Origin of the sequence: Streptomyces sp. NPDC001985, from assembly GCF_040296845.1 — a bacterium.
In the GTDB taxonomy this organism is placed as follows: Bacteria; Actinomycetota; Actinomycetes; order Streptomycetales; family Streptomycetaceae; genus Streptomyces.
In genome coordinates this window covers 1-56,711 of record NZ_JBEOYB010000038.1, presented here as the reverse complement: position 1 = coordinate 56,711, position 56,711 = coordinate 1, and the positions used below count along the sequence as shown (strand labels likewise).

General features: G+C 73.3%; 50 protein-coding genes and 1 pseudogene (1 of these 51 running past the window's edge). 35 read left to right on the top strand and 16 right to left on the bottom strand.

The genetic code is table 11. The features are described from left to right. Positions 1-579, bottom strand: the 5' portion of a protein-coding gene (locus tag ABT122_RS18820) for an NAD-dependent epimerase/dehydratase family protein (RefSeq protein ID WP_351552972.1). 351 nt of this gene lie to the left of the window's left edge; 579 of the gene's 930 nt are visible here — the first part of the coding sequence; it begins with the start codon at positions 577-579; the stop codon falls past the left edge of the window. Positions 580-726: 147 nt separating this feature from the next. Continuing rightward, positions 727-1,689 carry an alpha/beta fold hydrolase gene (locus ABT122_RS18815; RefSeq protein ID WP_351552969.1) on the bottom strand — a complete coding sequence of 321 codons (963 nt, stop codon included), beginning with the start codon at positions 1,687-1,689 and terminating at the stop codon, positions 727-729. A gap of 193 nt (positions 1,690-1,882) precedes the next feature. On the opposite strand from ABT122_RS18815, the gene ABT122_RS18810 reads away from it, so the two are divergent. Then, positions 1,883-2,830, top strand: coding sequence for a helix-turn-helix transcriptional regulator (locus tag ABT122_RS18810; RefSeq protein ID WP_351552967.1), 948 nt, complete (start codon positions 1,883-1,885; stop codon positions 2,828-2,830). A gap of 298 nt (positions 2,831-3,128) precedes the next feature. On the opposite strand, the gene ABT122_RS18805 is transcribed toward ABT122_RS18810, so the two are convergent. After that, a complete protein-coding gene (locus ABT122_RS18805) occupies positions 3,129-3,710 on the bottom strand; it encodes a TetR/AcrR family transcriptional regulator (protein ID WP_351552964.1) in 582 nt (193 codons plus the stop codon). Positions 3,711-3,801: 91 nt separating this feature from the next. On the opposite strand from ABT122_RS18805, the gene ABT122_RS18800 reads away from it, so the two are divergent. Then, positions 3,802-4,248: an anthrone oxygenase family protein gene (locus ABT122_RS18800; protein WP_351552962.1), complete on the top strand. Its 447-nt coding sequence runs from the start codon at positions 3,802-3,804 to the stop codon at positions 4,246-4,248. A gap of 454 nt (positions 4,249-4,702) precedes the next feature. Here ABT122_RS18800 and ABT122_RS18795 read toward each other — a convergent pair whose 3' ends face one another. Together ABT122_RS18795 and ABT122_RS18790 are read right to left on the bottom strand one after the other, a co-directional pair. Beyond that, entirely contained in the window at positions 4,703-6,727 is a 2,025-nt protein-coding gene (locus tag ABT122_RS18795; protein ID WP_351552959.1) for an ABC transporter ATP-binding protein, read from the bottom strand. Between the two features lie 561 nt (positions 6,728-7,288). Then, the gene (locus tag ABT122_RS18790; RefSeq protein ID WP_351552956.1) at positions 7,289-7,852 is read right to left on the bottom strand and encodes a YcxB family protein; all 564 of its coding nucleotides are present in this window, start codon (positions 7,850-7,852) and stop codon (positions 7,289-7,291) included. 302 nt (positions 7,853-8,154) lie between these two features. Between ABT122_RS18790 and ABT122_RS33625 the strand changes: the two are divergent. Next, positions 8,155-8,498, top strand: a pseudogene (locus ABT122_RS33625) (DUF6924 domain-containing protein). Here ABT122_RS33625 and ABT122_RS18785 read toward each other — a convergent pair. After that, a complete protein-coding gene (locus ABT122_RS18785; RefSeq protein ID WP_351552954.1) occupies positions 8,464-9,021 on the bottom strand; it encodes an HAD domain-containing protein in 558 nt (185 codons plus the stop codon). The pseudogene ABT122_RS33625 and the gene ABT122_RS18785 overlap by 35 nt on opposite strands. Before the next feature lie 437 nt (positions 9,022-9,458). Here ABT122_RS18785 and panD point away from each other — a divergent pair, with 437 nt between their 5' ends. Together panD and ABT122_RS18775 are read left to right on the top strand one after the other, a co-directional pair. Further along, positions 9,459-9,875, top strand: coding sequence for an aspartate 1-decarboxylase (panD, locus tag ABT122_RS18780; RefSeq protein ID WP_351552951.1), 417 nt, complete (start codon positions 9,459-9,461; stop codon positions 9,873-9,875). 38 nt (positions 9,876-9,913) lie between these two features. Next, positions 9,914-10,267 carry a GNAT family N-acetyltransferase gene (locus ABT122_RS18775; protein WP_351552948.1) on the top strand — a complete coding sequence of 118 codons (354 nt, stop codon included), beginning with the start codon at positions 9,914-9,916 and terminating at the stop codon, positions 10,265-10,267. A gap of 358 nt (positions 10,268-10,625) precedes the next feature. On the opposite strand, the gene gnd is transcribed toward ABT122_RS18775, so the two are convergent. Next, positions 10,626-12,068 carry an NADP-dependent phosphogluconate dehydrogenase gene (gene gnd / locus ABT122_RS18770; protein ID WP_351552945.1) on the bottom strand — a complete coding sequence of 481 codons (1,443 nt, stop codon included), beginning with the start codon at positions 12,066-12,068 and terminating at the stop codon, positions 10,626-10,628. A gap of 391 nt (positions 12,069-12,459) precedes the next feature. Here gnd and ABT122_RS18765 point away from each other — a divergent pair, with 391 nt between their 5' ends. Continuing rightward, positions 12,460-13,908 carry a transglycosylase family protein gene (locus tag ABT122_RS18765; protein ID WP_351552942.1) on the top strand — a complete coding sequence of 483 codons (1,449 nt, stop codon included), beginning with the start codon at positions 12,460-12,462 and terminating at the stop codon, positions 13,906-13,908. On the opposite strand, the gene ABT122_RS18760 is transcribed toward ABT122_RS18765, so the two are convergent. After that, positions 13,789-14,961, bottom strand: a complete 1,173-nt coding sequence (locus ABT122_RS18760; RefSeq protein WP_351552940.1) for a DMT family transporter — start codon at positions 14,959-14,961, stop codon at positions 13,789-13,791. The two genes, ABT122_RS18765 and ABT122_RS18760, sit on opposite strands and share 120 nt — an antisense overlap. A 200-nt stretch (positions 14,962-15,161) precedes the next feature. Between ABT122_RS18760 and ABT122_RS18755 the strand changes: the two genes are divergently transcribed. From ABT122_RS18755 to ABT122_RS18735, 5 genes are all read left to right on the top strand, one after another. After that, on the top strand, positions 15,162-15,899 hold the full coding sequence (locus tag ABT122_RS18755) for a (2Fe-2S)-binding protein (protein WP_351552938.1): 738 nt from the start codon (positions 15,162-15,164) through the stop codon (positions 15,897-15,899). Positions 15,900-15,909: 10 nt separating this feature from the next. Continuing rightward, a complete protein-coding gene (gene glgA, locus ABT122_RS18750; RefSeq protein ID WP_351552934.1) occupies positions 15,910-17,055 on the top strand; it encodes a glycogen synthase in 1,146 nt (381 codons plus the stop codon). Positions 17,056-17,131: 76 nt separating this feature from the next. After that, on the top strand, positions 17,132-17,674 hold the full coding sequence (locus ABT122_RS18745) for a dihydrofolate reductase family protein (RefSeq protein ID WP_351552931.1): 543 nt from the start codon (positions 17,132-17,134) through the stop codon (positions 17,672-17,674). A gap of 452 nt (positions 17,675-18,126) precedes the next feature. Further along, positions 18,127-19,590 carry an SDR family NAD(P)-dependent oxidoreductase gene (locus tag ABT122_RS18740; protein WP_351552928.1) on the top strand — a complete coding sequence of 488 codons (1,464 nt, stop codon included), beginning with the start codon at positions 18,127-18,129 and terminating at the stop codon, positions 19,588-19,590. Positions 19,591-20,009: 419 nt separating this feature from the next. Then, entirely contained in the window at positions 20,010-20,183 is a 174-nt protein-coding gene (locus ABT122_RS18735; protein ID WP_351553005.1) for a hypothetical protein, read from the top strand. A 93-nt stretch (positions 20,184-20,276) separates the two neighbouring features. Here ABT122_RS18735 and ABT122_RS18730 read toward each other — a convergent pair whose 3' ends face one another. Together ABT122_RS18730 and ABT122_RS18725 are read right to left on the bottom strand one after the other, a co-directional pair. Further along, positions 20,277-21,686 carry a lipase maturation factor family protein gene (locus ABT122_RS18730; RefSeq protein WP_351552925.1) on the bottom strand — a complete coding sequence of 470 codons (1,410 nt, stop codon included), beginning with the start codon at positions 21,684-21,686 and terminating at the stop codon, positions 20,277-20,279. Next, positions 21,664-22,302, bottom strand: coding sequence for a DUF1990 domain-containing protein (locus tag ABT122_RS18725; RefSeq protein ID WP_351552922.1), 639 nt, complete (start codon positions 22,300-22,302; stop codon positions 21,664-21,666). Before ABT122_RS18725 ends, ABT122_RS18730 begins: the two co-directional genes overlap by 23 nt. Positions 22,303-22,503: 201 nt before the next feature. On the opposite strand from ABT122_RS18725, the gene ABT122_RS18720 reads away from it, so the two are divergent. The 7 genes from ABT122_RS18720 to ABT122_RS18690 all read left to right on the top strand — a co-directional run bounded on the left by ABT122_RS18720 (position 22,504) and on the right by ABT122_RS18690 (position 30,810). Beyond that, positions 22,504-23,751, top strand: coding sequence for a DUF6777 domain-containing protein (locus ABT122_RS18720; RefSeq protein ID WP_351552919.1), 1,248 nt, complete (start codon positions 22,504-22,506; stop codon positions 23,749-23,751). A 68-nt stretch (positions 23,752-23,819) separates the two neighbouring features. After that, positions 23,820-25,916: a SpoIIE family protein phosphatase gene (locus ABT122_RS18715; protein WP_351552916.1), complete on the top strand. Its 2,097-nt coding sequence runs from the start codon at positions 23,820-23,822 to the stop codon at positions 25,914-25,916. 159 nt (positions 25,917-26,075) lie between these two features. Beyond that, a complete protein-coding gene (locus tag ABT122_RS18710; RefSeq protein ID WP_351552913.1) occupies positions 26,076-27,443 on the top strand; it encodes a wax ester/triacylglycerol synthase family O-acyltransferase in 1,368 nt (455 codons plus the stop codon). A gap of 223 nt (positions 27,444-27,666) precedes the next feature. Beyond that, positions 27,667-28,713, top strand: a complete 1,047-nt coding sequence (locus ABT122_RS18705; RefSeq protein WP_351552910.1) for an aldo/keto reductase — start codon at positions 27,667-27,669, stop codon at positions 28,711-28,713. Continuing rightward, positions 28,710-29,021, top strand: a complete 312-nt coding sequence (locus ABT122_RS18700) for an L-rhamnose mutarotase (RefSeq protein WP_351552907.1) — start codon at positions 28,710-28,712, stop codon at positions 29,019-29,021. Before ABT122_RS18705 ends, ABT122_RS18700 begins: the two co-directional genes overlap by 4 nt. A gap of 3 nt (positions 29,022-29,024) precedes the next feature. After that, a complete protein-coding gene (locus ABT122_RS18695) occupies positions 29,025-29,900 on the top strand; it encodes an amidohydrolase family protein (RefSeq protein WP_351552904.1) in 876 nt (291 codons plus the stop codon). Between the two features lie 37 nt (positions 29,901-29,937). Beyond that, on the top strand, positions 29,938-30,810 hold the full coding sequence (locus tag ABT122_RS18690; protein WP_351552901.1) for an Fpg/Nei family DNA glycosylase: 873 nt from the start codon (positions 29,938-29,940) through the stop codon (positions 30,808-30,810). 24 nt (positions 30,811-30,834) lie between these two features. Here ABT122_RS18690 and ABT122_RS18685 read toward each other — a convergent pair whose 3' ends face one another. Beyond that, positions 30,835-31,521 (bottom strand): HAD family hydrolase, encoded by a 687-nt coding sequence (locus ABT122_RS18685; RefSeq protein WP_351552898.1) that lies wholly within the window; start codon positions 31,519-31,521, stop codon positions 30,835-30,837. 599 nt (positions 31,522-32,120) lie between these two features. Here ABT122_RS18685 and ABT122_RS18680 point away from each other — a divergent pair. The 9 genes from ABT122_RS18680 to ABT122_RS18640 all read left to right on the top strand — a co-directional run bounded on the left by ABT122_RS18680 (position 32,121) and on the right by ABT122_RS18640 (position 41,741). Continuing rightward, positions 32,121-32,483, top strand: a complete 363-nt coding sequence (locus tag ABT122_RS18680; protein ID WP_351552895.1) for a hypothetical protein — start codon at positions 32,121-32,123, stop codon at positions 32,481-32,483. Between the two features lie 151 nt (positions 32,484-32,634). Then, the gene (locus ABT122_RS18675; RefSeq protein WP_351552892.1) at positions 32,635-33,234 is read left to right on the top strand and encodes a carbonic anhydrase; all 600 of its coding nucleotides are present in this window, start codon (positions 32,635-32,637) and stop codon (positions 33,232-33,234) included. After that, entirely contained in the window at positions 33,231-34,820 is a 1,590-nt protein-coding gene (locus ABT122_RS18670) for a SulP family inorganic anion transporter (RefSeq protein ID WP_351552890.1), read from the top strand. Before ABT122_RS18675 ends, ABT122_RS18670 begins: the two co-directional genes overlap by 4 nt. Before the next feature lie 97 nt (positions 34,821-34,917). Further along, entirely contained in the window at positions 34,918-35,751 is an 834-nt protein-coding gene (locus tag ABT122_RS18665; RefSeq protein WP_351552888.1) for a LytR/AlgR family response regulator transcription factor, read from the top strand. Positions 35,752-35,938: 187 nt separating this feature from the next. Further along, on the top strand, positions 35,939-36,208 hold the full coding sequence (locus ABT122_RS18660) for a hypothetical protein (RefSeq protein WP_351552885.1): 270 nt from the start codon (positions 35,939-35,941) through the stop codon (positions 36,206-36,208). Positions 36,209-36,919: 711 nt separating this feature from the next. Further along, entirely contained in the window at positions 36,920-38,311 is a 1,392-nt protein-coding gene (locus ABT122_RS18655) for an MFS transporter (RefSeq protein WP_351552883.1), read from the top strand. A gap of 63 nt (positions 38,312-38,374) precedes the next feature. Then, positions 38,375-38,755: a DUF485 domain-containing protein gene (locus tag ABT122_RS18650; RefSeq protein ID WP_351552881.1), complete on the top strand. Its 381-nt coding sequence runs from the start codon at positions 38,375-38,377 to the stop codon at positions 38,753-38,755. Positions 38,756-38,787: 32 nt separating this feature from the next. Next, positions 38,788-40,521, top strand: a complete 1,734-nt coding sequence (locus ABT122_RS18645) for a sodium/solute symporter (protein ID WP_351552879.1) — start codon at positions 38,788-38,790, stop codon at positions 40,519-40,521. After that, on the top strand, positions 40,518-41,741 hold the full coding sequence (locus ABT122_RS18640; RefSeq protein ID WP_351552877.1) for a sensor histidine kinase: 1,224 nt from the start codon (positions 40,518-40,520) through the stop codon (positions 41,739-41,741). Before ABT122_RS18645 ends, ABT122_RS18640 begins: the two co-directional genes overlap by 4 nt. Before the next feature lie 84 nt (positions 41,742-41,825). Here ABT122_RS18640 and ABT122_RS18635 read toward each other — a convergent pair whose 3' ends face one another. Further along, positions 41,826-42,344: a hypothetical protein gene (locus ABT122_RS18635; protein ID WP_351552874.1), complete on the bottom strand. Its 519-nt coding sequence runs from the start codon at positions 42,342-42,344 to the stop codon at positions 41,826-41,828. 214 nt (positions 42,345-42,558) lie between these two features. After that, positions 42,559-43,122, bottom strand: coding sequence for a sigma-70 family RNA polymerase sigma factor (locus tag ABT122_RS18630; protein WP_351552871.1), 564 nt, complete (start codon positions 43,120-43,122; stop codon positions 42,559-42,561). Between the two features lie 324 nt (positions 43,123-43,446). On the opposite strand from ABT122_RS18630, the gene ABT122_RS18625 reads away from it, so the two are divergent. Both ABT122_RS18625 and ABT122_RS18620 read left to right on the top strand, forming a co-directional pair. Next, positions 43,447-44,691 (top strand): CapA family protein, encoded by a 1,245-nt coding sequence (locus ABT122_RS18625; RefSeq protein WP_351552868.1) that lies wholly within the window; start codon positions 43,447-43,449, stop codon positions 44,689-44,691. A 122-nt stretch (positions 44,692-44,813) separates the two neighbouring features. Beyond that, positions 44,814-45,692 (top strand): polysaccharide deacetylase family protein, encoded by an 879-nt coding sequence (locus ABT122_RS18620; RefSeq protein WP_351552865.1) that lies wholly within the window; start codon positions 44,814-44,816, stop codon positions 45,690-45,692. Positions 45,693-45,857: 165 nt separating this feature from the next. Here the strand turns inward: ABT122_RS18620 and ABT122_RS18615 are convergent, their stop codons facing one another. After that, positions 45,858-46,508: a class F sortase gene (locus ABT122_RS18615; protein ID WP_351552862.1), complete on the bottom strand. Its 651-nt coding sequence runs from the start codon at positions 46,506-46,508 to the stop codon at positions 45,858-45,860. Between the two features lie 321 nt (positions 46,509-46,829). Here ABT122_RS18615 and ABT122_RS18610 point away from each other — a divergent pair, with 321 nt between their 5' ends. After that, positions 46,830-47,462, top strand: a complete 633-nt coding sequence (locus ABT122_RS18610; RefSeq protein WP_351552859.1) for a hypothetical protein — start codon at positions 46,830-46,832, stop codon at positions 47,460-47,462. A 116-nt stretch (positions 47,463-47,578) separates the two neighbouring features. Here ABT122_RS18610 and ABT122_RS18605 read toward each other — a convergent pair whose 3' ends face one another. Beyond that, on the bottom strand, positions 47,579-48,109 hold the full coding sequence (locus tag ABT122_RS18605) for a hypothetical protein (protein ID WP_351552856.1): 531 nt from the start codon (positions 48,107-48,109) through the stop codon (positions 47,579-47,581). Positions 48,110-48,930: 821 nt separating this feature from the next. Here ABT122_RS18605 and ABT122_RS18600 point away from each other — a divergent pair. Together ABT122_RS18600 and ABT122_RS18595 are read left to right on the top strand one after the other, a co-directional pair. Then, entirely contained in the window at positions 48,931-49,752 is an 822-nt protein-coding gene (locus ABT122_RS18600; RefSeq protein ID WP_351552853.1) for an SAM-dependent methyltransferase, read from the top strand. Continuing rightward, positions 49,752-51,929: a putative bifunctional diguanylate cyclase/phosphodiesterase gene (locus tag ABT122_RS18595; protein WP_451066750.1), complete on the top strand. Its 2,178-nt coding sequence runs from the start codon at positions 49,752-49,754 to the stop codon at positions 51,927-51,929. Before ABT122_RS18600 ends, ABT122_RS18595 begins: the two co-directional genes overlap by 1 nt. Positions 51,930-52,221: 292 nt before the next feature. On the opposite strand, the gene ABT122_RS18590 is transcribed toward ABT122_RS18595, so the two are convergent. Next, the gene (locus ABT122_RS18590; RefSeq protein ID WP_351552848.1) at positions 52,222-53,103 is read right to left on the bottom strand and encodes a LysR family transcriptional regulator; all 882 of its coding nucleotides are present in this window, start codon (positions 53,101-53,103) and stop codon (positions 52,222-52,224) included. A 94-nt stretch (positions 53,104-53,197) separates the two neighbouring features. Between ABT122_RS18590 and ABT122_RS18585 the strand changes: the two genes are divergently transcribed. From ABT122_RS18585 to ABT122_RS18575, 3 genes are read left to right on the top strand one after another with little or no spacing between them, the layout of a single operon-like run. Continuing rightward, complete coding sequence (locus ABT122_RS18585; RefSeq protein ID WP_351552845.1) at positions 53,198-53,917, top strand: succinate dehydrogenase; 720 nt, start codon at positions 53,198-53,200, stop codon at positions 53,915-53,917. Between the two features lies 1 nt (position 53,918). After that, entirely contained in the window at positions 53,919-55,865 is a 1,947-nt protein-coding gene (locus ABT122_RS18580; RefSeq protein ID WP_351552843.1) for a fumarate reductase/succinate dehydrogenase flavoprotein subunit, read from the top strand. Beyond that, positions 55,862-56,608 carry a succinate dehydrogenase/fumarate reductase iron-sulfur subunit gene (locus ABT122_RS18575; protein ID WP_351552840.1) on the top strand — a complete coding sequence of 249 codons (747 nt, stop codon included), beginning with the start codon at positions 55,862-55,864 and terminating at the stop codon, positions 56,606-56,608. Before ABT122_RS18580 ends, ABT122_RS18575 begins: the two co-directional genes overlap by 4 nt. Positions 56,609-56,711 lie beyond the last annotated feature (103 nt).

Below are 56,711 nucleotides of genomic sequence, written 5' to 3'. Positions count from 1 at the left end.
CACGTCGGCGAGGTCGACCGCCCGGTGGAGCAGGTGGCGGGCTCGCACCGGCAGCGGCTCCGGAAAGCATCGCGCTATGCGCAGCGTGACCGAGGAGACGGCGCAGCCGGCGACCAGCTCCTCCGCGGCGAGTTTGGTCTCGTCGTAGATGTCCCGGGGGAGCGGTGTGAGCTGCTCGTCCACCCAGACAGCCCGGTCGGTGGGCTCCAGGGCGTGTCCGTACACACTCGTACTGCTGATGTAGAGAACCCGCCGGGCGCCGGTGCGGCCGTCGTCGAGCAGGCCCGCGGTCGCGTCCACGTTCACGGCTCGGAACTCCTCATCGGCCAGGCGGCCGACATGGGGGGCGTGCAGCGCGGCGGCATGGACCAGGACATCGGCCGACCGCAACGCGGCCAGTCGCACGGGCCGGTCGCGCAGATCTCCGACGACGCTCGTCCAGCGGCCGGGAATCCGGTCCACGCCGCGCACCACCCAGCCGGCCGCGTCCAGTGCCTCGGCCAGGGCCGCTCCGACCCGGCCCGAACTCCCGGTAACCGTGACCAGCCCGGCGGGGGCTCTTCTCGTCGCTGAGTGCACGCGTCCGACTGTACGGCGTGGTACCGGCCTCCTGGGGTGGAACAGCGGAACGGGGGGCGAAGGCCCTGGACCAGAGCCCCCGACCCGAGCCCCCGCGCCCGGGACGGGCCGGATCGGGACCAACCGCGTCCACACCGGGCTGGAAGATCATCTACGGGACGGCCCTCGGACGGCGTCCTGCCGTTCCAGCCACTCCGTCATCAACCGGTTCGTCTCCTCCGGCTTCTCCTGCTGTATCCAGTGACCGCAGTCCAGACTCACCACTTCCACACGGGGCACGAACTCCGCCGGCCTCGCGGACCTCTGGACCGTGTCCCGGTCGCCATGGATCATGAGTGTGGGCTGCTGGATGACCGGGTCCACGTCCGCCAGCAAGTGCCAGTTGCGGTCCAGGTTCCGGTACCAGTTCACACTGCCCGTGAATCCGGTCGATTCGAAGGCGGAGACGAAAACGGCCAGTTCGCCGTCGCTCATGACGGGATCGCCGAGTGGCGTTTCCGCTCTGGCGAGATCGATCAGCGCCATGCCCGGCCGGGGCGCCCTGGGGGGCTCGTTCTTCCGGTACAGATTGCGGAGGAACCGGAAGGTGTTCTCTTCGAACACGGCGTCCGCGACGCCCGGCTGCCGATTGAAATGGACAAAGTAGAAGTCCCCGCCGAGTGCGTCTTCCATGACCTCGATCCAGGGCTTTGCTCCGCGCTCCTGGTAGGGCAGGCTCAGGTTGATCACTCTGTTGACACGGCTCGGATGCAGCAGGGTCATTCCCCAGACGACCATGGCACCCCAGTCATGGCCGACGAAGGCGGCATCCTCGTACCCGTAGTGATCGAGAAGCGCGACGAGATCACCCGACAGGTGTTCAAGGTCGTAGTCCGTCACTTCGGCCGGACGGGATGAATTCCCATAACCCCGCTGGTTCGGGACGATGACATGGTAACCGGCCGCGGCAAGGGCGGGCATCTGATAACGCCAGGAAAAGGCATGCTCCGGCCAGCCGTGACAGAGCACGATGGGTTTCCCCGCGTTCCGCCGGCCCGCCTCGAAGACTTCGAGTTCCACGCCGTTGACGGAAATGAGGGTGGACTTGGGGAAATCGGTTGGACTGAACACTGCGTTTTCTCCTTCTTCTCCGGGTGATCAGGCGGTGGGGGCTCCCGAAGGTGGCGCCCGCGCACCCCTGGTCGGCCGGTGCCCGGTGCCCGGTGCGCTCGTGGGCAGTGGGCATCGTCGGTGAGGCCGTGTCGCCATCGTGCCGTCCGAAACCGGTCACCCCATGACCGGTTTCCATGAGAGTTTTGCCGGTATGCGAACCGACCGGCTGGTGGCCGTCCTCCTCCTGCTGCAACGCCGCGAGCAGGTGACGGCGGCAGAGGTCGCCCGGGAGCTGGAGGTCTCCGAGCGCACCGCCCGCCGCGACCTCGACGCCCTGGCCATGGCGGGGGTGCCCGTGTACGCCACGCAGGGCCGGGGCGGCGGCTGGCGCCTCGTGGGCGGCGCCCGCACCGACTTGTCCGGGTTGACCGCGGGCGAGGCCCGCGCCCTGTTCCTGGTCGCCGGCTCGGCCTCGGCTGCGACGCCGGCCGTGAGAGCGGCCCTGCGCAAGCTCGTCCAGGCCCTGCCGGAGCCCTTCCGGGCGCAGGCCGAGGCGGCGGCCTCGTCGTTGGTCATGGACCCGCGACGGTGGGGGGCGAGTCGGATCGAGCAGCGGCCACCTCGCCTCCTCGGCGAACTCCAGGACGCGGTGATCCGGGGATTCCAGGTGCGGCTCCGCTACGTCGACCGCGAAGGCGCCGAAACCGAGCGAACGGTCCACCCGCTGGGCATCGTCGCCAAGGGGTTGTCGTGGTACCTCGTCTCCGGCACCGAGGCGGGCCGGAGGAGCTTCCGGATCGACCGCGTGGTGTCCGCCGACCCGACCGGCGATTCCGTGCACCGGCCCGAGGACTTCGACCTCGCCGGGAGCTGGCGCGAGATCGCCGACGAGGTCGACCGCAAGCGGACGCCCCTGGAGATCCAGGCGGTATGCGTGCCGCACGGGGTGGACCTGCTCCGGATGGCGCTCGGCGCTCGGCTCCAGGTGGGAGGCTCCGCGGCCGACGGCCGCATCGAGGTCGTGATCCGGGGCGCCAACGCGTACATACTCGCCGGCGAGCTCGCCGGGCTCGTCGAATGGGTCGAGGTGACCGGCCCTCCGGATGTGCGAGACCACCTGGCTTCGATCGGCAACGCGCTCGTCGAGCGATACGGCTGAGACCGTCCCGTGGTGCCGGAGCCCGGAGCCCGGAGCGCCCGGAGCCCGGAGGCGGCCTCGCGGGCAGGGGTGTCCCGGGCCCGGCCCGGGAGGCCGTCCCGCACGGCACGGCTCGGGCCGGCGCCCACCGGTTGGCTGACTCCGGGAGCGCCTCGCCGCAGGGCCGGCGCGCATGTCCGGGGTGCGGGGCGGCGATCCGTGGCCGCGCCGCGTGCGCGCGCGTGGCCGGAGGCGATGCCGCGCGCACGCGGCGGAGGGGTCCGGGTGCCCCGGCCGTCCGTCCGTCGCGGTTTCTGTGTCAGACCACCACGGCGAGCCGTTCCACCAGCAGTTCCACCCTCCGTTCGGTGTCCTCCGGCGGCAGCCGTCCGGCCCGGGTCAGAGTGGCCAGCCCGTGCAGGGCGGCCCAGAAGGTCTCGGTGAGCAGTCCCGCCTCGACGCCGTTCCCGGTGACCTCGCCGAGGCACTCCAGCAGCGCGGCGAAAGCGTCCTTGAGGGGTTCCGGAGTGGACTCCTGTGCGTACGGGAGGCCGCCGTCGAGCTGGAAGACGGCGTCGTAGACCGCCGGGTTGCGGGCGGCGAAGCCGAGGTAGGCGCGGGCGAGCGCGTACACCCGCTCGCGCGGGCCGTCCTCGGCGGCGGTCGCCGCCCGCACCGCCCCGGCCAGCTCGGCGGCGCCTTCCAGGGCGACGGCGCCGATGATCTCCCGTTTGCCGCGGAAGTGGCTGTAGAGGACGGGCTGGCTGTACTCGATGCGCTCGGCGAGCCGACGGGTGGTGACCGCGTCCCAGCCCTGCTGCTCGGCGAGCGCGCGAGCCGTCGCCACGATGAGGCGTTCGCGCTCCGCCCGTTCGCGTTCCTTGCGTTCCTGTACCGGCATACGGAAATCCTAGCATCGCTAGACAAGCGAGCGTCGAAAGAGTTAGCGTTGCCTTGAAATCTAGCGACGCTAGATCCTGGGAGGGGTCGTCATGCTCAACGCCCTTGAGGTCTTCACCGCCGTGGTCGTCGGCGTGATGGTGGGGGTGGAGTTCTCCGTTCTCTTCGTCATGGCCCCGATCCTCAGGGCACTCCCCGGCGACAGCGGACAGCTCGGCCACGCGCACGGCGGCCGGATTCTCGGCGCGGTGATGCCGTTCTGGTACATCGGCTCGCTCGTCCTCGTCGCGGTCCGGGCCCTCGCCGGATGGCACCACCAGGGCACCGCCCTCGTCGTCACCGCCGGCGGGCTGCTGATCCTCAGCGTGGTCATGTCGCTGCTGCTGCTCGTACCGATCAACAACCGGAACAGGACCTGGACCCCGGAGAACCGGCCCGAGGACTGGAAGGAGCAGTTGGACCGCTGGTTCCGCTACCACTGTGTCCGCGTCGCCGTCATCTTCGCCGCCTTCGTCCTGCTGGTCGCCGCCCTCGTCTGACACCCGGGAGCCGCCACCGCGCGTGCCCGGCGGCGAACGGTCCTCGGTCCCGGCCGGCGGCAGCCGTACACGCGATTCCCGCTGGGAACGCGACCGCCGTTGATCCCGATGGGCCGCCCGGTTGCCGCACCAGCCCTCGGACGGGGCGACCGCGCGAACGGGCCGGGTGCGGGCGGGAGCCGCCCGCGAGGAGTGACCGGGGGAGCGCGCCGATGGCCGTAGGGCCGGCGAAGGCGAGCCGGGGGCCGGGGGACGAGGTCCCCAGGTTGCCCGGTGCGGCACGCCGGCCGCGCCGGAAAGGGTGCCCGCGCACAGCACGGGCACGGTGGGCGCGGACTCGGCCCGTGACCGTGCCGCCGGCCCGTACCCTCGGCGAGGAGCCGCCACGCCGGGCGTCACCGGAGGACCTCTCACCGGAGGGCACCCGCAGGCAGAGGGCACCCGTTCTCCGGGCTCACGCCTCCTCCGCGCTGGTCGGTGTGCTCCGGTACCCGGCGGCCTGGAGGGCGAACATCTGGGCGTACTCGCCCTGTGTGTCCATGAGTTGCTGATGTGAACCGGACTCGACGATCCTCCCGCCGTCGAAGACGATGATCTTGTCGCATTCCACGACGGACGCCAGACGGTGCGAGATGAGGACGGTGATCTGGCCGGGACGGCGGGCGCCGCGAAGGACCGCCCGGTACACGGCGTGCTCGGCACGTGGGTCCATGCTCGCCGTCGGCTCGTCCAGCAGGAGGACGGGCGCGCTCTTGTAGAGCCCGCGGGCGACCGCGATCTTGGCCCACTGCCCCGCCGAGAGCTCCTGCCCGCCCGCGAACCGCTTGGACAGCAGCGACTCCCACGTTGCCGGGAGACCCGCGATGACGGTGTCGGCTCCGGAGGCCACGGCAGCCGCGTGCGCTTCCTCGGGCACGGACTCGGTCAGCGACCCCCGTGAGACGGTGATGTTGGCCAGTGCGGTGAACGGGTAGTGCACCGGGTCCTGCAACACCATCGCGACGCGCTGCTGGAGCGAGACCGGGTCGAGGGTCCGTGCGTCGGCGCCGTTCCAGGACACGGTTCCGGCGGATGGGTCGTACAGACCGGCGATCAGCCTGGAGCACGTGGACTTACCGCTGCCGTTGACGCCGACGAACGCCACGGTCTCCCCGGCCCTGAGCGTGAGGCTGATCCCGTCGAGCGCGGGGGAGGCCTTGTCCGGGTAGGTGAAGGAAACGTCGTCCAGGCGGATCTCCCGCACCGAATCCGGGGCCGGTGCGCCGCCCGCGCGAGGCAGCAGGCCGCGGCAGCGCGCCTGCACCTCCAGCAGATCCGACACCCACAGCGCGTGCTCGTACACCATGTGAGCCAAGTTGACGAAGGTGGTGAGGGAGCGGTGGCTGGACTGGATCGCCAGGACGGCTCCGGCGCCGACAGCGAGGGGTATCCAGCCGCCGATCAGCATCGCGCACAGCGCCGCGTAGGTGATGCCGGTACCCACACCGCCGGCCGCGCGCCCGGCGATATGGATGCGGGCGGCGCGGACACCGAGCCGGGTGTCCTCGGCGGCGATGTTCTCGGTGAGCCGCCGGTGCTCCGCGAGCAGGGCGCCCTGAGTGGTGTTGGAGCGGATCTCGGCGGCGGAGTCCTGATCGAGGAGAATCCAGCTGAAGGTGCGCACCCGCCGCTGGAGCGCGTTCCACCGCATGTACGAGTGGAAGCGCTCCTTCGCCGCGCGGACGGCGGCGGCGCCGACCGGCAGCACGGACAGCGGCAGCATGAGAATCAGTACCGGGTGGAGCACGGTGAGAACGGCCGCGGTGGCGACGAGGTCGAGGAGAGCGGCGGCCAGGGCGACGATCTGGCCGACGACCTGCCGTGCGTAGTACAGGCCCCGGTCGGAGGCCCGGTGGATGTCGTCGTGCCAGTTCGCGTCGTCGACCGCTTCGAGCCGTACATGCGCGACGAGCCGGTAGAACTCCACTTCCAAGGATGTGCGGATCTTCGGGGTGAGACGGGCCTCGGCGGTGGACACCGCGGTCTCCAGCACGGCCCGCAGCGACAGCAGCACCACGACCAGGGCCAGTTCGGGCAGGGCGGAGCGGATCTTGTCCGGTGTCGGCCCGGACGCGAACAGGGTGTGGAGGACAGCGACCGAGGCGACCAGACCGAAGGCGTTCATCGCGGCGGACAACAGCTGGAGGACGACGACCGCGACGGTGCCCCGCCGGTCCGCCCGCCACGCCAGCGCCCCGACCTGCCGCACGATGCGCGGGAGCTTCGCCAGGATCTCCCGCACGCTCGCCTTCGCCGACGCCCCGTCGTGCACCGCCCAGTACGCGGTCTCCATCCCGTCGGTGATGTCACCGCCGTCCGCGGGCCCGACGGACACCCGCGCCGGGGGGAGGCCCAGCCCGGCCACCGACCGGGGCGGCGGGACACGCCCTCCGCCGGTCCCGGCGGCCCCGCTCCGGTCCCCGTTCCGCGCCTGGTTCATCCGCGTGTCCCCGGCGCCGGCTGCGGGCTGAGGGTTCCGGAGCGTCCTCCGACGGGCGGAGCCGGGGGGCGGATCGTCGGCGTCATCGGTGTTCCCCTTGTCTGTTCGGCGTCGGACGCGCGGGAGGATCATCGGTCCGGTGGCCATGGATCGGGCGGATGGCGGAGCGATCTCCGCTGTGACCTGTTGTGGTACCCGGGACAACGATCCGGACCGCCCTTTCGAACACACGTCTTTCGGCCGGGCCGGGAACCGCATGAACAAGCGATTTTCCGAGGCTGTATTGGCCACCGACCCGTGCCGGAGCCCGGGTGGTGCTCGACGCCGTGATGGCCGAATCGCCGCGGCCGATGCCCCTGTGACGGATGAGGTTGCCCTCACTCGCTGCCGCCCCGCCCGGGCGAGCGCACGCGTCACCGCCGCGGAAGCCGGCTGCCGGTCAGTCCGCGGCGCCGGTGACGCGGGGTTGTCGGCACGCTGATGTGCGCCGTCGGGGCCGGCCGGCTCCGAGGTCTCCGGATGGACGCGTCTCCCGCTCCCCGCCGAGCCGGCGGGCCTCGGTCACACGCGAGGAGTGTGCAGGTCCAGGATCTCCCGCAGCCGCTCCGGATCCCCGTCCTCCCGCAGGCCCCGCTTGGGCAGGACGCCGACGAACATCATGCCGGGATCTCGGCTGAGCAGGACGAAGTGCCCCGCCGTTTCCCGGTGTCCCTGGAACACGGACCACTTCTGGATGAGTGTGCCGTGGTCGGTACGGCAGGTGATCCCGGCGGGGGACACGGTGACGCGGTACTCGCCCTGCCAGCCGACGAGCCGCTGCACATGGGCGGCTTGCGCCCGGGGGTACCCCCACACGATCAGGGCGACGAACAGAACCAGAGCCGTCGAGACCGCGTCGGCACTCCCGCGGCTCACCGTGGGGACCAGCCACTGCCCCACCCACAGGAGGAGGAACCCCCACCGCAGCAGGAGCCCGGTGCGCTTGACCCGCTCGCGGACCCGCAGCCCGGCCAGAGTGTCGGAAGGCTGGGGCCGGTAGACCAGTTCAACTCCCGCCCGCTCGTCGACGGCACGGCCGGAGCCCTCCGCGTCGCTGGTGCCCTGGTCGCTGTTGCCTTCGGCCATGGTTCGTTCCTCCCCGGTGCAGGACATGCGGATCATAGTGAACCGCTCCCTCCTCCCCGGTCCGAGGGCCGGAAAGAGGCCCATAACGGCCGGCCCGCCCGGTGCCACCACGGCGCCGTCGGGCCGCGGCTGTCGCGGACAGCGAGGCTGACCCCGCGCACGACGATGCTCCCGGTCGTTCCGAGCCGCCTGAACAGCGTGGACCTGGTGGAAGAATGGCGTGCGTCGAACTGCCTCAGCCCGATGACCTGACCTCGCTGGTCCTGCGTACCGACTTCGGCAGCGAGGCGGCCTGGGAGGCGGTGCAGGCGGCGATCAACAGCTCGGGCGACCGCCGCGACATGACTTTCGTCAGTGATTTCTCCTTCGCCGGTACCAGTGTCCAGACAGTGGTCGACGCGGATGCCCGCGCCGATGACGACGAGAAGCTCTGCTGCCTCTTCCTCGCCGACTCGACCGCCATGGCCGGCGCCGCGCACCTTCTCCCGGCTGTCGATCCGCACGATGAACCCGGGAGAACATTCCGGGTTCCCCTCGCTGGTACGCACAGGTCTCCAACAACCTGGCCATCGCCAACACGGACTTCTCCGAGTTCGCCGATGCCGCCGACGCTACGGGCACGTATCGCGGTCTCGGGGCCGGCTGAGCGGACAGGGCGGCTGCCTCATCCACGAGTCGAGAGCCGCGTAGTCACCGTCAGTCAGGCCCTGACAGGGATCGACACGATGGAGCAGGGCCTGCCCCTGATGATGGGCGGCCACCCAGGACCGGTCGGTGTCGGTGATCTCGTCATCGACCCAGGCGAACGAGCGTCCCGCGGCCCATGCGACAAGGGCACGGGTCTTCCAGTGCAGTCCGTTCCGTTCGTCCTGGTCGTCGATGCCGGACGGCTCCGGCCAGACCACCACGGCCAGCTGGGGCAGACCGATGCGGGGCGCGACGCACTCATTCGCGTCCGCCATCCATGTCGTCGCCCAGACCACCTCGCACGGGAGAGCCGCCAGCCGGGGTCCGTGCTCGGGATTGATCCTGTCCAGGAGCGGATTCGCGTCGGCGCCCCGCAGTTCAGGAACCGTCTCATAGGTCGGATACGGCCGGGACACCGCGCCGAACGGGATGAGTGGCCCATCGACATCGAGAAACAGCAGACGCCGCACGGAGCCAGTCACGGAAGCACTCTAGCGGCGGATTTTGTCGGTGACCCCTCACCGACCCAGGCCCGACAACCGACGCTTGGTCGAAGCAGGACGGGCGCCCCGCTGCCGGGCGGCCCGGGACGAGGCACCCGGATGCGCTCCACGACCGGCTCACCTTGGCTCTGGTCCGCCCACTGGCCCGCCGCACGCTGCTGGTGGGCATGGATCGAGGCGGGGTCGACCGAGAGGTCCCCATCGATCCCACCGGGGGCATCGGCCCGGGCCTGCGGCTGCTGGAGCAACCATCGCCCAGATTCCGTCGGCCGGCCGGCGCCGATGGTGCTCATGGCGGCATGAGTTCCTGAGGAACCCGCGGGACGCTGCCCCGAGGCACGACTCGTTATAGGGTTGATGGATCGCCCTTGACCTGCACGAACGCAGGCAGGGAGCCTAGTTCCGGGAGTACCTCGATGCTGCGCACCATGTTCAAGTCGAAGATTCACCGCGCCACCGTCACCCAGGCCGATCTGCACTACGTCGGTTCCGTCACCGTCGACGCCGCGCTGATGGAAGCGGCGGATCTGCTGCCGGGTGAGCTGGTCCACATTGTGGACATCACCAATGGCGCCCGGCTGGAGACCTATGTCATCGAGGGCGAGCGCGGCTCCGGTGTCATCGGTATCAACGGCGCTGCGGCCCATCTCGTCCACCCCGGCGATCTGGTGATCCTCATCAGCTACGCCCAGGTCGAGGACGCCGAGGCGCGCGCGCTCACCCCCCGGGTGGTGCATGTCGACGCCGGCAACCGGATCATCGGTACGGGATCGGACACCGCCGAACCCGCACCGGGGAGCGGCGCCCTGCGCAGCCCGCACGCCGCCGTCTGAAACGGGCGCCCGACGCCCGGCCGAGGGAGTATGCCGTCATGCCAGACATCTCAGCGTTCGACATCCGCGACAACCGTGCGAAGGGCCTGCTGGAGGCGTACGAGAGCGGCGCCGTCACCGGGCGTATCGCCTACTTCGTCCTCGACGGCGACCCCGCCGCTCTGGTCGCCGTGCACACCGTGGTGCGGCCGGAGCACGAGGGCAAGGGCATCGCGGGCTCGCTGGTGCGCGCGTTCTACGGGATCGCCGCCCGCGAGGGCGTCCCGGTCGTCCCGCTCTGTCCGTACGCCGCCGCCTGGGCCCAGCGGCATCCGGCCGAGGCCCCCGAGGCGCCGGCCGGGCTGGTCGAGGCGGCGGAGCGGCAGCTGAAGGCGGACCCGAACCTCTGGTGACGCCGCGAGGGCGTCCGGGAGCGCGGGGTGTGGATTCCGCGCGCGGGGGAAGGCGGACGGGGAGAGAGTGGGAACGCACGACTCCGAACCCTGGAGGTCAGGCATGACCCAGCCACCCCCCGTACCGCCCTCGCCCGTTCCGGCCCCGGGGCCGCCCGTCCCGCCGCCGGGACCGCTGCCCGGCCCGGTCCCCACTCCTTCGCCGCCGCCCGTTCCGACCCCCGACCCCGTTCCGAGGCCGCCTTCCCCCGGTCCGGAACCGTCACCGGAGCCGGAGCCCGCACCGGGACCGGTCTGACCGTGCGGGGCCCGGGGCACACCGCCCCGGGCCCCGCACGGTCCGTGCGCGCCCCCGAGGTCAGCCCGCCGGCACCTCCGAGCGGTCACCGCCCCACAGCGTGTGGAAGGACCCCTCGCGGTCGGTACGCCGGTAGGTGTGCGCGCCGAAGAAGTCCCGCTGGCCCTGGGTGAGCGCCGCGGGCAGCCGCTCGGCGCGCAGCGCGTCGTAGTAGGCGAGGGCCGCCGAGAACCCGGGCGTCGGCACTCCCTGCCGCGCCGCGGTGGCGACCACCTCCCGCCAGTCGTCCTGGGCCGCCCCGATCTCCTCCGCGAACCCCTTGTCGGACAGCAGGCTCGGCAGCTCCGGCCGGGCGTCGTACGCCCCCCGGATACGGTCCAGGAAGGCCGCCCGGATGATGCAGCCCGCGCGCCAGATCGCGGCCACCGACCCGAGGTCGATGTCCCAGCCGTACTCCTCGCTGCCGGCCCGGATCTGGTGGAAGCCCTGGGTGTACGAGACGATCTTGGACGCGTAGAGCGCCTGCTCGACCCGCTCGGCGAACCGCTCCGCCTCCTTCTCCCCCAGCGCCCGGGGCTCCGGCCCCGGCAGCCCGCGCGAGGCCTCGCGCAGCGCCGCGTGTCCCGAGACCGAGCGCGCGAAGACCGCCTCGGCGATCCCGGAGACCGGCACCCCCAGGTCCAGCGCGATCTGCACGGTCCAGCGGCCCGTGCCCTTCTGCTCCGCCTGATCGGTGACGATGTCGACGAAGGGCTTCCCGGTCTCGGCGTCCGTATGGGCCAGGACCTCCGCCGTGATCTCGATCAGATACGAGTCGAGCCGCCCGGTGTTCCAGGTGCGGAAGGTGTCCGCGATCCGCGCGGGGGAGTACCCCGCCACCGAGCGCAGCAGATGGTACGCCTCGGCGATCAGCTGCATATCGGCGTACTCGATGCCGTTGTGGACCATCTTGACGAAGTGGCCCGCGCCGTCCGGGCCGATATGGGCCACGGTGGGGGCGCCGTCGGGTGCCTTGGCGGCGATCTTCTCCAGCAGCGGACCGAGGGACTCGTACGACGCCGGGGAGCCGCCCGGCATGATGCTCGGGCCGTGCAGCGCCCCCTCCTCGCCGCCCGAGATGCCCACCCCCACGAAGTGGATGCCGCGCTCGCGCAGCTCCCTCTCCCGGCGGCGGGTGTCGGCGAAGTGGGCGTTGCCGCCGTCGATGATCACATCGCCCTCCTCCAGGAGCGGGGCGAATTCCTCGATCACCGCGTCCGTCGGCTCGCCGGCCTTCACCATGACGACCAGCCGGCGCGGACGCTCCAGCGCCGCCACGAACTCCTCGGCGGACTCGGCGGCGACGAAGGTGCCCTCCGCGCCGAATTCCTCCACCAGGGCGCGGGTCCGGGCCGTGGTGCGGTTGTGCACGGCGACCGTGAAACCGTTGCGGGCGAAGTTGCGGGCGAGGTTGCGGCCCATCACCGCGAGTCCGGTGACACCGATCTGGGCTGTTCCACTCATCATGCGCTCCTGGATCTTTGTGGCGAGTCCGTTGCGGGTCCACTGTCCTTCATTGATCCTCAAGCGGTCCGGCACCCGCCGCATTCCGGGCCCGCCGAATCGGCTCCGATCGGCTCCGATCGGGTCCGGCCGGTACGGAGCCGGTACGGGGGCGGTGCGGGCGCCGCGCGCCGCCCGGCGGCTCGCGGCGGCTCGCGGCGGCTTCCGCGCCCCGGCCGCGGGCGGGCCGGCACCGTGTGGACGGAGGCCGTCCGGAGGTGCGGACGGCCCTCCGCGTCTGCCGCAGTGCGCCCGCAATGAGCCCTTGTCACCGGCCAATTCGAGCACTTAAGTTGACGGCGGACGTGACCTATCCGTAATGCGACAGAACTGTTCAGTGGGGGAGACTCACATGACCGCAACCGGTCGGCACCGCAAGTACCAGCCGAGCCGATTCAATCGTGCCTCTCTCACGATCACCGCCGGCGGCGCGGGCATCGCCCTGCCCCTCGTGGGCGCGGGCTCCTCGCAAGCCGCGTCCGTGGACGTCTGGGAGAAGGTCGCGGCCTGCGAATCCACCAACCAGTGGAAGATCAATACGGGGAACGGCTACTTCGGCGGACTCCAGTTCAGCCAGTCCACCTGGGAGGCGTACGGCGGCCGGGAGTACGCCCCCCGGGCCGACCTCGCCAGCAGGGACCAGCAGATAGCCGTCGCCGAGCGGGTGCTCAAGGGGCAGGGCCCCAGCGCCTGGCCCAACTGCTCGGTCCGGGCCGGGCTGACGCGCGGCGGGGACTCCCCGGCCCTGGCGCCCGAGCGCCGCACGGACGCCGGTGCCGACCGGACGGGCAGCCCGAGCGCCCGGAGCGAGCGCGGCGCCCAGGGAGAGCGGAAGGGCCCCGCGCCCACCACCCCCCGCCAGACCCCGCAGACGCAGCAGGCCAAGGCGTCGCCGACCACCGTCCCCACCCAGCGCGAGGGCTACACCGTGGCCCCCGGCGACTCGCTGTCCAGGATCGCCTCCGCGAAGGACGTCCGGGGCGGCTGGCCGCAGCTGTACGCGCAGAACCGCACGACGGTCGGCTCCGATCCCGACCTCATCCACCCCGGCCAGCGTCTCGTCATCCGGATGCAGGCGTCCAAGAGCGGCTCGACGACCGCCCCCGCCCCGCCGAAGACGAGCGAGACACCGAGGAAGAGGGCCCCCGGGAAGCCCCCGGCCGGCGACCGGCTGGAGAAGCCCGACCCGAAGAAGACGGCCCCCTCGGAGGGGCCGGGCCTCAAGCAGCGGGCCCCCAAGGCCCAGGAGCCGAAGCAGGAGGCCCCGAAGAAGCAGGCCGCCGCGGCGGCCAAGCAGCAGGTCAAACAGCAGGCCAAGCAGCAGGCCAAGAAGGAGGTCAAGGAGGTCAAGCGGGAGACCAAGCAGGTCGCCCAGAACCGCCCCGCGACCCGCACCGCCCGGATGAGCGCCCCCGTCGACGCCTCCACCGGCACCGCGTACCGCCAGACGGGCTCCTCCTGGTCCAGCGGCTACCACACGGGCGTCGACTTCCCCGTGGCCACCGGCACCTCCGTCAAGGCCGTCTCCTCGGGCCGGGTCGTATCGGCCGGATGGGCCGGCTCCTACGGCTACCAGGTCGTCATCCGGCACAACGACGGCAGATACAGCCAGTACGCACATCTGTCCGCGCTCTCCGTGCGCGCGGGCCAGCAGGTCACCGCCGGCCAGCGGATAGCCCGCTCAGGGTCCACCGGCAACAGCTCGGGACCGCATCTCCACTTCGAGATCCGCACGGGTCCGGGGTACGGATCGGACATCGACCCCCTGGCCTACCTCCGGTCGGGCGGCGTCTCGATCTGACCCGTCCGGACCGGCCGGCCGGCTCTCCGGCGGCTGCTCCACCGACCCCACCGATCCCACCGATCCCATCGGCTCCACCGGCCTCTCCGGCGCGGGGATGCCGTCCAGATACACCGGCGACGACCGCGCGGGCCGGGGCTCCGCAGCCCCGGCCCCGACCGCTCCCGCCTCCCGGGCCGGCGGCGTCGGCCCGCCGGGCGGTGGAGCGACCGGCTCCCGCGCCCCCTGGGCCGCCAGCCGCTCCGTCGTCAGCAGGATCAGACCGCCCGCGGCCACCACCCCGAAGCCGATCGCCAGCACCGCGCCCAGCACGCCGTACCGGAAGCTCTCGCCGAACATCGTGATCCCGACGACCGCCGCGATCACCGGATTGACCACGGTGACCGTGGCCAGCGGCGCCGCGAGACCCGCGCCCCGGTAGGAGGCCTGCGACAGCAGCAGACCGCCCAGCGCGAGCACCCCGATCACCGCGATGCTCGACCACTGCGACAGCGGGCGCGACCACTCCCAGCCGTCCGCCACCGTCTTGGTGAAGACCGAGGCGATCCCGAAGGCGACACCCGCCGAAGCGGCCAGCAGCACACTGCGGAAGACCGGCCGGTTGATCGTCTGCGCGATGAGGAAGATCAGTGCCACGGTGCCCAGCGTCGCCGCGGCGAGCACCCCGCGCTGCCCGGTTCCCAGCGTGTGCGAGCCGGTGTCCCCGGAGACCGCCAGCAGACCCGCGAGCCCCACCGTCGCCATCAGAGCCCCGCGCCAGGCCGTGGCGCCCGCTCTGCGCCCCACGAACAGCGCCGCCATCGGCAGCGCGAACACGATGGTGAGCGCGCCCAGCGGCTGCACCACACTCAGCGGGCCGTACGCCAGCGCCACCACGTGCAGCACCGCGCCCACGCCGTTCAGACCGACCGCCAGCCACCACCCGGCGTGGTGCAGCGGAGCGTACGGCCGGGCGGGGGACGCAGCGGCCACATGCTCCTGCATGATCGCCCCGGCCGCGTAGGCGACCGCGGAGACCAGGGACAGAAGCACGGCCAGCGCAAGGGAACTCATAGAGACCACGATCTCCCTGTTCGGCGGTCACGTCGTCGTCCTTGAGCAGGCATTCGGGCGTACTGCCGACGGAGTACGAGCGTAGGCCAAAAGTCTCACGGGCGAAGGTCGAGCAGGTCAGAGGGGGTGCGGAGAAATACGACCGACGTGAGGTTGACTACAGCTGCCCACCAACGGGTGACGGATGAGAGCGAGGACACATGGATCTGCGGGAGCTGGGCACACTGGGCGGATTCTTCGCGCTGCGGACCTCCGGGGACACCGCGCCCCCGGAGGGCGGGGACGCGCCCGGCGTGCCACTCGCCCGGGTCTACGCCGGTGACCTGGAGCCCCTCACCCGACGGGTCGACCTGGTCGCCGCCCGTCACACACCCCCCGAGCGGCGGGTCGCCGCCTCCATCGCCCACCTCGGCCTCGCCGCCCGGCTCTGGTCCATCGCCCTCGGCGGCGCCGTGCTCCACGGGAGCGTCCCACCGCTGGCCCCCGAGCGGCTCCACTGGTCACCCGGCCTCACCACCCCCGACGACCTGTGGCTGGAGCTGCCCGGCCCCGGGGAGGGGCAGCCGGCGGCGCCCGCCACCGTGGAGGCGCTCCGTGAAGCCGTCCAGTACGCCCATCTCGTCCCCCTCGCGCGGGCCATGCGCCAGGAGACGGCCGTCTCGCCCCGGCTGCTCTGGGGGAACGCCGGCTCCGCGCTCGCCGCGGCCGTGCGCCAGATCGACGACTGGGCCCGGGGCACCGGAGACGCCGGGGCCGCGCGCCGGGCCGAGTCGCTTGCCGCCGGTCTCTTCGCCCACCCCGACCTCTCCGGCACGGTCCGGGGGCCCGGCCGCCGCCGCACCAGCTGCTGCCTCTACTACCGGGCGCCGCGCGGCGGCCTCTGCGGCGACTGCGTCTTCGACCGGCCGCCGTCTTCCCCGCGCGCCTCCGGTGGGTGACCATCGTGGGGTGAAGGTGGGACTGCTCACGCGCGAATACCCTCCGGACGTCCACGGCGGCGCCGGAGCCCATGTGGAGTTCCTCGCCCGCGAGTTACGGGCCCTGGCCGATCTGGAGGTCCACTGCTGGGGCGACGGGGAGGCCGAGGGGGTGCTCCGGCACCGGCCCGCCGCGCAGCTCGCCGGGGCCGACGGCGCGCTGCGCGCCTTCTCCGTGGACCTCGCGATGACCGCGGAACTCGCCGGGCGCGAACTCGTCCACTCCCACACCTGGTACGCCTCGCTCGCCGGCCACCTCGCGAAGCTCCTCTACGGCATACCGCACGTGCTGACCGCCCACTCCCTGGAGCCGCCCCGTCCCCGGGCCGGGTCCGACGGCGGCCATCCGCTCGCCCGCTGGGCCGAGCGCACCGCGATCGAGTCGGCGGACGCCGTCATCGCGGTCTCCGCGCGGATGCGCGAGGACATCCTCGCCGCCCACCCCTCCCTCGACCCGGCCATGGTGCGGCTCATCCGCGGCGGGGTCGACACCCTCCTCTACCGGCCCGACCACGAGACGGACGCCCTGGAGCGGATCGGCCTCGACCCCCGCCGCCCCTATGTGCTCCATGTGGGCCGTGCCGCACCCCGCAAGGGACTGCCGCACCTGCTGCGCGCGGCCCGCGCCTTCGACCCCCGGGCACAGCTGGTGATCTGCGCGGGACCGCCCGGCACCGAGGGCATCGCGGAGCTGGTGGAGGAGTTGGAGCGGGTACGCGACGGAGTGCACTGGGTCCCCGGGACCCTGCCCCGCTCCCGGCTGATCCAGCTGCTGACGCATGCCTCCGTGTTCGTCTGCCCCTCCACCCACGAGCCGCTGGGCATGGTCAATCTGGAGGCCATGGCGTGCGGCACGGCCGTGGTCGCCTCCGCTGTCGGCGGCATCCCCGAGGTGGTCGACGACGGCACCACGGGACTGCTGGTGCCCTATGACGCGCACCACCCCGAGGTCTTCGAGTCGGGCCTCACCCAGGCGGTGAACCGGGTGCTCGACGACCCGGGGGACGCGGCCCGGATGGGGGCGGCGGGACGGCGCCGCGCCGTCCGCGACTTCGGCTGGGACCAGGCCGCCAAACGGACCTATGAGCTGTACGAGGAGGTGCTCGCCCGGGTCTGAGACCGTGCGCCGCCGTGCGCCCGGTGCGCGATATGGGCACGCTGGGCCCAGGGGGCAGCGAGAGCGGGGCACGGTCATGAGGAAACTGGTCGTCACGGAGGTGCTGACCGCCGACGGGGTCATGGAGGACCCGCGGGGATGGCACACGCCCTCCTGGGACGAGGACATGGCGGCCGTGGCCGACGCGCAGATGGCGGCCTCCGACACCCTGGTGCTCGGGCGCACGACGTACGAGGGGTTCGCGGCGGACTGGCCGGGCGCCGAGGCTCCCGGGGCGGACCATATGAACGGCGTCGCCAAGTATGTGGTCTCCACCACGCTCACGGCCGCCCACTGGAACAACACCACGGTCATCCGGAGGGATGTCGCGGGGGCGATCGCGGGGATGAAGGGGGAGGAGGGCGGGAACATCGTGGTGCGGGGGAGTGCGACGCTGGTGCGGTGGTTGCTCGGGCGGGGGCTGGTGGACGAGTTCGATCTCCTGATCGCCCCGGTCATCGTGGGCACGGGCAAGCGCCTCTTCTCGGAGGACCTCCCCCGCACGCCCCTCCGGGTCGTCCGCGCGACCCCGCTCCCCTCTGGCGTCCAGCACGTCGTCTACGCCCCCTCGGGCCCCTGAGCACCCCTCCCCACCGCCGGGGCTCCGCCCCGAACCCCGCGCCTCAATCGCCGGCGGGGCTGGTTGTGCCCTGCCTTGTGCCGGCATTCCCCCCCCCCATCCGGTATTGGTCGCCACCCCTGGCCCGTCCGGCGCCCCGCACCCCGGGCGCGTGAAGGCACGGGCCGGGGTTGTGCCCCCGGGTCTGGGCTTTGGCGGGGTCGCCGGTTTCAGCCCGTCCGGCGTTTGAGGACGGACGTCGTGCCCTGGGTGTGTGAAGGCACGGGGTGGGGTTGTGCCCCGGGGTCTGGGTTTTGGCGGGGTCGCCGGTTTCAGCCTGTCCGGCGTTTGAGGACGGACCCCGCACCCCGGGTGCGGGAAGACACGGGCCGGGGCGGCCACACCCCCCGCCCCTGTAAACTCCCCCTTTTGACCCCTTCCCCGGCTCGTGAGTGATCAAGGACCCCAGCAGCATGACGGTGACAGAGAACACCCCCATCCCCGGCCCCGGAATCGACCCGGAGCGGCTGGCCGTCTGCCTGAGCGTGCTCGACGAGCTCGACAAGCTGGATGTCGATCACCCCGACGCCATCACCGTCCGCCGTGCCACCGCCGGCATCTACCGCACGGTGAAGCAGCGGCGCCGCCAGGAGCGGCGCGCCTTCAAGACCGCGCACGACAAGGCCGTCACCGAGGCCACCGCCACCGGCTCCGCCGAGCGGATCGACGACGAGACCGAGGGGCTGCTGCCCAGCTCCTCCGTCACCGGGGAGATCGCGGGCATACTCCAGCGCCCCCGGTCCTGCTACATCTGCAAGACCCGCTACACCGAGGTCGACGCCTTCTACCACCAGCTCTGCCAGAAGTGCGCCGCCGAGAACCGCGCCCGCCGGGACGCCCGCACCGACCTCACCGGCCGGCGCGCCCTCCTCACCGGAGGCCGGGCCAAGATCGGTATGTACATCGCCCTGCGGCTGCTCCGCGACGGCGCCCACACCACCGTCACCACCCGCTTCCCCAACGACGCCATCCGCCGCTTCAAGGCGATGCCGGACAGCGACGAGTGGATTCACCGCCTCAAGATCGTCGGTATCGACCTCCGCGACCCGGCCCAGGTCGTCGCCCTCGCCGACTCCGTCGCCGCCGAGGGCCCGCTCGACATCCTGATCAACAACGCCGCGCAGACCGTGCGCCGCTCCCCCCGGGCGTACAGCGAACTGCTCGCCGCCGAGAGCGCCCCGCTGCCCCCGGGCGAGCTGCCGCCCGCCCAGGTCATCGGCGTCTTCGGCAGCGGCGCCGTGGAGTCGGTGGCCGCGCTGCCCTCCGCCATGGGCGAGGGGCTCAGCGCCCAGGACGTCACGGATCTCGCCCTGGTCTCCGGCTCGGCGACCCCGGCCCGGATCGAGGCGGGCACCGCGATCGACGCCGGTGGTCTCGTCCCGGACCTGCACGACACCAACAGCTGGATTCAGACCGTCTCCGAGGTCGACCCGGTGGAGCTGCTGGAGGTCCAGCTCTGCAACTCCACCGCGCCGTTCATCCTGATCAGCAAGCTCCGCGCGGCGATGGCCGCGGCCCCCGCCAAGCGGACCTATGTCGTCAACGTCTCCGCGATGGAGGGCGTCTTCAGCCGGGGCTACAAGGGCGCGGGCCACCCGCACACCAATATGGCCAAGGCGGCGCTGAACATGCTCACCCGCACCAGCGGCCAGGAGATGTTCGAGAGCGACGGCATCCTCATGACCGCCGTGGACACCGGCTGGATCACCGACGAGCGCCCGCACCCCGACAAGATGCGGCTCGCGGCCGAGGGCTTCCACGCCCCGCTCGACCTGATCGACGGCGCCGCCCGGGTCTACGACCCCATCGTGCGCGGCGAGGCGGGCGAGGACCTCTACGGCTGCTTCCTCAAGGACTACGCCCCCGCCAACTGGTAGACCCCTCCCCTTCCGCCGATGGACGGCGGTACGAGCCCGGGTGCCCCGCGCCCGCCCTCGTACCGGCCGTCCATCGGCCGTTCGGCGGCCGGGCATCACCCGAACGGCCCAGGGGAGGTTCACACCCCTGGCCCTGACGGCCGTTACTCCATCCGGGTTCCCTCCTCCGTCGACAATACGACCACAAATCCGTTATGTGGCTGGATCGTTGGCCGTGATTAAGCGGAATTCAAGGCCCCATCGAGCGATGCTCTGCTCATTTGGTTAATCTGGGGTGCACGGACGCCACCCAAGGGTCCACAAAAGCCCTTTGGCCGTCCTGGGACACGTCTGCAACCAGGCTGCGGTCCCGCCCGAGAGCCGGCGCCACCGCGACCGAACCGCCCCTGTCCCAGTTACGCGACACAGAGGAGTGCGCGGTGACCACTGAAGTGAAGAAGCCCGACCAAGGACTGCCGGAACGTATCCGCGAGCGGACCCGCCGGCCCGATGAACTGGGCAGCCTGGAGGTCTGGGCCCGCTCGGCACCGATCCGCCTCGCGGGGTACGAGGAAGACCTCGCCGAGCCGCACATCCTGCAGGGCGTCGACTGACCGCCCCGCGGGCCGCGGGACCCACAGCCCCCTCCGTCATCACAAGGCCGCGGAGGGGGCTCGCCCGTGCCGCCGCCCCGGGGAACCGGCGGCTCAGCGGCCCAGCCGGGTCGGGCGCAGATACTCCCGTACGAAACGCCGCTCCCACCAGGCCCCCGTGGCCCTCAGCTCCCGCCAGGTCGTGAAGCGGTAGCGGTACAGCCGGGCCCGGACATGGACGGGCGGCGCGCCGGGGAAGGGGTTGTGCCCCAGCAGCCGCAGGGTGTCCCGGTCGCCGGTCAGCAGCCGCTCCACGAACGGGCCGAACCAGGACCGGGCGTACGCGGGGGAGAGCGCCGCGAACCACATCATCCAGTCCAGCCGCAGATGGTACGGGGCGAACTGGCGCGGCAGCCGCCGCACATCCGTCGGCTTGCCCCGGAAGCCGTACTCCCGCCAGACGGTGCCCTCGTGGAGCCGGGTCTCCCGGGTGCCCTCCACCACCACCTCCATCCGCACCCGTCCCACCGTGCCGAACGCGCCGTAGGCGTTGACCAGGTGGAGCGGATCGTACGAGCGGTTCATCGCCTGCCGCCGGGAGAACAGATTGCGCGCCGGGCGGTAACTCAGCGCCAGCAGGCCCCCGGTGACGGCGATCACCAGGACCTCGTACCAGAGCGGGGCCGGGGGCTGTGCGGGCGGCCGGGCGAGGAGCGAGCCGTCCACGGCGCTCAGCGCGAGGGCGATGGTCAGCCAGTTCAGCCAGGAGAAGTTGCCGGAGAGCACCAGCCACAGCTGGGTCAGCGCGATCGCCCCGGCGGCGGCGCTCGCGACCGGCTGCGGGGTGAACAGCAGCACGGGCAGCAGCAGTTGCACCGTGTGGCTGGCGGCCGCCTCCAGCCGGTGCGCCGGCCGGGGCAGCCGGTGGAAGAACCAGCTCAGCGGCCCCGGCATCGGCTGGGTCTCGTGGTGGTAGTACAGACAGGTCAGATCGCGCCAGCAGCGATCCCCGCGGATCTTGATCAGCCCCGCGCCCAGCTCCACCCGGAGGAGCACCCAGCGCAGCAGCAGAAGCACGAGGACCGGTGGCGCGGTCCGCTCATTGCCGAGGAAGACCGCGAGGAAGCCCGTCTCCAGCAGCAGCGACTCCCAGCCGAAGCCGTACCAGGTCCGGCCGACATTGACGATCGACAGATACAGCACCCACAGCACGGCCCACCAGGCCATCGCCACCGCCAGGGGCAGCCGGTCCGCCGCTCCCGCCACCAGGGCCGCCGACAGTGCCGCGCCCGTCCAGGAGACCAGGGCGAACAGCCCGTCCGAGTAGCGCAGGTGGAACAGGCTCGGGGCGTCGCGGAACCGCACCCGGCGCAGCAGCTCGGGCGCCGGGAGCATGCCCCGCTCGCCGATCAGCGCCCGGAACTGGAGCGCGGCGGTGAGGAAGGCGACCAGATAGACGGCGGCCAGGGCCCGCTGGAAGACCAGCCGGCTCAGCCAGTAGTCACCGTCGGCGAACCACTCCATCCCCTTCAGTATCGGGGCGGACGGCCAGCCGCCGCAGGGTGCGGCCGAGCAGCCGGGCGTACGCGTGCTGGAGCGGGGGGACGAGCGGCCCGGCCAGCCGGGTGTACCAGAGCCCCGGCCGGCTGAAGGCCGTCACCGTGAACCAGACCGAGCCGTCGTCGCGGAGGTCCACGACGAACGACTCCTCGCCGCACTCGGGGTGCCCGGGGAGCGTGCCGTAGGCGAACCCCGTGCGGTGCGGCTCCCGGGCCACCCACACCACCTCGCACACCCCGGCGAAGCGCAGCGGGCGCCGGCCGGCCGACACCTCGACCCGCGCACCGGGCCGGGCCCCGGCCGAACCGCTCCGCAGCCGGGCGCCGCTCGCGCGGTGCATCCGCCAGTCGAGCACGGCGGCCCCCGCCGCCTCGAAGACCTCACGGCCCCGCCCGATCCGGGTGGTCCGGTGCAGATGGCGGTAGCCCCGGGGCAGCGGGCCCAGCAGGGTGGCGCCGACCTCGGGGTAGCTGAAGGTGCGCCGGACGGGCGCGGGCCGTCCGGCGGGCGCGCGGCCGGACGCCGTGCTCCCGGCCGCCCGTCTCCCCGCCCTCGCGATCAGGTTGACCAGCACGGACATCGGCCGCCACCCCCGTCTTTGAACATGTTCAACTTTCCGGGCTCTGAGCGTACGCACTCCCGGGGACGCGTTCAAGTGGCGGGCGGCCCGGGAGTCCGGCAGAAATTGAGGCACCGAAGCAGGGTGCGCGGGCGGCAGGCAGTGCGGCGGGGCACCCGGCGGAGGGCACACCGGAGCAGGGTGAGAAGGCGGGAGAGGTACGTGCGTCCCAATCGCCGTCGCGGGTCCGCGACGCGTCAGCGCTGGTCCCCGACGAGTCCATGGCCGACGCCGCGCGGCGGCTGGCCGCTGGCCGTCGCGCTGACCGCGGGCATCTGTCTCGCGCCCCTGCTCGCCGGGTGCGGCGCGGAGGACCCGCTCCCCAGGGCCGCCCCCGACGAGGAGGTGCTCCTCCAGCCGGCCGCCGCCCGGGGCCCCGACCCGTACACCGTCTCGACCGTACGGGACCTCTCCGCGCCCGCGCCCCGGCCGCCGGACCCGAAGGCCGGCGCGCGCGGGGCGCCGCTGCGCGGTCAGACCCTGCGCACCGTCTCGGGCGCCACCCCCGGCCTCTACGGCGGGATCGAGGCCATCGGGAACTGCGACGCCGTGCGGCAGCTCTCGCTGCTGCGCGACGCCCCGGCCGCGGCCCGCGCCTTCGCCCGGGGCGCGGGGGTCGCCGAGGCCGGACTCGCCGGGTTCCTGCGCGGGCTGACCCCCGTGGTGCTGCGCACCGACACCCGGGTGACCGCGCACGGCTACCGGGACGGCGCGGACACCGCCCGGCAGGCCGTGCTCCAGGCGGGCACCGCCGTCCTGGTCGACGAGCGCGGCGCCCCCCGGGTCCGGTGCGCGGGCGGCAGTCCGCTGAGGCCGCCGGTCGCCGCCCGGGGAGCGGTGATCCACCAGGGCACCCCCTGGGCCGGATACACGCCCGAGCGGTCCGTGGTGATCGAGCCCGCCGAGCGGGCCGTGGGGCGGCTGGCGATCGTCGATGTGGCCGACCGCAGCTGGATCGACCGGCGGACCGGGAGCGACGGGGAGCAGGACAGCCGGCCGGCGGTGCTCCCGCCGGACTCCCCGGACTCCCTGGAGGAGCTGTTCGCCTACCCTCCGGCCCCCGGCCCCGGCGAATCCCCGGACACCAACCGGGAGACCCCGGAGTCCTCCGCGCCGTCCGTTCCCGCTCCGCCGGCCGTGCCGGAACCGCCGGCTCCGGCACCGGCGGACGACGGGGACGGCGCGGACGGCCTCCCGGAGGGCGAGCCGCTGCCGCTCGACGCGGGCGACGACGGGTCCGGCGATGACGGGCTGCTTCCGCTCGACGGCGGCTCCGGCGGCGGCTCCGGCGGCGGTCTGCTCCCGCCGGACGACGACGATCTGATCCTGCCCGACGCCGAGGAGCCGGTCCCCGATGAGGAGCCGGTGCCCGATGAGGAGCCGGCCGGCTCCGACACCTTCGCGGGCTGAGGGCCGGGCGCGGGACCGGCCCGGGACCGACAGTCGAAGAATCCGACAAATGATGACAGAGTGGCTCCATGGTTGAGCGGGCAGCGGGGGCCCTGTCGCTTCCCGACGACTGGCCGGCGAGCCCCGAGACGAGCCTCGCCCTCACCCGCATGGGCAGCTTCGACTGGGATCTGGCCAGCGGGCTGTGCCATCTGGACCCGGCCGCGCTCGATGTGCTCGGGCTGCGTCCGGAGGAGTACGACGGCCGCCGGGAGAGCCTCACCGCCCGGATGCCGCCCGACGAGGCCGCCCGGCTGGACGCCAAGGTCGCCACGGCCCTCAAGGACGGCAGCGAGCACTACGGCGTCTACTTCCGCTTCCGCCGCTCCGACGCCACTCTGTGCTGGACCCACACCCAGGGCCGTGTCCTCCGGGACGGCACCGGCCGCCCGCTGCGGATCGTCGGCATCGTCCGGGACGCCACGGAGGAGCTGGCCGACTCCGCCGCGCGGATGGAGGCCGACGCCGTCCGCAGGCGCCGGACCAGCGTGGTCGAGTCCACCACCGCCGCCCTCGCCCACGCCCGGACCGTGCAGGACGTCATCGACGTGCTGCGCGACGTCCACGGCCTGGAGCACTTCGGCGCCGCGAGCCTGGTCCTCGGGCTGCTGGAGACGGGCGGCAGAATCCACCTGGTCGCGGAGGGCCCCCAGGAGGCCTTCATCCCCGGCACCCGCTGGACCCATGTCGACGACGCCTACCCCATGAGCGAGGTGGTGCGGACCCTCGCACCGCGCTTCATCGAGTCCCGCGGGGACTTCGCCGAGTCCTATCCGCTGCTCTGGCCGCATCTGGAGGGGCTCGGCATCCGGGCCGCCGCCTATCTGCCGCTGATCGCCCAGGCCCGGCCGATCGGGGCGCTCGGCCTCCTCTACAGCGACCGGAACGGCTTCAGCGACGAGGAGCGCAATGTCCTCGTCGCCCTCGGCAGCAGCATCGCGCAGAGCGTCCAGCGCGCCGTCCTCTACGACCAGGAGCACGACATCGCCGAGGGGCTCCAGCAGGCGATGCTGCCGCGCCGCATCCCCGAGGTGCCCGGGGCGCAGATCGCGGTGCGCTACCGCTCGGCGCGGATGGGCCGGGACATCGGCGGCGACTGGTACGACGTCATCCCGCTGCCCGGCGGCCGGGTCGGCGCGGTCATCGGCGACGTCCAGGGCCATGACACCGACGCGGCGGCGGTGATGGGGCAGCTGCGGATCGTCCTGCGGGCGTACGCGGCCGAGGGCCACACCCCGGCGACCGTGATGGCACGCGCCTCGGTCTTCCTCCATGAACTCGACACCGACCGCTTCGCCACCTGCATGTACGCCGAGGCCGACCTCTCGACAGGGGTGGTGCAGGTGGTACGGGCCGGTCATGTCGACCCGCTGCTGAGGGACACCGACGGGAGCTGCCGCCGGGTGCCGGTGGACGGCGGGCTGCCGCTGGGGCTCTCGGCGGAGTTCGGCCGGCTGGAGTACCCCGTCTCCACGGTGGAGCTGGACCCGGGGCAGACGCTGCTGCTCTTCACCGACGGGCTGGTGGAACAGCCGGGCGCCGACCTCGACGACGGGATGCAGCTGCTGACCTCGCTGGTGCGCGGCGGCCCGCGCGACCTCCAGCGGCTGGCGGACCATCTGTGCGAGGTCGTGGACGACCGGGGCGGCGACGACGACGTGGCGATCCTGCTGCTGCGCCGCCGGGGCGCGTTCACCCCGCAGACGGGCGGCCGGCTCCAGCAGCACGTCTCCCAGAACGACCCCGAGGCGCTGGTCTCCGCCCGGCACATGGTCCGCGCGGCGGTCCGGGCCTGGGGCGCGGGGGAGCGGGCCGACGACATCGAGCTGGCCGCCGACGAACTGATCACCAACGCGCTGCTGCACACGGACGGCGGGGCGATCGTGACGGCCCGGGTGCTCTCGGGGCCGGAGCGGCGGCTCCGCGTCGAGGTGGAGGACCGCTCCAGCGCGCTGCCGAGGCGGCGGGACGCGGGTGAGTCCGGAGTCACCGGGCGGGGGCTGCTGCTGGTGGACCGGCTGGCGGACACCTGGGGTGTGGAGTCGCGCGGCACCGGCAAGTGTGTGTGGTGCGAGTTCCAGGTGGTGGCCGGACCGGGCGGCGCCGGCCCCCGCCCGGACGGCTGAAGCCCTCCACCGGTCACGCTCCGTGGAATGATCGTACGTGACCGTAATCGAGCGCAGGCGATTGACTGCTCCGGTACGGTCCTGATCCCTCCCGGCGGCCCGCCCCCGGGCCGCGCACCCCGGACAGGTTCCGGATCACTCCCCGAACATGAGGACACCGTGAGCAGCGAGCTACTCGCCCCCCTGGACCTGGCGTTCTGGCAGCTGGAGTCCACCGGGCACCCGATGCACCTCGGCGCCCTCGCCCTCTTCGCCCCCGCCCCGGCGTCCGCGGGCGCCCCCGCCCCGGACGGCGACGCGGTCCTGGAGCTGCTCGCCGCCCGCGCCGCCGCCGTCCGCCGGCTCAGGATGCGGGTGCGCGACGTGCTGCTGCCGGTCGGCGGCGCGGTCTGGGCCGTCGACCAGGATTTCGACGTCACCCGGCATGTCCACCGGCTCCGCCTCCCCGGGGGCGATGTCACCGCCGAGGCCGTCGCGCTCGCCGGGGAACTCATGGAGCGCCCGCTCGAACGGGGCCTGCCGCCCTGGGAGATGTTCCTCCTCACCGGCGCCCCGGACGGCCCCTTCGCGGTGCTCGTCAAGCTCCACCACGCCCTCGCCGACGGGATGCGCGCGGTCGCGATCGGCGCGGGCATCTTCGACGAGATCGCCGCACCGCCCGGTGCGCGGACCGCCGCGCGTCCCCGCCGGCCCGGGCCCGCGCCCGGGCGGATGTGGTACCCCGACCCCCGCCGGCTCATCGGCTTCGCCCGCGACCGCATCGACGGCCTCGGGCGCGCCGTCGGCGTCGGCGCGTCCGTCGTCCGGGCCAGCCGGCTCGACCCGCGCGGACTGCCCGCCCTGACCGCGGCCCCCAGCGGCACCCGCAGACTCGGCACCGCCGTGCTCGACCTGGAGGACGTACGGCACATCCGCAGGGCGGCCGGCGGCACGGCCAACGACGTCCTCCTCGCGATCGTGGCGGGCGCGCTGCGGCGCTGGGCGGAGCAGCGCGGTGAGCCCCTGCCCGCGGCGGGCCCCCGCGCCCTGGTCCCCGTCTCGCGGCGCCGCCCCGGCGGCCCGCCCGGCTCGGCCAACCGGCTCTCCGCCTATCTGCTGGAGCTGCCGGTCGCCGAGCCCGACCCGCTCGCCCGGCTGCGCGCCGTACGGACGGCGATGGACCGCAACAAGGCGGCCGGCCCGCTGCGCGGCGCCGGGGCCCTCGCCGTGCTCGCCGATCAACTGCCTCCGCTGGCGCACCGCTTCGGCACCCCGCTCGCCTCCGGCGCCGCGCGGATGCTCTTCGACATCGTGGTCACCAGCGTCCCGCTGCCCCGTTCCGCCCTCTCGCTGGGCGGCTGCCCGCTGAGCGCGATCTATCCGATGGCGCCGCTGGCCCGGGGCCAGGCGCTGGCGGTGGCGCTGACGACCTACGGGGGCCGGGTGCAGGTGGGGCTGGTCGCCGACGGCAAGGCGGTGCCGGATCTCGACCGGCTCGCCGCCGGGGTGCGTGAGGAGACCGCCGAACTGCTGGCGCTGGCCCGCTGACCCGCTGACCCGCCGACCACGGAGCCCGCCGCCCGCTGTCACCCCCGGGCCGCCCGGGGACGCGCGATCCCGGCCGGAAACGACCGGCGGACCGCGCGTCCGGTGAACCCGCGCCGGGCATCGGGCGTACAGAGAGGTGGACGAGCGCACGGACGGTCCCGGGCGGCCCGGGGCCGCGCGTCCCCCCGATCACCCGGACACGGCCCGCGGAAGGCGGTTCCGCATGAGAAGGCGCAGGCTCGGACGGAGCACGGTCGAGATCACCGAACTCGCCTTCGGCGGCGCCGGCATCGGCAATCTCCACCGCCCGGTGTCCGACGAGGACGCCGCGGCGGCCGTCGACGCGGCCTGGGAGTGCGGCGTCCGCACCTTCGACACCGCGCCCCACTACGGCCTCGGGCTCTCCGAGCACCGGCTCGGGCGCGCCCTGCGCTCCCGGCCCCGCGACGCGTACACCCTCTCCACCAAGGCCGGCCGGCTGCTCGAACCCGTCCCGCCCGGCGGCGACGACCTCGCCCAGGGCTTCGCCGTGCCCGCCACGCACCGCCGGGTCTGGGACTTCAGCGCCGACGGGGTGCTCCGCAGCGTCGAGGAGAGCCTGCGGCGGCTCGGGCTCGACCGGATCGACATCGTCTATCTGCACGACCCCGACGACCACGGGGACGACGCCTTCCGGTACGGCTACCCGGCGCTGGAGCGGCTGCGCGCCGAAGGCGTCGTCGGGGCCATCGGCGCGGGCATGAACCAGACCGCGATGCTCACCCGCTTCCTCCGCGACACCGACGCCGACGCCGTGCTCTGCGCCGGACGCCACACCCTGCTCGACGGGAGCGCCCTGGCGGAACTGCTCCCCGAGGCACGGGCGCGCGGCCGGAGCGTTGTCGTCGGCGGGGTCTTCAACTCCGGACTGCTCGCCGATCCGCGCCCCGGCGCGACCTACGACTACGCGCCCGCGCCCCCGGATCTGATCGCCCGCGCCCAGCGCCTCCAGACGGTCACCGAGCGCCACGGGGTGCCGCTGCGCGCCGCCGCGCTGCGCTACTCCCTCGCCCATCCGGCCGTCGCGGGCGCCCTGGTCGGCGTCCGCTCCGCCCACGAGATACGGGACGCGGCGCACCGGCTGCGCACGCCCGTACCGCCCGCGCTCTGGGCGGACCTGCGCGCCGAAGGGCTCCTTCCGGAGCCGCCCCGGACCTCCGGGGCCACGTGGGTCCCGGGGACCTTCCGGGACCATGAGCAACGGGACCACGAAGAAGGGGAGAGCCGATGAGAGTCGCCCTGCACACCAGGGTCCGCCCCGACCGCGTCGACGCTTATGAGGAGGCCCACCGCGAGGTCCCCCCGGAGCTGACCCGCGCGATCCGCGCCGCCGGTGCCACCTCGTGGACCATCTGGCGCAGCGGCACCGACCTCTTCCACCTCCTGGAGTGCGCCGACTATCCGCTGCTCCTCGCCTCCCTGGAGCGGCTCCCGGTCAATGTCGCCTGGCAGGCCCGGATGGCCGGTCTGCTGGCCACCCCGCACGACTACTCGCCGGAGGGCGCGGGCGCGCCCCTGCCCGTCGTCTGGGAGCTGTGAGCCGTGACGATCATCGACGCCCACCACCATGTGTGGGACCTCGCCGTCCGCGACCAGGAGTGGATCACCGGTCCCGCCATGGAACCGATCCGCCGCACCTTCTCCCTCGCCGATCTGGCGCCCGCGGCCCGGGCGGCCGGGGTGCGCGCCACCGTACTGGTCCAGACGGTCACCGACCCGGCGGAGACCCCCGAACTCCTCGCCGCCGCCCACCGCGACGAGCTGGTCGCGGGTGTCGTCGGCTGGGCCGACCTCACCCGCCCCGATATCGCCGACACCCTGGCCCGGCTGCGCGAGCTTCCCGGCGGCGACCGGCTCGTCGGCATCCGCCACCAGGTCCAGGGCGAACCGGACCCGAACTGGCTGCTCCGCCCCGACGTCCAGCGGGGCCTGGCCGCCGTCGCCGCCGCCGGACTCGTCTACGACCTGGTGGTGCTGCCGTCCCAGCTCCTCACGGCCGCCGAGGCCGTCAGCCGCCGGCCCGGTCTGACCTTTGTCCTCGACCACCTCGGCAAGCCGCCCATCGCGGCGAAGGAACGCGAACCCTGGGCGAGCCGGGTACGTGCCCTCGCCGCCCGCGAGAACACCGTCTGCAAGCTCTCCGGCCTGGTCACCGAGGCCGACTGGGCCTCCTGGACCACCGATGACCTGCGCCCGTACGCCGAGACCGCCGTCGAGGCCTTCGGCCCCCGGCGGCTGATGTTCGGCTCGGACTGGCCGGTCTGTCTGCTCGCCGCCGACTACTCCGAGGTCGCCGCCGCCGCCCGCGATCTCGTCGGGCAGCTCGGCGCGGACGACCGCCGGGAGGTCTTCGAGACCACCGCGACCCGTGTCTACGGACTGCGCCCGCCCGGGGCCACGGACGCGGCGGGCCGGTGAACCTGCGCCGCCGCCGGTGCTGCGGCACCCTGGACGCATGCCGGAACTGCCCGAAGTGGAATCGCTGAGAGAGTTTCTCGACACCCATCTCGTGGGAGAGGAGATCGTCCGGGTGCTGCCCCTGGCGATCAGTGTGCTGAAGACCTACGACCCGCCGCTGAGCGCCGTCGAGGGCCGGGAGGTCACCGCGGTGGCCCGGTACGGCAAGTGGCTGGACCTCACCGCGGGCGACGGACCCGGCCGGCTCCATCTGGTCGTGCACCTGGCCCGCGCGGGCTGGCTGCGCTGGCGGGACGAGATCCCGGACACCCCGCCGCGCCCCGGCAAGGGGCCGCTCGCGCTGCGGGTCCGCCTCGCGTCGGGCGGCGGCTTCGACCTCACCGAGGCCGGCACCACCAAACGTCTCGCCGTCCATCTCGTCCGCGACCCGGCCGAGGTCCCCGGCATCGCCCGGCTCGGCCCCGACCCGCTGGCCGGCGACTTCGACCGGGCGGCCTTCGCCGCGCTCATCGCCGGGGAGCGGCGCCGGATCAAGGGCGCGCTGCGCGACCAGAGCCTGATCGCCGGTATCGGCAACGCCTACAGCGACGAGATCCTGCACGCCGCGAAGATGTCGCCGTTCAAGCCGGTGCACAACCTCGGGGAGGACGAGATCACCGGTCTGTACGAGGCGCTGCGCGCCACACTCACCGAGGCCGTCGAGCGGTCCCGGGGAGTGGCCGCCGGGCGGCTCAAGGCGGAGAAGAAGAGCGGGCTGCGGGTGCACGGCCGCACCGGCGAGCCGTGCCCGGTCTGCGGCGACACCATCCGCGAGGTCTCGTTCAGCGATTCCTCGCTCCAGTACTGCCCCACCTGCCAGACCGGCGGCAAACCGCTCGCGGACCGCCGGCTCTCCCGGCTGCTGAAGTAGCGGCGGCCCGCTCCCGGTGCGCCGTCAGCGCGCGACGCCGCAGAGTGCCCGGCTGCGCGCCCAGACGAGCAGGGCGCTGTCCTCCAGGGAGCGCACCCAGTGGTCGGCCATGGCCAGGCTCTCCCGGTCGGGCCGGCTGCCGACCCCCAGGACCCGCAGCCCGGCGCGGACGGCCGAGCGGATGCCGCAGAGGGAGTCCTCCACGGCCAGGCAGTCCGACGGTTCGGCCCCGAAGGCCGCCGCGGCGCTCAGATAGACATCGGGGTGGGGTTTGGGACGCATCTGCTCCTCCGGCACGATCACATGCGAGAAGTGCTGGAGCAGCCCGGCCGTCTCGAGGCAGTCCTCCACGACATCGCGGGGGCAGTTGCTCGCGACCGCGAGGGGCGCGAACTCGGCCGCGTGAGCCACCATTTCGGAGGCCCCGGGTGTGGTGACCGGGTCATCGGCGACCAGCGACCGGAAGCCCCGGAGCAGTTTTTCGGTCATCTCCGGGGCCAGTTCGGGGCGGCCGGCGGTGACCGCCATCAACTCGCCGCACTCCGCGTAGTGCACACCCTTCGACAACGCGGCGAACTCGTCGTCCGGAACCACTCCGTATTCACGGAGCACCAGATCCCGGGCGCCCTCCCAATGGCGCTCGCTGTCCATCAGCGTGCCGTCGCAGTCGAAAACGACGGCCGCCGGGGTCCACGGAAAGATTTCTGACATGTTTCTGCCTTCCTGAGGCGATGGGGACGTGTCCGGTCCGGGCTTCCGCGCAGGCTGAGAGGAGCGCGCTGCGGGCACGGGGTTACCGACTCGTACCGCAGGAAGAGTTGTCCTCGCGTGGCAGTGCGGCAGGCCGGCCATTCGCCGGGGTCGACCGCGTATTGACGCACTGCGCGACGTGAGCAGGGCCGGACGGGAAACCAGCGAAATCCACCGTAATTTTCTTCGGGTGTATAAGTCAATGAATTTGGATTAAGCGATACGAGATGTATGAATTATGTATATGCTAATAATTCTCGAATTCTCGGCCGATGTGCGAGGATACGCAAACATGGTCGTGGAATGTACCATCGAATGACATTGTTCTGAGCCCCGCCGGCAGGGCCGGGACGAGCCTTCGGGGTCGTTGTGGCCGCGCGCCGGGGCGGGGGGAGCGCGCCAAGCGGTGGAATTCAAGCCTCCATGCCGCGGACACATGTCGTTAACCCGGCAAACATCTGAGCTGCTTAGCGTATTGCCCGGTCGGGGCGCCGCCGCGCCGATCGACGGGAAAGGCGCCGACGGGAGGACGGTCGGCGAGAACCGCCGAAGGGAGGCGCATGATCCGGGGCACCACGGCACGGAACCGCTCCGGCCTTCTCGCCGCCCTGCTGATCGCCCTTCTGCTCGTCCTCCCCGCCGCGGCACCGGCACAGGCGCTCCCCGCGCAGCCGCCCGCCGCGGCGGAGGCCGCCGGCTGCGCGGAGGGGGAGCGCCTCAAGGAAGGCACCTCGCCCCAGCGGGCCCGGGACCGGCACCGCGCGGGCGAGCCCGGAGCCGGGCCGCCACCGCGACCCGCCGGCGGCACGGTCACCCCCGCCGCCCTGGAGCGGTCCGCGCGGGCCGCCGCCGAGGCCCTGCCGCGCCGCGCCAGACCGCCGGCCGGCCCCGGACCCGCCGTACTCCAGGTCTTCCGCTGCTGAGCGGACCGACGGGCACGCACGCGAACGGCACCCCCGACGGGCCCCCGAGGCTCCGCCGGCGCCCCCACGGACCGGTGTCACGCGTCCGCGCTGCCCCGTTCGCTCCCCACGCACACCGACGCGCCCCCACGGCGCGCCAGGAGGAACCGACATGCAGCCCTTCATCGACCATGCCCGCTCCTTCGGCCGGCGGTCCGCCGTCCGCTCCGGCGAACTCGCCGCGCTCGCCGACGGCCAGTGGCCCCAGGCCCTCTTCATCACCTGCTCCGACTCCCGGGTCATCCCCTCGCTGATCACCGGGGCCCGGCCGGGCGAACTCTTCGAACTCCGCACCGCCGGCAACATCGTTCCGCCCCACACCCCCGGCAGGCCGACCTCAGAGGCCGCCACCGTCGAGTACGCGGTGGATGTGCTCGGCGTCCAGGACATCGTCGTCTGCGGCCACTCCCACTGCGGAGCGGTCGGCGCCCTGGCGCGCGGTGAGGACCTCACCACCGTCCCCGCCGTCCGCGACTGGCTCGCCCACAGCGCCCCCGAGGTCCCCGGCTCCACCGGCGCCTCCGACGACCCGGCCGTCACCTCGGCCGTACAGCACCATGTGCTCACCCAGTTGATCCGGCTGCGCTCCTACCCCTGTGTGGCCCGGCGCGCGGAGAGCGGGGCGCTGCGGCTGCACGGCTGGTACTACGAGGTGCACACCGGCGCCGTGCTCGCCCACCGCCCGCACGCCAACGCCTTCACCCCGCTGTGAGCGGCACCGTGAGGAAATTCCCGCACGCGCGGCAGGACTTCGCCGCCTCGCTCGTCGTCTTCCTCGTCGCCCTGCCGCTCTGTGTGGGGGTCGCCGTCGCCTCGGGTGTCCCCGCCGAACTGGGGCTGATCACCGGCATCGTGGGCGGCATCGTCGCCGGCCTGCTGCCCGGGAGCAGCCTCCAGGTCTCCGGGCCCGCCGCCGGTCTGACGGTGCTGGTCTTCGAGGCCGTACGGGAGCACGGGCTGCCCATGCTCGGTGTCATCGTGCTCGCCGCCGGGCTGCTGCAACTCCTCATGGGAGCCCTGCGGCTCGGCCGCTGGTTCCGGGCGATCTCCGTCTCCGTCGTCGAGGGCATGCTCGCCGGCATCGGGCTGGTGATCATCGCGGGCCAGCTGTACGCCGCCGCCGGGCTCACCGCCCCCGCCTCCGGGCTCGGGAAGATCACCGGACTGCCCTCGGCCGCCGTCGACGCCGCCGGCAGCGCCACCGCCCTGACCTCGCTGGCCATGGGGGCCGCCACCATCGCCGTCATCGTGCTGTGGAAGCGGCTGCCCCGGCGGGCGCGGGCGGTCCCCGGGGCGCTCGCCGCGGTGGCCCTGGCGACCCTCGCCGTCTGGCTGTTCGACCTCCCGGTCGCCACCGTCGAGATCCAGGGGCTGCTGAACGCCGTATCCGTCCCGGGCGCCGACGCGTTCGGCGGGCTGCTCGGTGTCGGAGTCCTCGGCACCGTGCTGGCCTTCACCCTGATCGCCTCCGCCGAGAGCCTCTTCAGCGCCGCCGCCGTGGACCGGCTGCACAACGGGCCGCGCACCCGCTACGACCAGGAGCTGATGGCCCAGGGCGCGGGGAACGCGGTGTGCGGGCTGCTCGGCGCCCTGCCGATGACCGCGGTCATCGTGCGCAGCTCGGCCAATGTGGAGGCGGGCGCCAGGACCCGGGCCTCCCGGGTCCTGCACGGCGTCTGGCTGCTGCTCTTCGCGGCACTGCTGCCGGGCGCGCTCGCCCTGATCCCGCTGCCCGCGCTCGCCGGCATCCTGATCCACGCGGGCTGGAAGCTGCTGCCGCTGGGGCGGTTCGCGCGGCTGTGGCGCGAACACCGGGGCGAGGCGCTGATCCTGGCGGCCACCTCCGTGTCGATCGTCGTGGTGAACATGTTCGAGGGGGTGCTGATCGGCCTGGCGCTGGCGGTCGCCAAGACCGCCTGGGAGGCGTCCCATGTGCGGCTCCGGGTCACCGGCGACGAGCCGGGTCCCGCGGTGGTCCGGCTCGACGGCAACGCCACCTTCCTGCGGCTGCCGAGGATTCTCGACAGCCTGGAGGCGATCCCGCACGGCCGTGCCGTGGAGCTGGATCTGAGCGGGCTGCACCATCTGGACCACGCCTGCCGGGCGGCCCTGGAGAGCTGGGCCGCCCGGCACAGCGCCACCGCGCCCGAGACGGTGAGGGTCACCGGCGCGGCGGAGGGGGAGTGGCCGGACGCGGGCCCGGGCCCGGAATCGGGCCCGGAATCGGGCCCGGAATCGGATGAGGACGCGGAGGACGCCGGGCGCAAGGTGCTCGTACCGGCGGCGGACCGCTCCTGAGCCGTCCGGCCCCCGCCCCGCCCTCGCGCCGGGGCGGGGGCCGCGGACCCCGCGCGACCGATGGTGCGCTCCTCGCCCCCGCTCTAGACTCCGCACCATGCTGCGCGTACTGGCTGTCGACGACGAGAAACCGGCGCTTGAGGAACTCCTCTATCTGCTCCGCGCGGACCCCCGGATCACCAGTGCCGAGGGAGCCACGGACGCGACCGAGGCGCTGCGCCGCATCAACCACGCGCTCGACGCGGGGCCCGGTGCCGACGGCGGGGTCGATGTCGTCTTCCTCGACATCCACATGGCCGGGCTGACCGGGCTCGACGTCGCCCGGCTGCTGGCCCGCTTCGCCCACCCGCCCCTGATCGTCTTCGTCACCGCCCACGAGGGGTTCGCCGTTCAGGCCTTCGATCTGAAGGCCGTCGACTATGTCCTCAAGCCGGTCCGCAGGGAGCGGCTCGCCGAAGCCGTGCGCCGGGTCTGCGACTTGGTCGACGCGGCCGGGGAACCCCGGCCGCCGGGTCACCCGCCCCTCGTCCCGGCGCCCGCCAGATCCGCGCCCGACCTGCTGCCGCCCGCGGCGGCGCCCGGGCCGGTCCACAGCAGCTCCGAACAGATCCCCGTCGAACTGGGCGGTGTCACCCGCTTCGTGCCCATCGACACCATCACCTATGTGGAGGCGCAGGGCGACTACGCCCGGCTGCACACCGAGAGCGGCAGCCATCTGGTGCGCATCCCGCTCTCCGCCCTGGAGGAGCGCTGGGCCGCGCGCGGGTTCGTCCGCATCCACCGCAGCCATCTCGTCGCGCTCGCCCGCATCGACGAGCTCCGGCTGGACGCCGGGACGACCTCGGTACGGGTGGGCTCCGCGGAGCTGGCCGTCAGCCGCCGGCACGCCCGTCAGCTGCGGGACCTGCTGATGCGGCACGCCAGGGGCTGAACCGCCCCGTGACCGGCCGCGACCGCCGTTCGTCGCGGTCCGCCGACCGTTCGGCAGCGGTGGGCGCCCGCTCGTCGTCCCGCACACCCGCCCGGCGACCGTCGTCATCCGCTGACAGAGCCACCGGGGGAACAGGCGCGCCCCGCGCCACCCGAGGCATAGCCTTGATCAGGGAGTGAGGGGTCTGATGTCCGACATCGAAGCGCTGCTGGAGGAACTCCGGAGCCTGCCGGCGACCCGGGCGTCCAGTGCCCGTGACGTCGAGGCACTGCTCACGAGGATCAAGAGCGCGGCCGGGCGCTGGGCGGATGTGCTCTACGAGATCCACGAGTCGTCCCAGGGGTTGGTGGGGCCGAGGGCGGAGGCGGCGCTGGAGGTGGCGTTCCGGCGGGCCGAGGAGTCGTATGTCGAGCTGGAAATAGCCCTGAGCGACTGCGCCCGCCCCCCGGGCCGCTGACCCGCCCCCGGGGCCGGACCCCGCGCCTCAATCGCCGGCGGGGCCGGGGTTGGGGTTTCGGTTGTGCGAGCTGGTCCGGTGCGCGGGGACGGGCTTGGGTGTGCGGGCGCCTCGTGATCCGCGGGTTGTTGTCGGGGCGCTGCCCCGAACCCCGCGCCTCAATCGCCGGCGGGGCTGAGTGTGCGACCCGTGCCGGGTAGGCCGGCCTGTCCGGTGATGGAGGGTGGGCCTGTGGTTTTTCGGGTTGCTGGTTGAGTTCTGGGCCGGAGGGTTCCGGCTCCCGTCGGGTTGGGTAAGCCAGCCCGTCCGGCGTTTGAGGACGGACCCTGTGCATGGAGGGCCGGAGGGTTCCAGTTCCCGTCGGGTTGGGTAAGCCAGCCCGTCCGGCGTTTGAGGACGGACCCTGTGCATGGAGGGCCGGAGGGTTCCAGTTCCCGTCGGGTCGGGAAAGTCAGCCTGTCCGGCGTTTGAGGACGGACCCCGTAGACGGTGGGCCCGAGGGTTCCGGGTCCCGGCGGGTCGGGGAAGTCAGCCTGTCCGGCGTTTGAGGACGGACCCCGTCCACGGGGGACCCGAGAGGGACGGGCGCCTGCGGGCTTTCGGGGAGGGGCGGGACCTGACATCAAGGGCGCGGGGCCGTTGCCCGGAAGAGAACGGGCGCTCACCCTGGCACCGACCCCTGTCAGGCCCCCACCCCTGTGAGGCACCCCCATGAACCGCGACCCGGCTGACCAGGCCCCCGCGACAAGCGCCCGCGCCCCCGCGCACGCCCCCGCGCCCCGTGAGCGGTCCGGCGGGCTGCGGTACGGGCTGCTCTTCGGGCCCGGCGTGCTCGGCGTCACCGCCGCCGGCATCGCCCTCCCCGAGGTCGCCTCGGCACTCGGCGCCTCCGCCTCCTCCGCCGCCTGGGTCCTCACCGCGTACGCCCTCGCCCTCGCCGTCGGCACCGCCCTCTTCGGCCGGCTCGCCGACTCCCGCGGCATCCGCGCCTCCCTGCTGAGCGGCTCCCTCGTGCTGGCGGCCGGAGCCGCGATCTGCCTCGCCGCCCCCGGCCTCGAAGTGCTGGTGGCCGGCCGCTTCGTGCTCGCCGCCGGCTCCGGAGCGATGATCTCCTGCGCCCTGGCCCTCGCCGCCGCCACCGCCCCCGCGCACCGCGCCGCGGCCATCGCCGGGATCGGGGCCACCATGGCGGTCTTCTCCGCCTGCGCCACCCTGATGGGCGGCGTCCTCACCCAGTGGGTCACCTGGCGCCTCACCCTGGTGATGCCCGCCCTCTCCCTCGTCGCCGTGCCGCTGTGCCTGCGCGCGGCCACCGCCCGCCGCGGTTCCGGCCGTTCCCTGGACGTCCCGGGCGCGGCCCTGCTCACCCTCGCGGCCACCGCCTTCCTCCTGCTGATCCAGTCCTCCGGGCTCGGACTCACCGCACCCGTCACCACCGCCCTCGCCGCCGCGCTGCTCCTCACCCTCCTCGCCCTGGTCCGCCGGGTCCGCACCGCCGACGCCTCCTTCGTCCCCCGGGCCCTGATCACCGACGCCGCCTTCCTGCGCGCCGCCGTCACCGGAATCGGGGTGTACGCGGGGCTGTTCGCCGCGATGTACGCCGTCCCCCAGATCCTCGCCCGGGACCACGGCTGGAGCGTCCTCGCCATCGGGGCCTGGCTGCTGCCCGGCGCGGTCGCGGGCGGGGTCCTCTCCCGGGTCGCCGGCCGGCTGGCCGCCGGCCCCGGAGCCACCCGGCTGCTCACCGCCACCGCCCTGACCACGGCACTCGCGCTCGCCGCCTCCCTCGGCGGCACCGGCCCCGCACAGCTCGTCACCGGAGCCTCCCTGGGCTTCGCCGGGACGGCGATCACCCAGGTCGTCACCACCGCCCTGATGTCCGCCCGGGTCGAACCCGCCCTGCGCGGAGGCGCGATGGGCCTGCTCAACCTCTGCTTCTTCCTCGGCGGCGGGGTCGGCAGCGCCACCGCGGGCGCGCTCGCCCCCCAGCTCACCCTGCCCGCCGCGCTCGGCGCCGTCGCGGTCTTCCCGCTGGCCGCCGGCCTGATGGCCCTCACCCTCGCCCCGCCCCGGCGCCGCCCCCGGGGCGTCTACCGTCGGTAATCGTCCGGTGCGTAGACTCCACACCCCCGAGAGTTCGTTCGACAGACGCTGGAGCGGACGACGATGTCTGCAGAGCAACGCCCCCGTCGCGAGGTGGTCACCGGTGTCCCGCGCGGCGCCCGACGCGCCCCCGGCCACGCCCACGCCCGCTCCGAGATCAGTGAGCAGACCACCCTCGGCACCACCTACGTACGCTCGCTGATGCGCAGTCAACTGCGGGCCGCGCTCGTCGCCCTCGGGGCCCTGGTCCTGTTCATCGGCACCCTCCCCCTGCTCTTCGCCCTCCCCGACGCCTTCCACCGGGGCTCGCTCGCCCCCGGTCCGGTGGTCTGGGGCATCCTGGGCGTCGCCGTCCACCCGGTCATGTGGCTGATCGCCCGCTGGTACGTCCGCCGGGCCGAACGCAATGAGCAGGACTTCCTCAGGCTTGTCGAGGGGCGCTGAACCATGCACCCGGGCGAGGGCGGAGACCGCCGGTGAACCAGGCGTACGCCGTGACCGCCGTCACCGCCGTGGTCCTCGCCACCGTCCTCATCGGCGGGCTCGGCCTGCGCATATCCCGCACCACCTCCGACTTCTACGTCGCCTCCCGCACGGTCAACCCGGGGCTCAACGCCGCCGCCATCAGCGGCGAGTACCTCTCCGCCGCCTCCTTCCTCGGCATCGCCGGCCTGGTCCTCCTCCAGGGCCCCGACATGCTCTGGTACCCCATCGGCTACACGGCCGGCTATCTCGTGCTGCTGGTCCTGGTCGCCGCCCCGCTGCGCCGCTCGGGGGCGTACACCCTCTCCGACTTCGCCGAGGCCCGGCTCGAATCCGCCACCGTGCGGCGCATCGCCAGTCTCTTCGTCGTCGGGATCGGCTGGCTGTATCTGCTGCCCCAGCTCCAGGGCGCCGGACTGACCCTGGAGATCCTCACCGGCGCGCCCGGCTGGGTCGGGGGAGTGGTCGTCGCCGTGGTCGTGGCCGGGGCGGTCGCGGCCGGCGGGATGCGCAGCATCACCTTCGTCCAGGCGTTCCAGTACTGGCTCAAGCTCACCGCGCTGCTCGTCCCGGCGCTCTTCCTGGTCGCCGCCTGGACCGGCGACGGCGCGCCGAGGGCCCGCTTCGACGCGCCCGCCGTGCTGCGGCAGCACACCGAGATCCGGATCGAGGACACCGTACGGATCGAACTGGACCGCCCGCTGACGCTGACCGTCTCCGGCGCGGTCGACGGCCGTGAGTACCGGGGGCGCACCGTCACCCTCGGCGAGGGCGATCACCGCATCGCCTCCGGCACCACCCTCGGGCTGCCCGAGGGCGCCCGGGTGCCCGAGCGCGTCACCTCGGGAACCGACCCGGCCAGCTGGTCCCAGCCGCTCTCCGGCGGGCGGGACGGCTACGACCTCTACGCCACCTACGGGCTGATCCTCGCCACCTTCCTCGGCACCATGGGCCTCCCGCACGTCGCCGTCCGCTTCTACACCAGCCCCCACGGGCGCGCCGCCCGCCGCACCACCCTCGTCGTCCTCGGCATGATCGGGGTCTTCTATCTGCTGCCGCCGGTCTACGGCGCGCTCGGCCGGATATACGCCCCCGAACTCGCCCTCACCGGCGAGGCGGACGCCGCCGTCCTCGTCCTGCCCGAGCGGATCGTCGGCGGGCTCGCGGGCGAACTGCTCGGTGCCCTGCTGGCGGGCGGCGCGTTCGCCGCGTTCCTGTCCACCGCCTCCGGGCTGACCATGTCCGTCGCCGGGGTGATCTCGCAGGACGTGCTGCCCTCCCGGGGGGTGCGCCACTTCCGGCTCGCGACCCTGCTCGCCATGGCGGTCCCGCTCGCGATCAGCGTGGTGGCCACCAATGTGCCGGTCGCCGACGCCGTCGGGCTGGCCTTCGCGGTCTCCGCCTCCTCCTTCTGCCCCCTGCTGGTGCTCGGCATCTGGTGGCGGCGGCTCACTCCGCCGGGCGCGACGGCGGGGCTGCTCACCGGGGGCGGTTCCGCGCTCACCGCCGTGATGGCGACCCGCGCCGGGTTCGCCCCGGAGGGCTGGGCGCACACCCTGATGGCCTGGCCCGCCGTCTGGTCGGTGCCGCTGGGCTTTCTCACCATGGTGGCCGTCTCGCTCGCCACCGCACGCCACATACCGCCCGGTGCCAGCGCGATCCTCGCGCGGCTCCATCTGCCGGAGGACCTCGTCGGCAGGGCCCGGCCCGAAGGAGTGGAACGATGACGGGTACCGGAATCGCGGCGCTGGTCGCGGCCGGCGCGGTGCTGTTCGTCGTGGGCCTGGTGCTGGGGCGGCTGCTGGAGCGGCGCGGCGGCGGACCCGATCTCGATCTCGGCACCCCCGTGGAGCGCGCCACCTTCCACACCCTGCACACCGCCTCCCTCGCCGCGCCCCCGCTGCGGGCCGGCCTCACCGAGGACACCGCGCGCAAGGCCGCCCGGCGGCTGCGGTCGCTGCTCGGCACCGAGGCCCTGTGTCTGACCGACCGCGCGTCGGTGCTCGCCTGGGACGGGCCGGGCAGGGACCACCACGAGCGGCGGGTGATGGTCCGGGTGGCCCAGATGCTCGACTCGGGGCGCAGCCAGAGCGTGCAGACCGAGTGCGACGATCTGGAGTGCCCGCTGCGCTGGGCCGTCATCGCCCCCCTGACCGGTGAGGAGGGGGTGCTCGGCGCGCTGGTCGCCTACGGTTCGCGCGAGTCGGCCGTGCTGGTGCGGGCCGCGACCGAGGTCGCCCGCTGGGTCTCCGTGCAGCTGGAGCTGGCGGAGCTGGACCGCTCCAGGACCCGGCTGATCGAGGCGGAGATCCGGGCCCTGCGGGCGCAGATATCGCCGCACTTCATCTTCAACTCCCTCGCCGCCATCGCCTCCTTCGTCCGCACCGACCCGGAGCGCGCGCGGGAACTGCTGCTGGAGTTCGCCGACTTCACCCGCTACTCCTTCCGCCGCCACGGCGAGTTCACCACGCTCGCCGACGAACTGCGCTCGATCGAGCAGTACCTCGCGCTCGCCGGGGCGCGCTTCGGTGACCGGCTGGGTCTCACCCTCCAGATAGCGCCGGAGGTGCTGCCGGTTTCGCTGCCCTTCCTCTGTCTCCAGCCGCTGGTCGAGAACGCGGTCAAGCACGGCCTGGAGGACTCGCCGGGCGAGTGCCGGATCACCATCTCGGCCCAGGACGCGGGGGCGGAGGCCATGGTCACGATCGACGACACCGGGGTGGGGATGGACCCGGCCGTGCTGCGCCGCATCCTCGCGGGGGAGCGGACCGGGTCGGCGGGGATCGGGCTCTCCAATGTGGACGAGCGGCTGCGCCAGGTGTACGGGGACGACCACGGACTGGTCATCGAGACGGGCGTGGGCGCGGGAATGAAGATCACCGTACGGATTCCCAAGTACCGCGCGGGGGTGCACTCCTCGCCGGGCCGCCGGACGCCGCCGGGGTAGCGGGTCCGCCGGACGCCGCCGGTCCGGCCGCGCGCCCGGACCCTCCGGGGTGCGCCGGAGGTGCGGTGCGCCGCCGGGACGGTGTCAGAAGAGGTGGATGGCCAGATGGCTCAGCGGCAGCCCCAGCTGCCAGGCCGGTGTCCAGATCTGCTCGCCCTCGTCCACGGACACCCCGAGCGGGACCGCCGGGTGCCAGGGCTCGTCGTCGCCCAGATCCGTGGCGAGCAGCTCGGTGGCCCGCAGCCACCGCCAGGACTCCCGGGCCAGCGCGAGATCGGGATCGCCGCAGCCCAGCTCCCGCTCGCGCTCCTCCCGGGCGGCCAGCCGCTCCCGTACCCACGCGGTCCAGGGATGGCCGTACGAGGTGAGGGTGAGCCACTCCTCGATCCTGGACAGGGCGCGGAGCCCGGCCGGGTCGTCGGAGCTGTCGCAGAGATAGACGGTCAGGGCCAGGGTCTCCCGCCCCGCCCGGAATTCGAGCGAGCCGCCTTCCACCAGACCGCCGGTGCGGAGCATCTCGTCCGCGACGTACTCGGCGCAGAGCCACGCCATGGGAATGTCCAGCGTGCCTCCGCTGGTGCCGTTCGTACTCTCGGGGTGCACCTTTCCACCTTCCTCGGACGCCTTCCCGTGCGGGCCCGCTGTGCCGGCCCAGGGACGAGCCTCCACCGAGAGACACCGTTCGCGACGGGTCTTTGCCCAACTTCACCGTGTCGTTTCGCGGCGGGCCGCCCCGCGCCGTGGCGTGAGGGAGAGGAGGTCACGGGCGGGGTGCCCGGGACGTGCGGGACGGGCCCGGGGAGCCGGACCCGGAGGGTCAGGGGCGCCCGCGCCCTGGGGCCCCGCGCGAGCGGGCGTACCCCGGCAGACAGCGGGAGAGGGCCCGCAGCGCGTAGTACGAGCGTGATTTGACGGTCCCCGGCGGGATGCCGAGCACCTCGGCCGCCTCGTTCACGCTCAGCCCGTGGAAGTAGATCCGCACCAGCACCTCCCGGTGCTCGGGGCTGAGCGACCCCACCGCGGCCCGGACGTCGAGGGCCGCGACGGCGCTCTCGGTCGGGTCGGCCGGGTCGGGGGTGGAGGCCAGCACCCCGTCGCCGATCTCGGTGGGGCGGGCCTGCCGGGAGCGGCGCGCGTCGATGGCGAGGCGCCGGCCGACGGTGAAGAGCCAGGGCCGCATCGACTCGTACGGCCCGTGGAAGGCCTCGGGGTGCTGCCAGGCGCGCACCAGGGTCTCCTGGAGGAGGTCCTCGGCCCGCTGCTGGTCGCCGTAGGTCAGTTGCTGGAGGAAGCAGAGCAGAGCGGGGCCGTGTTCGCGCTGGAGTTCCGCGATGGCCCGCTCGTCGGTGGTCGCGGAGGCGGTCACGGTCGCCGTTGCCATGGCCAACACCCTTTCGCGCGGAGGTCGCTGTTGCGTGGCTGGTATGGCGTGTATGGGAACGCATCGTGGCGCCCGGGGACAGACAGAGCCGTGCGGTCAATCGGCGAGCGGTCGCACGGAGCGATGAATGGTGCGGTGAGCGGTTGGCCGGATCACGACAGCCGGTGGGGTGGGCCGGTGAGCGGCAGAAAACGGATGGCCGGGGTCCGTTCCGGTGACGCCGACGGCGGGGCCGCTTGACTCCGTCCACCCCGGACGGTGCATTCGTACCGTCATATCAACGCTTGATCGGTCCGGGCGGTCTCCGTCCGGTTGGGAGCCGCCATGACCCGGCGCACGACCCCCCGCACGGCCCCGGGCCACTGGCCGGGAACCGCCCGGCGGCCGTCGAGCCCCGCCCGGCGGGCGGCGCTCGCCCTCACCGCCGTACTCCTGACCGCCTCGGCCGCCGCCTGCGCCGAGCCGGACCGGCAGCGGGCCCGGGAGCCCGCCGGTTCCTCGGGGGCCCCCGCCGCGCCCGCCCCGCCGGCCGGCTTCACCCTGGTGGCCACCGGCGATGTGCTCCCGCACGACTCGGTCATCGAGCAGGCCAGGGCGGACGCCGGCTACGACGGCTACGACTTCGCCCCCATGCTCGCCGCCGTCGCCCCGGTGGTCTCGGCGGCCGACCTGGCCATCTGCCACATGGAGACCGTGTACGGCGCGGACGGCGACTACAGCGGCTACCCCGCCTTCACCTCCCCGCCCGAGGTCGCCGCGGGCCTGGCCGCCACCGGCTACGACTCCTGCTCCACCGCCTCCAACCACTCCCTGGACGACGGCGCCGACGGCATCCGCCGCACGCTTGAGGCGCTCGACGCGGCGGGTGTCGCCCACCACGGCTCGGCCCGCACCGCCACCGAGGCCGCCACCCCCGCCTGGCTGGAAGCGGGCGGTGCGAAGGTCGCCCAGCTCGCCTACACCTTCGACACCAACGGCCATGAGCCGCCCCCGGGGCAGCCCTGGGCGGTCAGCCCGCTCGACGAGGAGAGGATCGTCGCCGACGCGCGCGCCGCCCGGAGATCCGGCGCGGACGTGGTCGTCCTCAGCCTCCACTGGGGCACCGAGTGGCAGACCGACCCCGACGAGCGGCAGCTCACCCTCGCGCGGACCCTGACCGCCTCCACCACGGCGGGCCGCCCCGACATCGACCTGATCATCGGTACGCACGCCCATGTCCCGCAGGCGTACGAGAAGGTGAACGGCACCTGGGTGATCTACGGCATGGGCGACCAGATCGCCGGCCCGATGTTCAACCACTACGGCGGGCACGACCTCCGGGGCAACCAGGGCTCCATCGGCCGCTTCACCTTCGCCCCGCCCGCCGGGGCCGGCGCGCGCTGGGAGGTGCGCCGGGCCGAGTTCATCCCCCAGTTCTACGACACCGGCGCGGGCCGGCTCGTCCAGCTTCCCGCCGCCCTGGCGGACGGCGCGGACCGGGACGACTACCGCGAGGCCCAGGAGTCCATCAGCGAGGCGGTGCTCAGCCGCGGAGCCGCCGCGGACGGGCTGACCATGGCCGGCCGCTGAGCGCGGGCCCCTCCACCCGCACACGAGTGGGTGGTTCGCACGACTGCTCCCATCGGGGGTGCTTTCACCCCCGGTGCGTGTTGATCATCGGCCCGGAGCGGACGCCGTGCGAGCTGTTGGTCATGACGAAGGATCAGACACCGCCGGACCGCCGGACGGTACTCCGTGTCACCGCGCTCCTCGGTGCCGCCGCCACCGCCGGGCTCCTCCTGCCCGAGGGCTCGCGGGGCCCGCACGGTTCGTGGGGCTCCGGGGGCTCCGGGGGCGCCGGGTCCTCCCGCACGGTCGCCGGCGCGCCCGGCGGCCCCCCGATGGCCGCCGGACAGGCCGTGCGGGCGTCGGCCTACCGGCTGGAGCCCATGACCGCCCATCCGCCCGGCATGCGGCGGGCCCTGCCCCCGGTGCGCCGCCGCCCCTTCCACCGGCTGCCGGCGTCCACCGGCCGCACCATGGTCCTGACCTTCGACGACGGCCCGGACCCCCAGTACACGCCCGGCATCCTGCGCACACTGCGCCGGTACGACGTACGGGCCATGTTCTTCGTCTGCGGCGAGATGGTCACCGTCCACCGCCGGCTGCTCCGTCAGATCGCCGACGACGGGCATGTGATCGGCAACCACTCCTGGTCGCATCCGCTGATCCCGCGGCTCGCGCCGTCCGGCATCCGGCGCGAGCTGGGCCGCACGAGCGAGGTGATCGAGGAGGTCTCGGGGCTGGCGCCGCTCTGGTACCGGGCGCCCTTCGGCGCCTGGAACCGGCACTCCTTCGAGATCGGCGCCGAGCTGGGCATGGAGCCGCTGGCGTGGACGCTGGACACCCTCGACTGGACCGAGCCGGGCACCGGGACGATCGTCAGCCGGGTGCTGGACGGGGCCGCGCCCGGGGTGGTGGTGCTCTCGCACGACGCGGGCGGCGACCGCTCGCAGAGCGTCGCGGCGCTCCGCCACTACCTTCCCCGGCTGCTGGACGACGGCTACCGGCTCACCGTGCCGCGCCGCTGAATCGTTCTGTCAGCGGCTCCCGGCGCCCGCGCCGGGCCCCGGGTCGCGCGGGCGCGAGGGGTTCCCAGGCCGCCCGGGCCCGCGCCGGTGAGTGCCCGGCCGCCCCGGGGCCCGCACCGAGCGGCCGTCCGCCCCGGGCCCGCACCGACGGCTCCGACGGCTCACTCAGACACCCCGGACCAGCCGGGCGAAGACCACGACATTCGACTCGTACCCCTTCGCCCTGGACCAGCCGCCACCGCAGGTGATCACCCGCAGCTCCGCATGGCCCGTGTCGCCGTACACCTCGGCGGCCGGGAAGTCCTCCTTGCCGAACACCTCCACCCCGTACACCTCGAACACCGCCTCCGAGCCGTCGAGGCGGGGCACCTCGACCCGGTCGCCCCTGCGGACGGTGCCGAGCCCGTAGAACACGGCCGGGCCCGAGCGGTTGTCGACATGGCCGACGATCACCGCGGTGCCGCGCTGGCCGGGCGCGATGCCGTTCTGGTACCAGCCGGCGATATTGCGGTCCTCGGGCGGCGGCGCCTCGATCCAGCCGTCGGCGTCCAGGCCGACGTTCATCACGGGGGCGTCCACGTCGAGGGCGGGAATCCGCACCCGCTCGGCGGGCGCGAAGTCCAGCGATCTCGGGGGCACGAGCGGGGTGAAGGTCTCACCGGCGCGGCCCAGGGAGGCAGCGGCGGCCGGCTGGGGCGGGCCCAGGGAGACATCCGCGCCGTTCTTCATCAGCGCGATCCCCGTGAGCATCACCAGGGCCACCACGCCCCACGGCGAGCGTCTGCGCGACTCCGAGCCAGGGTGATCCTCGCCCATGATTCTCCCTTTTGTTCTGTTTCCCAGGTGCCTGGGAGCACGCTAGGCGAGCGGTGGGGGAGCGGCGAGGAGAGAAGGGCGAACGGGTGGCGGCGGCCACTCGGGGTGACCCATCCGTGTCATCGGTACGACAGAACGCCTGATGGGCCATGACCTGCGACTCCGTCAGCTCCTTCGGCGTGTCGCCGGGGTGCCGGCTCACCGAGGTGGACCAGTGCCGAAATGCGGTGGATGGTGGGTCCGGTGAGGGTTCGTCATGGAAGGCGTACTCGTCGAATCCCCGGAGCGCCGCTTCGGTGCGCCTTCCTCTGGAGGTTCACGATGCGTGCTTCACGCGCTCTCGCAGCGGCCGCCGCGGCATGCGCCGCCGTAGGGCTGACCGCCCCGGTGGCCGCCGCGGGCGGCGACAGCCAGGACAACGGCCCGATCCATGTCTCCGTCAGCCCCCACTCCGTCCACCAGGGCGCCACGCTGACGATCACCGTGCACGGCTGCGACCGGGGAGGCACCATCACCTCCAACGCCTTCCCGAGGCTCAGTCTCCACCGGGGGGACGGCCGGGAGGACGGCCGCGACAACCGCGACGGCCGTGAGGAGAACCGCGAGGAGAACCGGGGAGCGGACCGGGGCGGCGAGAACCGGAACGACAGCAGAAGCGACAACCGGGGCGGGGACAACCGGGGGAACAGCACCAGCGCCGGCGCCCGGATTCACGACCACGCCACCCCGGGCCGCTACAACCTCGCCGTCCGCTGCCACAACGGCAACCGGTCCGAGGTGGCGACCGCGCACTTCACCGTGGTCTCGGGCCGCGGCGCCCACGGCGGACTGGGCGGCTCGATGGCCCCGGGACCGGCCGAGATGGCGGTCGGCGCCGGGCTGGTCACCACGGCGGCCGTCGGCGGCACCCTCTTCATCGCCCGCCGCCGCCGCACGGTCGGCGGCCGGGCCTGACCGGACCCCGGCCGGACCTCCCCACCGGGCCCGGGAACGCCCGGCACAGGCGCTCGCCCCGGGTCCTGGACGGGACCCGGGGCGGGGGACGGAGGGAGCGGACGCGGTACGAGGGGTCAGTGGCGGCGGTCATCCGCCGCCCGCCTGCGGACCAGCAGGGTGGCCGCGCCGGTCGCCGCCAGCACCAGCCCCGCGCCGATCGCGATGTTCCCGGCGTCCACCTCCCCGACGCTGCCGCCGAGCCCTCCTCTCACCCCCTGAGGGGTGGCCGGCGCGCTCACCGAGCTCGTCGAGCTGATGGTCGGGGACGCGCTGCCGCCCGCGATGGCGAGGTTGAACGAGCCCCGCTGGCTGCCGCAGGTGAACTGGACCGAGTAGAGCGCACCGCGCCGGGCGTCGCGGTCCACGGTGGCGACGGCGGAGGTGCCCGGGCCCATGGTCACGGCGTCGAAGACACCGGAGGAGGCCGTGGCCGTACTGCTGCATCCCCGCGCGGACAGCGAGACGCGCCCGCCCGGCGCGACGGTCGAGGGGCTGACGGTGAACAGCGGGGTCGCCTTGCCGTCGGCGGCGGTGGCGGCGGGCGGGGTCAGGGCGAGAGCGGCTGCTCCCAGTACGGCGGCGGATGCGGCACATATCGCGCGCATGGTGAGTCCTCCGGGTTCCCCGAGGAGCAGCCGCGGAACCGATATCCACACGGAGAAGGGAATGCCCCTCGATATCCGGAACGCTAGGAGCGCTCTCCCGGGCCCGCGATCGCTGCCGGGCGAATGGGTCACCGGAGTAGGCCGTGCGGAGGACGGACCGGCCCGCCCGCCGGGGACTCCCCGTCCGCCGCCGGGCCCGCCGCCGGGCATCGGGCCCCGCCGCGCTCCGTTCCGCGCCCCGGGTGGCGGGACCTCGCCGCGGAGGCCCCGGCACCGCGTGATCACCGCCGGCCGGCACCGGGAGGGGCCGGCCACCGCGTCCGGGGGCTCCCCCCCCCGGCTCCCGGCGGACCGCCCGCGCCGGTGACCGCCCGGGAAATGGCCGGTTGTCGCCTCCCCGGGCAGGGACGGCACCGAGGGGGTCCGGCGGAGGCGCTCAGCGGCCCCCGACCGCTCCCACGGCGCCCAGCAGCAGACCACCGACCCCGCAAGCGCCGCACCCCCGCCCCCGGCCCCCGGCCCGGCGGCACCAACGGGCGCGGCGCCGGGAGCACTTGGTGCGCGGTGAAACCGCTGGGCAGGCCCGTGCCGGCGGCGGGGTGAGCCCCGTACGGCGACCGAGGCCCCGGCGGGCCCCTCCCGCCTCTCCCGGCACGCGGACGAGCCGGTTTCCCCCTGTGCCGTGTGACCAAGAACGGACCGCTAATTTCCGTTTGGACTCGCCCAATTGGCGGTCGATCAGTAGCCTCGGCTCGAACACTCGCCATACACATGGCCGGACTTCCCCCGTGACGACCCCGGCGACTTGGTTGGAGACATCGATGGAGCGTCCCGCCTGGGCCCCGCCCGGCATCGATATATCGATGCCGAGCGTGTCCCGAATGTACGACTTCTATCTGGGCGGTTCGCACAACTTCGAGGTCGACCGCCAGGCCGCCCGCCGGGCGATGGAGTTCCTGCCGGGCCTGCCCAAGGTCGTCCAGGCCAACCGCGCGTTCATGCGCCGGGCCGTGCGGTACGCGGCCGGGCAGGGCATCACCCAGTTCATCGATGTCGGTGCCGGACTCCCGACACCCGGCGGCGACCGCACCGTCCACGAGGTCGCGCTGCGGGCCGATCCGGACGCCCGGGTGCTCTACATCGACCACGATCCGGTCGTTGTCGCCCACGCCCGGGCCGTGCTCGAAGAGGAGCCCCGGGCCGCCGTCGCCCACGCCGACCTGCGCAGACCCCGGCAGATCCTCGACAGCCCGGAGCTGGCCGGCCTGCTCGATCTGCGGCGGCCGGTGGCGCTGCTGCTGCTCTCCGTGCTCCACTTCGTCGAGGACGCGGACGATCCGCACGGCGCGGTCGCCCGGCTCCGGGACGCGTTCGCGCCCGGCAGCCTGATCGTCGTCAACCACGCCGCCTACGACGGAGTCCCGGTGCCCGAGGAACAGGCGGCGCGCGCGGTCGGGGTCTACCGTGACATCCGACAGCCGCTGACCATGCGCACACACGACCGGATAGCCGGGTTCTTCGAGGGGTACGACATGACCGAGCCCGGACTGGTGTCACCGCCCCGCTGGCGGCCCGACGCACCGGCCGAGCAGGAGGACCCATACGCCTTCGCGGGCTTCGCCGGGGTGGGGCGCAAGGCGTGATGGTGCCCTCGCAGGCGGCGGATTCCGCGGCCGACCCGGACGGGCTGGAGGACAGACTCCGCAGGTTCGCGACCATCTGGAGCCGCGCGGTCTTCCCCGTGACGGCGACCCCGCTGACCCGGGGCGAGGTCGAGGAGCATCTGCTGCCCCTGGCCCGGCTGCTCAGCGAATCACTGCACGCCCGCACCTTCGACCCCCGGGCGGCCCAGGGGATCGGGGCCGCGCTCGTCGACGCCCACTGCACCGACCCGGAGGCGCTCAGCAGCACCCTCGGGGTCATCGACGCCTATCTGGTCCTGTACTGCGGCTCCGGTTCCGGAGCGCCGGCGGACCCGGCGGCCGAGGAGAGCCGGGTCGCCCGCTGCGCCCGGCTCCAGCACGCCCTGGCCGCGGGGTTCGCCCGGGCCCTGCGCGAACGGACCCTCGCCGAGCAGGAGGCCATCGCCCGCTCCGCGCTCCAGGCCCGCTCGGACGCGGTGAGCGCGCTGCACGACACCGAGACCCGGCTGCGGGCGGTGTTCGAGGGGGCGGCGATCGGCATCGGGATCGCCGACCTCGACGGCAATGTGCTGGAGGTCAACGAGACCCTCACCCGCATGTTCGGCGGTCTGGAGAACCATGTACGGGGCAAGAAGGTCACGGAGTGGGCCCACCCCGAGGACCGGCCGCACGTCTGGCAGCTCCACCGGGAGCTGATCCGCGGCGAGCGCGAGCACTTCCGGGTGGAGAAGCCCTTCTTCCGCAACGACGGCACCGTGCTCTGGACCAATATGACGCTGTCGCTGCTGCGGGACAGCGAGGGCCGCCCCCAGTACCAGCTCGCGCTGCTGGAGGACACCACGGAACGCCGGCTGCTCAATCTGCGGCTGCGGTACGAGGCCACCCACGACGCGCTCACCGGGCTGCCGAACCGGACGCTCTTCGCCGAGCGGCTGGAGAAGGCGATCTCTGGCGGGGACGGCCGCCGCTTCGGGCTCTGCTATCTCGACCTCGACGGGTTCAAGGTCATCAACGACAGCCTCGGGCACGCGGCGGGCGACCGGCTGCTGGTCGAGGTCGCGGACCGGCTCCAGAGCTGTGCCACCGCGCCGGGGGAGATGGTGGCCCGGCTCGGCGGCGACGAGTTCGTGGCGCTCACCACCGGGCCGGACACCCAGCACGAGGTGGGAGAGCTGGCGGCCAGGATTCTGGGCGCCCTCGCCTCGCCGATCCGGGTCGACGGGCGCGAGTTCTCCGTCCGGGGCTCGATCGGCATCGTCGAGGGCCCGGCGGGGGAGCGCACCACGGCGGAGGTGCTGCGCAGCGCCGACATCACCATGTACCGCGCGAAGTCGGCGGGCGGCAACCGCTATGAGATCGCCGACCCCGAGATGGACGCCCGGGCCATCACCCGGCACGGGCTGACCACCGCGCTGCCCGCGGCGCTGGAGCGCGGGGAGTTCTTCATCGAGTACCAGCCCCTGGTCCACCTGGACGACGGCAGCGTGCACGGCGCGGAGGCCCTGGTGCGCTGGCACCACCCGCAGCACGGGGTGCTGGGGCCGGACCAGTTCATTCCGCTGGCCGAGCACACCGGGCTGATCGTGCCGCTGGGGCGCTGGGTGCTCCAGGAGGCGGTGCGCCAGGCGAGATTCTGGCAGCAGAACCACGCCGACGGCGGGCCGCTGCGGATCAATGTGAACCTCTCACCCACCCAGCTCCACCACCCGGGCCTGGTCACCGACACGATCGCGGTCCTGGAGGGATCGGGGCTCGCGCCGGGCGCGCTCTGCCTGGAGGTCACCGAATCGGCGCTGATCGGCGCGGACGAGGGGCTGCTCAAGCCGCTGCGGCAGCTCGCCGAGATGGGGGTGGACATCGCGCTCGACGACTTCGGCACCGGGTACTCCAACCTGGCGAATCTGCGCCGGCTCCCGGTGAGCATCCTCAAACTGGACCGCTCCTTCACCCAGGGGATGCAGCAGCTCCCGGTGGACCCGGTTGATGTGAAGATCGTGGAGGGGATCGTCGCCCTGGCGCACAGTCTGGAGCTGGCCGTCACCGTCGAGGGAGTGGAGACCGGCGCCCAGGCCGAGCAGCTCCGGGAACTCGGCTGCGACACGGCCCAGGGCTGGTACTACGCCCGCCCGGGCCCGCCCGACCGCCTCCACGCCCTCTCCCTGGCGGACGCCATCTGAGGCCACCCCGGCGACCCGCCGCCGTGCGACGCCCCGGGCACCTCCGGCCCGTCCGGCGGCGAAGGACACGGGCCGGCAGCCCGCGCTGTGGGATGCCCTGTGCCTTCAGCCCGTCCGGCGATTGAGGACACGGCCGCAGGCCGTGCCCGCCACGGCGCGCGCCGCCCGACAACGCGCATCCCCACGGGGTTCACCCGGCCCCGCGACGCGTACGCCCACGGGGTTCACCCGGCCCCGCCACGCGCATCCCCACGGGGTTCACCCGGCCCCGCCACGCGCACCCCCACGGGGTTCACCCGGCCCGAGCGATCAGCACCCGCTGCAACTCCCTCGCCGCCCTCGGCGGCGCCACATCGCTGCGGTGCGCCAGCGCGATCGTCCTCCGCAGCCCCGGCTGTGCCAGCGGTGTCACCCGGAACCCCGGCCCCGCCCTCCCCGCCACCATGCTCGGCACCACCGCCACCCCCAGCCCCGCCCGCACAAACCCCAGCACGGCGTCCATCTCGCCGCCCTCCACCGTGAAACCGGGCTCGAACCCCTCCGCCCGGCACGCCGCCACCGTCAGCTCCCGCAGGTCGTACCCGTGCCGGAACATCACCAGCGGCTGGTCCCGCAGATCGCGGATGCGCACCGGCCGCCGGGGCGCCTTCACCGAGGCCGACGACACCACCACCAGGTCCTCCCGCAGCAGCTCCACCGTCGTCAGCGCCGGCGACCCCGGCGGCAGCGGCAGCACGATCAGCGCCAGATCCAGCGCCCCCCGCGCCAGCAGCCGCACCAGATCGTGCGACCCGCCCTCCTCGATCACCAGCGAGATCCCCGGATGCCGGTCGTGGTAGACCCGCAGCACCTCCGGCAGCAGCCCGGTGCACAGGCTCGGCGTCGCCCCCAGCCGCACCCGCCCCCGCCGCAGCTGCACCAGCTCCTGCACCTCGTGCCGCGCCGTGTCCGCGTCCGCCAGAATCCTGCGGGCCAGCGGCAGCAGCGCCTCGCCCGCCTCGGTGAGCCCGATGTTCCCCCGCGCCCGGCTGAACAGCTCCGCCCCCAGCTCCGTCTCCAGGGCGCGGATCTGCTGCGACAGCGAGGGCTGCGAGACATGGACCCGCTCGGCGGCATGGGTGAAGTGCCGGGTCTCGGCGACGGCGACAAAGTACAGAAGCTGCTGGAACTGCATACCGCCCACCGTAACCCACCATAGGGTTTGTCTATGGAGATGAGCCGGATCATGTCTTGGACCGATTGACCCCCGGAGCCCTACCGTTCCCCCCATGGCTCTGGCAACGCGTACCGGACAGGGGCCGACGGACCGAAAACCGTCGCCCAAGCGCACCTTCTGGGGATCGACGCTCGGCAAGAAGGCCGTCATGGCGGTGAGCGGCCTCATCATGCTCGGCTATCTCGTCGCGCATGTGCTGGGCAATCTGAAGGTCTTCTTCGGCTCGCAGGAGTTCAACGAGTACGCCCACTGGCTGCGCACCCTGGGCGCCCCCCTGCTGCACTACGAGTGGGCCCTGTGGCTGGTCCGGGTCGTGCTGGTCGCGGCCGTCGTGGCGCACGCGGTCTCCGCGTACCAGCTCAGCCGGCGCGACATCAGGGCCAGGCCCGTGGCGTACGCGCACAAGCGCGGGCGGGCCAGTTACGCCACCCGCACGATGCGGTGGGGCGGCATCATCATCGTCCTCTTCGTCGTCTGGCACATCCTCGATCTCACGACCCTCACGGTCAACGAGAACGCCGAGGCCGGGAAGCCGTACGAGAACATCGTCGCCACCTTCTCCACCTGGTACGGCAATGTCATCTACATCACCGCGATGCTCGCCGTCGGCCTCCATGTCCGCCATGGCTTCTGGAGCGCAGCCCAGACCCTGGGCGTGGGCAGTGCCACCCGTGACCGCGCCCTGAAGGCCGCCGCCAACGGCCTCGCCCTGATGCTGACCGTGGGCTTCATCGCGGTACCCGTCGCCGTCATGACCGGAGTGGTGAGCTGAGATGAGCTTCACGGAGTACGAGACCGGCGAACCGATCGCCGACACCAAGGCCCCCGAGGGCCCGATAGCCGACCGCTGGGACCGCCGCCGCTTCGAGGCGAAGCTCGTCAACCCGGCCAACCGGCGCAAGCACACGGTGATCGTCGTCGGCACCGGACTGGCCGGCGGCGCGGCCGGCGCGACCCTGGGCGAGCAGGGCTACCACGTCGAGCAGTTCTGCTACCAGGACTCACCGCGCCGCGCCCACTCCATCGCCGCCCAGGGCGGCATCAACGCCGCCAAGAACTACCGCAACGACGGCGACTCCATCCACCGGCTGTTCTACGACACCGTGAAGGGCGGGGACTTCCGCGCCCGCGAGTCCAATGTGCACCGGCTCGCCCAGATCTCCGTGGAGATCATCGACCAGTGCGTCGCCCAGGGCGTGCCCTTCGCCCGCGAGTACGGCGGACTCCTGGACACCCGCTCCTTCGGCGGCGTCCAGGTCTCCCGTACCTTCTACGCCCGGGGCCAGACCGGACAGCAGCTGCTGCTCGGCGCCTACCAGGCGCTCTCCCGGCAGATCGCGGCGGGCAGCGTCACCCTGCACGCCCGTACCGAGATGCTCGATCTGATCGTCGTCGACGGGCGGGCCCGGGGCATCGTCGCCCGGGATCTGATCACCGGCGAGATCTCCACCCACTTCGCCGACGCGGTGGTGCTGGCGACCGGCGGCTACGGCAATGTCTTCTATCTGTCGACCAACGCCATGAACTCCAACGCCACCGCCATCTGGCGCGCCCACCGGCGCGGCGCCCACCTCGCCAACCCCTGCTTCACCCAGATCCACCCCACCTGCATCCCGCGCACCGGCGACCACCAGTCGAAGCTGACGCTGATGAGCGAGTCGCTGCGGAACGACGGACGCATCTGGGTGCCGAAGGCGCGCGGCGACCAGCGCCCCGCCAACGAGATCCCCGAGGACGAGCGCGACTACTACCTGGAGCGGATCTACCCCTCCTTCGGCAACCTCGTCCCCCGGGACATCGCCTCCCGCGCCGCGAAGAACGTCTGCGACGAGGGCCGGGGCGTGGGCCCCGGCGGCCAGGGCGTCTATCTCGACTTCGCCGACGCGATCAGCCGGATGGGCCGGGCGAAGGTCGAGGAGAAGTACGGCAACCTCTTCGACATGTACGCGCGGATCACCGCCGAGAACCCCTACGAGGTGCCGATGCGGATCTACCCCGCCGTGCACTACACCATGGGCGGGCTCTGGGTCGACTACGACCTCCAGACCACCGTGCCCGGGCTCTTCGCGATCGGCGAGGCCAACTTCTCCGACCACGGGGCCAACCGGCTGGGCGCCTCCGCGCTGATGCAGGGGCTCGGCGACGGCTACTTCGTCCTGCCGTCCACCATCAACGACTATCTGGCGCGCGCCCCGCTCGGCGAGCGGCCCGACCCCTCCCACCCGGCGGTCGCGGAGGCCGTCGCCGAGACCGAGGACCGGCTCCGGCTGCTGCTCGCCGTCGACGGCGACCGCACCCCGGACTCCTTCCACCGCGAGGTGGGCGAGCTGATGTGGGAGTACTGCGGGATGGCCCGCACCGAGGAGGGGCTGCGGAAGGCACTCGACCGCATCCCGCAGATCCGGGAGGAGTTCTGGCGGCGGATCAAGGTCCCCGGCACCGGCGAGGAGTTCAACCAGTCGCTGGAGAAGGCCAACCGCGTCGTCGACTATCTGGAGCTGGCCGAGCTGATGTGCCTGGACGCGCTCCACCGCGCGGAGTCCTGCGGCGGTCACTTCCGGGAGGAGTCCCAGACCCCGGAGGGCGAGGCGGAACGCCGCGACGAGGAGTTCGGCTACGCCGCCGCCTGGGAGTTCACCGCGACCGGCACTGCGCCCGTCCTGCACCGCGAAGACCTCGTCTTCGAGTATGTCCACCCCACCCAGCGGAGCTACGCATGAGGCTCAAACTGCGCGTCTGGCGGCAGCGCAACCCCACCGCCCCCGGCACGATGGCGACCTACGAGGTCGACGACATCTCCGAGGACATGTCCTTCCTGGAGATGCTGGACACCCTCAACGAGGAGCTGATCCTGCGCGGTGAGGACCCGGTGGCCTTCGACCACGACTGCCGCGAGGGCATCTGCGGCGCGTGCAGCCTCGTCATCAACGGCGACGCCCACGGCCCCGAGCGCACCACCACCTGCCAGCTCCACATGCGGTCCTTCCGGGACGGCGACACCATCGACATCGAGCCCTGGCGGGCCGCCGCGTTCCCGGTGGTGAAGGATCTGGTCGTCGACCGGTCCGCGTTCGACCGGATCATCCAGTCCGGCGGCTATGTCTCCGTCCCGACCGGCGCCGCGCCCGAGGCCCACGCCACCCCGGTGCCCAAGCCGGACGCGGACTTCGCCTTCGAGCACGCCGAGTGCATCGGCTGCGGGGCCTGTGTGGCCGCCTGCCCCAACGGGTCGGCGATGCTCTTCACCTCGGCGAAGGTCAACCATCTCAATGTGCTGCCGCAGGGCGCTCCCGAGCGCGAGACCCGGGTGCTCGACATGGTGGCGACGATGGACGCGGAGGGCTTCGGCGGGTGCACCCTGACCGGTGAGTGCGCCACGGCCTGCCCCAAGGGCATCCCGCTCCCCTCGATCGCCGCCATGAACAAGGAGTGGCTGCGGGCGAACCGCAGGGCCAAGCGGTAGGACCGCCCGGCCGGCGCGGGCCGCGCCCGCCGCCGGCGGGGCGCGGAGCCGGCCCTCCCCTGGACCGTGTCCACATCCCGGGCCGTGGCCGGCCGGGATGTGG

Bases quoted from the DNA above. Each gene is read 5' to 3' on its own strand.
- ABT122_RS18655 (WP_351552883.1), top strand. From the start codon at position 36,920: ATGAACCGCGACCCGGCTGACCAGGCCCCCGCGACAAGCGCCCGCGCC.
- ABT122_RS18590 (WP_351552848.1), bottom strand. From the start codon at position 53,103: ATGCAGTTCCAGCAGCTTCTGTACTTTGTCGCCGTCGCCGAGACCCGG.
- ABT122_RS18800 (WP_351552962.1), top strand. From the start codon at position 3,802: ATGCTCAACGCCCTTGAGGTCTTCACCGCCGTGGTCGTCGGCGTGATG.
- ABT122_RS18790 (WP_351552956.1), bottom strand. From the start codon at position 7,852: ATGGCCGAAGGCAACAGCGACCAGGGCACCAGCGACGCGGAGGGCTCC.
- ABT122_RS18620 (WP_351552865.1), top strand. From the start codon at position 44,814: ATGACGAAGGATCAGACACCGCCGGACCGCCGGACGGTACTCCGTGTC.
- ABT122_RS18650 (WP_351552881.1), top strand. From the start codon at position 38,375: ATGTCTGCAGAGCAACGCCCCCGTCGCGAGGTGGTCACCGGTGTCCCG.
- ABT122_RS18625 (WP_351552868.1), top strand. From the start codon at position 43,447: ATGACCCGGCGCACGACCCCCCGCACGGCCCCGGGCCACTGGCCGGGA.
- ABT122_RS18640 (WP_351552877.1), top strand. From the start codon at position 40,518: ATGACGGGTACCGGAATCGCGGCGCTGGTCGCGGCCGGCGCGGTGCTG.
- ABT122_RS18810 (WP_351552967.1), top strand. From the start codon at position 1,883: ATGCGAACCGACCGGCTGGTGGCCGTCCTCCTCCTGCTGCAACGCCGC.
- ABT122_RS18690 (WP_351552901.1), top strand. From the start codon at position 29,938: ATGCCGGAACTGCCCGAAGTGGAATCGCTGAGAGAGTTTCTCGACACC.
- ABT122_RS18580 (WP_351552843.1), top strand. From the start codon at position 53,919: ATGAGCTTCACGGAGTACGAGACCGGCGAACCGATCGCCGACACCAAG.
- ABT122_RS18610 (WP_351552859.1), top strand. From the start codon at position 46,830: ATGCGTGCTTCACGCGCTCTCGCAGCGGCCGCCGCGGCATGCGCCGCC.
- ABT122_RS18725 (WP_351552922.1), bottom strand. From the start codon at position 22,302: ATGTCCGTGCTGGTCAACCTGATCGCGAGGGCGGGGAGACGGGCGGCC.
- ABT122_RS18765 (WP_351552942.1), top strand. From the start codon at position 12,460: ATGACCGCAACCGGTCGGCACCGCAAGTACCAGCCGAGCCGATTCAAT.
- ABT122_RS18740 (WP_351552928.1), top strand. From the start codon at position 18,127: ATGACGGTGACAGAGAACACCCCCATCCCCGGCCCCGGAATCGACCCG.
- ABT122_RS18700 (WP_351552907.1), top strand. From the start codon at position 28,710: ATGAGAGTCGCCCTGCACACCAGGGTCCGCCCCGACCGCGTCGACGCT.
- gnd (WP_351552945.1), bottom strand. From the start codon at position 12,068: ATGAGTGGAACAGCCCAGATCGGTGTCACCGGACTCGCGGTGATGGGC.
- ABT122_RS18585 (WP_351552845.1), top strand. From the start codon at position 53,198: ATGGCTCTGGCAACGCGTACCGGACAGGGGCCGACGGACCGAAAACCG.
- ABT122_RS18615 (WP_351552862.1), bottom strand. From the start codon at position 46,508: ATGGGCGAGGATCACCCTGGCTCGGAGTCGCGCAGACGCTCGCCGTGG.
- ABT122_RS18605 (WP_351552856.1), bottom strand. From the start codon at position 48,109: ATGCGCGCGATATGTGCCGCATCCGCCGCCGTACTGGGAGCAGCCGCT.
- ABT122_RS18805 (WP_351552964.1), bottom strand. From the start codon at position 3,710: ATGCCGGTACAGGAACGCAAGGAACGCGAACGGGCGGAGCGCGAACGC.
- ABT122_RS18730 (WP_351552925.1), bottom strand. From the start codon at position 21,686: ATGGAGTGGTTCGCCGACGGTGACTACTGGCTGAGCCGGCTGGTCTTC.
- ABT122_RS18685 (WP_351552898.1), bottom strand. From the start codon at position 31,521: ATGTCAGAAATCTTTCCGTGGACCCCGGCGGCCGTCGTTTTCGACTGC.
- ABT122_RS18595 (WP_451066750.1), top strand. From the start codon at position 49,752: ATGGTGCCCTCGCAGGCGGCGGATTCCGCGGCCGACCCGGACGGGCTG.
- ABT122_RS18760 (WP_351552940.1), bottom strand. From the start codon at position 14,961: ATGAGTTCCCTTGCGCTGGCCGTGCTTCTGTCCCTGGTCTCCGCGGTC.
- ABT122_RS18745 (WP_351552931.1), top strand. From the start codon at position 17,132: ATGAGGAAACTGGTCGTCACGGAGGTGCTGACCGCCGACGGGGTCATG.
- ABT122_RS18680 (WP_351552895.1), top strand. From the start codon at position 32,121: ATGATCCGGGGCACCACGGCACGGAACCGCTCCGGCCTTCTCGCCGCC.
- ABT122_RS18795 (WP_351552959.1), bottom strand. From the start codon at position 6,727: ATGAACCAGGCGCGGAACGGGGACCGGAGCGGGGCCGCCGGGACCGGC.
- ABT122_RS18575 (WP_351552840.1), top strand. From the start codon at position 55,862: ATGAGGCTCAAACTGCGCGTCTGGCGGCAGCGCAACCCCACCGCCCCC.
- ABT122_RS18660 (WP_351552885.1), top strand. From the start codon at position 35,939: ATGTCCGACATCGAAGCGCTGCTGGAGGAACTCCGGAGCCTGCCGGCG.
- panD (WP_351552951.1), top strand. From the start codon at position 9,459: ATGCTGCGCACCATGTTCAAGTCGAAGATTCACCGCGCCACCGTCACC.
- ABT122_RS18705 (WP_351552910.1), top strand. From the start codon at position 27,667: ATGAGAAGGCGCAGGCTCGGACGGAGCACGGTCGAGATCACCGAACTC.
- ABT122_RS18600 (WP_351552853.1), top strand. From the start codon at position 48,931: ATGGAGCGTCCCGCCTGGGCCCCGCCCGGCATCGATATATCGATGCCG.
- ABT122_RS18715 (WP_351552916.1), top strand. From the start codon at position 23,820: ATGGTTGAGCGGGCAGCGGGGGCCCTGTCGCTTCCCGACGACTGGCCG.
- ABT122_RS18665 (WP_351552888.1), top strand. From the start codon at position 34,918: ATGCTGCGCGTACTGGCTGTCGACGACGAGAAACCGGCGCTTGAGGAA.
- ABT122_RS18775 (WP_351552948.1), top strand. From the start codon at position 9,914: ATGCCAGACATCTCAGCGTTCGACATCCGCGACAACCGTGCGAAGGGC.
- ABT122_RS18630 (WP_351552871.1), bottom strand. From the start codon at position 43,122: ATGGCAACGGCGACCGTGACCGCCTCCGCGACCACCGACGAGCGGGCC.
- ABT122_RS18675 (WP_351552892.1), top strand. From the start codon at position 32,635: ATGCAGCCCTTCATCGACCATGCCCGCTCCTTCGGCCGGCGGTCCGCC.
- ABT122_RS18755 (WP_351552938.1), top strand. From the start codon at position 15,162: ATGGATCTGCGGGAGCTGGGCACACTGGGCGGATTCTTCGCGCTGCGG.